Annotated in this window: 53 protein-coding genes, 4 tRNA genes and 1 other RNA gene (1 of these 58 running past the window's edge); 37 read left to right on the top strand and 21 right to left on the bottom strand. The window is 61.0% G+C overall.

Going from position 1 to position 54,711, the window contains the following annotated elements; genetic code table 11:
- Window positions 1-76: 76 nt before the first annotated feature.
- From DTQ13_RS03580 to DTQ13_RS03555, 6 genes are all read right to left on the bottom strand, one after another.
- A complete protein-coding gene (locus tag DTQ13_RS03580) occupies window positions 77-919 on the bottom strand; it encodes a hypothetical protein (RefSeq protein ID WP_143539940.1) in 843 nt (280 codons plus the stop codon).
- Window positions 906-2,012, bottom strand: coding sequence for a hypothetical protein (locus tag DTQ13_RS03575; RefSeq protein WP_248461116.1), 1,107 nt, complete (start codon window positions 2,010-2,012; stop codon window positions 906-908). Before DTQ13_RS03575 ends, DTQ13_RS03580 begins: the two co-directional genes overlap by 14 nt.
- Entirely contained in the window at window positions 2,009-2,986 is a 978-nt protein-coding gene (locus DTQ13_RS03570; protein WP_248461115.1) for an Hsp33 family molecular chaperone HslO, read from the bottom strand. The genes DTQ13_RS03575 and DTQ13_RS03570 overlap by 4 nt, the downstream gene beginning before the upstream one ends.
- A gap of 78 nt (window positions 2,987-3,064) precedes the next feature.
- On the bottom strand, window positions 3,065-4,033 hold the full coding sequence (argF, locus tag DTQ13_RS03565; RefSeq protein WP_081562912.1) for an ornithine carbamoyltransferase: 969 nt from the start codon (window positions 4,031-4,033) through the stop codon (window positions 3,065-3,067).
- A 12-nt stretch (window positions 4,034-4,045) separates the two neighbouring features.
- Window positions 4,046-5,221 carry an aspartate aminotransferase family protein gene (locus DTQ13_RS03560; RefSeq protein ID WP_043559342.1) on the bottom strand — a complete coding sequence of 392 codons (1,176 nt, stop codon included), beginning with the start codon at window positions 5,219-5,221 and terminating at the stop codon, window positions 4,046-4,048.
- 205 nt (window positions 5,222-5,426) lie between these two features.
- On the bottom strand, window positions 5,427-7,070 hold the full coding sequence (locus DTQ13_RS03555; RefSeq protein WP_043558947.1) for a D-aminopeptidase: 1,644 nt from the start codon (window positions 7,068-7,070) through the stop codon (window positions 5,427-5,429).
- Window positions 7,071-7,161: 91 nt separating this feature from the next.
- On the opposite strand from DTQ13_RS03555, the gene DTQ13_RS03550 reads away from it, so the two are divergent.
- The 9 genes from DTQ13_RS03550 (at window position 7,162) to dld (ending at window position 17,737) form a co-directional block, all read left to right on the top strand.
- Window positions 7,162-7,767: a regulatory protein RecX gene (locus DTQ13_RS03550; protein ID WP_248461112.1), complete on the top strand. Its 606-nt coding sequence runs from the start codon at window positions 7,162-7,164 to the stop codon at window positions 7,765-7,767.
- A 121-nt stretch (window positions 7,768-7,888) separates the two neighbouring features.
- Window positions 7,889-8,344, top strand: coding sequence for a CHAP domain-containing protein (locus DTQ13_RS03545; RefSeq protein WP_248461219.1), 456 nt, complete (start codon window positions 7,889-7,891; stop codon window positions 8,342-8,344).
- A 102-nt stretch (window positions 8,345-8,446) separates the two neighbouring features.
- Complete coding sequence (locus tag DTQ13_RS03540) at window positions 8,447-8,722, top strand: twin-arginine translocase TatA/TatE family subunit (RefSeq protein ID WP_248461111.1); 276 nt, start codon at window positions 8,447-8,449, stop codon at window positions 8,720-8,722.
- Between the two features lie 49 nt (window positions 8,723-8,771).
- Window positions 8,772-9,704 carry a bifunctional riboflavin kinase/FAD synthetase gene (locus DTQ13_RS03535; RefSeq protein WP_248461107.1) on the top strand — a complete coding sequence of 311 codons (933 nt, stop codon included), beginning with the start codon at window positions 8,772-8,774 and terminating at the stop codon, window positions 9,702-9,704.
- Between the two features lie 70 nt (window positions 9,705-9,774).
- On the top strand, window positions 9,775-12,744 hold the full coding sequence (ileS, locus tag DTQ13_RS03530; protein WP_248461106.1) for an isoleucine--tRNA ligase: 2,970 nt from the start codon (window positions 9,775-9,777) through the stop codon (window positions 12,742-12,744).
- Window positions 12,741-13,277 carry a signal peptidase II gene (lspA, locus tag DTQ13_RS03525; protein WP_154981032.1) on the top strand — a complete coding sequence of 179 codons (537 nt, stop codon included), beginning with the start codon at window positions 12,741-12,743 and terminating at the stop codon, window positions 13,275-13,277. The genes ileS and lspA overlap by 4 nt, the downstream gene beginning before the upstream one ends.
- A 55-nt stretch (window positions 13,278-13,332) precedes the next feature.
- Window positions 13,333-13,890 carry a DUF3035 domain-containing protein gene (locus tag DTQ13_RS03520; RefSeq protein ID WP_373364572.1) on the top strand — a complete coding sequence of 186 codons (558 nt, stop codon included), beginning with the start codon at window positions 13,333-13,335 and terminating at the stop codon, window positions 13,888-13,890.
- Window positions 13,891-13,957: 67 nt separating this feature from the next.
- Window positions 13,958-15,850, top strand: coding sequence for a DNA mismatch repair endonuclease MutL (gene mutL, locus DTQ13_RS03515; RefSeq protein ID WP_248461105.1), 1,893 nt, complete (start codon window positions 13,958-13,960; stop codon window positions 15,848-15,850).
- Between the two features lie 171 nt (window positions 15,851-16,021).
- Complete coding sequence (gene dld, locus DTQ13_RS03510; RefSeq protein ID WP_248461103.1) at window positions 16,022-17,737, top strand: D-lactate dehydrogenase; 1,716 nt, start codon at window positions 16,022-16,024, stop codon at window positions 17,735-17,737.
- 58 nt (window positions 17,738-17,795) lie between these two features.
- Here dld and DTQ13_RS03505 read toward each other — a convergent pair whose 3' ends face one another.
- Window positions 17,796-18,353: a DUF1643 domain-containing protein gene (locus tag DTQ13_RS03505; RefSeq protein ID WP_043558930.1), complete on the bottom strand. Its 558-nt coding sequence runs from the start codon at window positions 18,351-18,353 to the stop codon at window positions 17,796-17,798.
- 25 nt (window positions 18,354-18,378) lie between these two features.
- On the bottom strand, window positions 18,379-19,584 hold the full coding sequence (locus DTQ13_RS03500; protein ID WP_052348959.1) for a transglycosylase SLT domain-containing protein: 1,206 nt from the start codon (window positions 19,582-19,584) through the stop codon (window positions 18,379-18,381).
- Between the two features lie 256 nt (window positions 19,585-19,840).
- Here DTQ13_RS03500 and DTQ13_RS03495 point away from each other — a divergent pair, with 256 nt between their 5' ends.
- On the top strand, window positions 19,841-20,059 hold the full coding sequence (locus DTQ13_RS03495) for a hypothetical protein (protein ID WP_043558926.1): 219 nt from the start codon (window positions 19,841-19,843) through the stop codon (window positions 20,057-20,059).
- A 71-nt stretch (window positions 20,060-20,130) separates the two neighbouring features.
- Entirely contained in the window at window positions 20,131-20,988 is an 858-nt protein-coding gene (locus tag DTQ13_RS03490) for a hypothetical protein (protein ID WP_248461102.1), read from the top strand.
- Window positions 20,989-21,101: 113 nt separating this feature from the next.
- Here DTQ13_RS03490 and DTQ13_RS03485 read toward each other — a convergent pair whose 3' ends face one another.
- The 3 genes from DTQ13_RS03485 to ssrA form a co-directional block, all read right to left on the bottom strand.
- On the bottom strand, window positions 21,102-22,220 hold the full coding sequence (locus DTQ13_RS03485; RefSeq protein ID WP_248461101.1) for an AbrB family transcriptional regulator: 1,119 nt from the start codon (window positions 22,218-22,220) through the stop codon (window positions 21,102-21,104).
- 15 nt (window positions 22,221-22,235) lie between these two features.
- The gene (locus DTQ13_RS03480) at window positions 22,236-22,889 is read right to left on the bottom strand and encodes an SspB family protein (RefSeq protein WP_052348957.1); all 654 of its coding nucleotides are present in this window, start codon (window positions 22,887-22,889) and stop codon (window positions 22,236-22,238) included.
- A gap of 135 nt (window positions 22,890-23,024) precedes the next feature.
- Window positions 23,025-23,348: a transfer-messenger RNA gene (ssrA, locus tag DTQ13_RS03475) on the bottom strand.
- A gap of 143 nt (window positions 23,349-23,491) precedes the next feature.
- Between ssrA and thyX the strand changes: the two genes are divergently transcribed.
- Both thyX and DTQ13_RS03465 read left to right on the top strand, forming a co-directional pair.
- A complete protein-coding gene (thyX, locus tag DTQ13_RS03470) occupies window positions 23,492-24,397 on the top strand; it encodes an FAD-dependent thymidylate synthase (RefSeq protein WP_248461100.1) in 906 nt (301 codons plus the stop codon).
- Between the two features lie 3 nt (window positions 24,398-24,400).
- On the top strand, window positions 24,401-24,703 hold the full coding sequence (locus DTQ13_RS03465; RefSeq protein ID WP_043558918.1) for a hypothetical protein: 303 nt from the start codon (window positions 24,401-24,403) through the stop codon (window positions 24,701-24,703).
- A 12-nt stretch (window positions 24,704-24,715) separates the two neighbouring features.
- On the opposite strand, the gene fbaA is transcribed toward DTQ13_RS03465, so the two are convergent.
- Window positions 24,716-25,834, bottom strand: a complete 1,119-nt coding sequence (gene fbaA, locus DTQ13_RS03460) for a class II fructose-bisphosphate aldolase (protein ID WP_227449725.1) — start codon at window positions 25,832-25,834, stop codon at window positions 24,716-24,718.
- A 182-nt stretch (window positions 25,835-26,016) separates the two neighbouring features.
- Here fbaA and DTQ13_RS03455 point away from each other — a divergent pair, with 182 nt between their 5' ends.
- The 9 genes from DTQ13_RS03455 (at window position 26,017) to DTQ13_RS03415 (ending at window position 33,003) form a co-directional block, all read left to right on the top strand.
- The gene (locus DTQ13_RS03455; protein ID WP_043559316.1) at window positions 26,017-26,580 is read left to right on the top strand and encodes a NifU family protein; all 564 of its coding nucleotides are present in this window, start codon (window positions 26,017-26,019) and stop codon (window positions 26,578-26,580) included.
- 6 nt (window positions 26,581-26,586) lie between these two features.
- Window positions 26,587-27,213 (top strand): malonic semialdehyde reductase, encoded by a 627-nt coding sequence (locus DTQ13_RS03450; RefSeq protein WP_248461099.1) that lies wholly within the window; start codon window positions 26,587-26,589, stop codon window positions 27,211-27,213.
- Complete coding sequence (gene tsaB / locus DTQ13_RS03445) at window positions 27,213-27,899, top strand: tRNA (adenosine(37)-N6)-threonylcarbamoyltransferase complex dimerization subunit type 1 TsaB (protein ID WP_248461218.1); 687 nt, start codon at window positions 27,213-27,215, stop codon at window positions 27,897-27,899. The genes DTQ13_RS03450 and tsaB overlap by 1 nt, the downstream gene beginning before the upstream one ends.
- Entirely contained in the window at window positions 27,899-28,405 is a 507-nt protein-coding gene (gene rimI, locus DTQ13_RS03440; protein WP_248461098.1) for a ribosomal protein S18-alanine N-acetyltransferase, read from the top strand. Before tsaB ends, rimI begins: the two co-directional genes overlap by 1 nt.
- Before the next feature lie 464 nt (window positions 28,406-28,869).
- Complete coding sequence (locus DTQ13_RS03435; protein WP_043558914.1) at window positions 28,870-29,289, top strand: MucR family transcriptional regulator; 420 nt, start codon at window positions 28,870-28,872, stop codon at window positions 29,287-29,289.
- Window positions 29,290-29,409: 120 nt separating this feature from the next.
- The gene (locus tag DTQ13_RS03430; RefSeq protein WP_043558908.1) at window positions 29,410-29,937 is read left to right on the top strand and encodes a Fur family transcriptional regulator; all 528 of its coding nucleotides are present in this window, start codon (window positions 29,410-29,412) and stop codon (window positions 29,935-29,937) included.
- Window positions 29,938-30,065: 128 nt separating this feature from the next.
- Window positions 30,066-30,896, top strand: a complete 831-nt coding sequence (locus DTQ13_RS03425; protein WP_193599755.1) for a GNAT family N-acetyltransferase — start codon at window positions 30,066-30,068, stop codon at window positions 30,894-30,896.
- 12 nt (window positions 30,897-30,908) lie between these two features.
- The gene (gene lnt, locus DTQ13_RS03420; RefSeq protein ID WP_248461097.1) at window positions 30,909-32,444 is read left to right on the top strand and encodes an apolipoprotein N-acyltransferase; all 1,536 of its coding nucleotides are present in this window, start codon (window positions 30,909-30,911) and stop codon (window positions 32,442-32,444) included.
- Between the two features lie 91 nt (window positions 32,445-32,535).
- A complete protein-coding gene (locus DTQ13_RS03415) occupies window positions 32,536-33,003 on the top strand; it encodes a helix-turn-helix domain-containing protein (protein ID WP_248461217.1) in 468 nt (155 codons plus the stop codon).
- Between the two features lie 21 nt (window positions 33,004-33,024).
- Here DTQ13_RS03415 and DTQ13_RS03410 read toward each other — a convergent pair whose 3' ends face one another.
- On the bottom strand, window positions 33,025-33,687 hold the full coding sequence (locus DTQ13_RS03410; RefSeq protein WP_043558901.1) for a tyrosine-protein phosphatase: 663 nt from the start codon (window positions 33,685-33,687) through the stop codon (window positions 33,025-33,027).
- A 63-nt stretch (window positions 33,688-33,750) separates the two neighbouring features.
- Between DTQ13_RS03410 and DTQ13_RS03405 the strand changes: the two genes are divergently transcribed.
- Window positions 33,751-34,125 carry a hypothetical protein gene (locus tag DTQ13_RS03405; RefSeq protein WP_248461096.1) on the top strand — a complete coding sequence of 125 codons (375 nt, stop codon included), beginning with the start codon at window positions 33,751-33,753 and terminating at the stop codon, window positions 34,123-34,125.
- Between the two features lie 29 nt (window positions 34,126-34,154).
- Here the strand turns inward: DTQ13_RS03405 and DTQ13_RS03400 are convergent, their stop codons facing one another.
- The 3 genes from DTQ13_RS03400 to DTQ13_RS03390 form a co-directional block, all read right to left on the bottom strand.
- Window positions 34,155-34,337 (bottom strand): Trm112 family protein, encoded by a 183-nt coding sequence (locus tag DTQ13_RS03400; RefSeq protein WP_043558894.1) that lies wholly within the window; start codon window positions 34,335-34,337, stop codon window positions 34,155-34,157.
- Between the two features lie 92 nt (window positions 34,338-34,429).
- On the bottom strand, window positions 34,430-35,107 hold the full coding sequence (locus DTQ13_RS03395) for an LON peptidase substrate-binding domain-containing protein (RefSeq protein ID WP_043558892.1): 678 nt from the start codon (window positions 35,105-35,107) through the stop codon (window positions 34,430-34,432).
- An 89-nt stretch (window positions 35,108-35,196) separates the two neighbouring features.
- Window positions 35,197-36,117, bottom strand: a complete 921-nt coding sequence (locus DTQ13_RS03390) for a tetratricopeptide repeat protein (protein WP_248461094.1) — start codon at window positions 36,115-36,117, stop codon at window positions 35,197-35,199.
- A 175-nt stretch (window positions 36,118-36,292) separates the two neighbouring features.
- Here DTQ13_RS03390 and DTQ13_RS03385 point away from each other — a divergent pair.
- Window positions 36,293-36,367, top strand: a tRNA-Gly gene (locus DTQ13_RS03385).
- A gap of 38 nt (window positions 36,368-36,405) precedes the next feature.
- Window positions 36,406-36,480 (top strand) — tRNA-Gly (locus tag DTQ13_RS03380).
- Between the two features lie 137 nt (window positions 36,481-36,617).
- On the opposite strand, the gene ppa is transcribed toward DTQ13_RS03380, so the two are convergent.
- Window positions 36,618-37,142: an inorganic diphosphatase gene (ppa, locus tag DTQ13_RS03375; protein WP_043559301.1), complete on the bottom strand. Its 525-nt coding sequence runs from the start codon at window positions 37,140-37,142 to the stop codon at window positions 36,618-36,620.
- A 205-nt stretch (window positions 37,143-37,347) separates the two neighbouring features.
- Here ppa and DTQ13_RS03370 point away from each other — a divergent pair.
- The 8 genes from DTQ13_RS03370 to DTQ13_RS03335 all read left to right on the top strand — a co-directional run bounded on the left by DTQ13_RS03370 (window position 37,348) and on the right by DTQ13_RS03335 (window position 44,732).
- Window positions 37,348-37,421: transfer RNA gene (locus DTQ13_RS03370), tRNA-Ile, on the top strand.
- Between the two features lie 116 nt (window positions 37,422-37,537).
- The gene (gene ettA, locus DTQ13_RS03365) at window positions 37,538-39,217 is read left to right on the top strand and encodes an energy-dependent translational throttle protein EttA (RefSeq protein ID WP_043558883.1); all 1,680 of its coding nucleotides are present in this window, start codon (window positions 37,538-37,540) and stop codon (window positions 39,215-39,217) included.
- 21 nt (window positions 39,218-39,238) lie between these two features.
- Window positions 39,239-39,748 (top strand): GNAT family N-acetyltransferase, encoded by a 510-nt coding sequence (locus DTQ13_RS03360; RefSeq protein ID WP_043558880.1) that lies wholly within the window; start codon window positions 39,239-39,241, stop codon window positions 39,746-39,748.
- Window positions 39,749-39,793: 45 nt separating this feature from the next.
- Window positions 39,794-40,705, top strand: coding sequence for an N-acetyl-gamma-glutamyl-phosphate reductase (gene argC, locus DTQ13_RS03355; RefSeq protein ID WP_103765678.1), 912 nt, complete (start codon window positions 39,794-39,796; stop codon window positions 40,703-40,705).
- A gap of 111 nt (window positions 40,706-40,816) precedes the next feature.
- Window positions 40,817-40,901: transfer RNA gene (locus tag DTQ13_RS03350), tRNA-Leu, on the top strand.
- Window positions 40,902-41,085: 184 nt separating this feature from the next.
- Window positions 41,086-42,252, top strand: a complete 1,167-nt coding sequence (locus DTQ13_RS03345; RefSeq protein WP_248461093.1) for a phosphoserine transaminase — start codon at window positions 41,086-41,088, stop codon at window positions 42,250-42,252.
- A complete protein-coding gene (locus tag DTQ13_RS03340) occupies window positions 42,249-43,394 on the top strand; it encodes an ATP phosphoribosyltransferase regulatory subunit (protein WP_043558877.1) in 1,146 nt (381 codons plus the stop codon). Before DTQ13_RS03345 ends, DTQ13_RS03340 begins: the two co-directional genes overlap by 4 nt.
- Window positions 43,395-43,442: 48 nt before the next feature.
- Window positions 43,443-44,732, top strand: coding sequence for an adenylosuccinate synthase (locus DTQ13_RS03335; protein ID WP_043558873.1), 1,290 nt, complete (start codon window positions 43,443-43,445; stop codon window positions 44,730-44,732).
- A gap of 325 nt (window positions 44,733-45,057) precedes the next feature.
- On the opposite strand, the gene ftsY is transcribed toward DTQ13_RS03335, so the two are convergent.
- The 3 genes from ftsY to dapF are packed head-to-tail and all read right to left on the bottom strand — an operon-like array spanning window position 45,058 to window position 48,037.
- Window positions 45,058-45,972, bottom strand: coding sequence for a signal recognition particle-docking protein FtsY (gene ftsY / locus DTQ13_RS03330; RefSeq protein ID WP_086441939.1), 915 nt, complete (start codon window positions 45,970-45,972; stop codon window positions 45,058-45,060).
- Window positions 45,973-46,016: 44 nt separating this feature from the next.
- Window positions 46,017-47,231: a MiaB/RimO family radical SAM methylthiotransferase gene (locus tag DTQ13_RS03325; RefSeq protein WP_248461090.1), complete on the bottom strand. Its 1,215-nt coding sequence runs from the start codon at window positions 47,229-47,231 to the stop codon at window positions 46,017-46,019.
- Complete coding sequence (dapF, locus tag DTQ13_RS03320) at window positions 47,228-48,037, bottom strand: diaminopimelate epimerase (RefSeq protein ID WP_248461088.1); 810 nt, start codon at window positions 48,035-48,037, stop codon at window positions 47,228-47,230. The genes DTQ13_RS03325 and dapF overlap by 4 nt, the downstream gene beginning before the upstream one ends.
- Window positions 48,038-48,211: 174 nt before the next feature.
- Between dapF and DTQ13_RS03315 the strand changes: the two genes are divergently transcribed.
- Together DTQ13_RS03315 and DTQ13_RS03310 are read left to right on the top strand one after the other, a co-directional pair.
- A complete protein-coding gene (locus DTQ13_RS03315; protein ID WP_227449724.1) occupies window positions 48,212-48,847 on the top strand; it encodes a class I SAM-dependent methyltransferase in 636 nt (211 codons plus the stop codon).
- A 132-nt stretch (window positions 48,848-48,979) separates the two neighbouring features.
- Window positions 48,980-50,785, top strand: a complete 1,806-nt coding sequence (locus tag DTQ13_RS03310; protein WP_043558859.1) for a DEAD/DEAH box helicase — start codon at window positions 48,980-48,982, stop codon at window positions 50,783-50,785.
- A 32-nt stretch (window positions 50,786-50,817) separates the two neighbouring features.
- On the opposite strand, the gene DTQ13_RS03305 is transcribed toward DTQ13_RS03310, so the two are convergent.
- Window positions 50,818-51,579 (bottom strand): SDR family NAD(P)-dependent oxidoreductase, encoded by a 762-nt coding sequence (locus DTQ13_RS03305; RefSeq protein WP_248461085.1) that lies wholly within the window; start codon window positions 51,577-51,579, stop codon window positions 50,818-50,820.
- 83 nt (window positions 51,580-51,662) lie between these two features.
- On the opposite strand from DTQ13_RS03305, the gene DTQ13_RS03300 reads away from it, so the two are divergent.
- Together DTQ13_RS03300 and clpB are read left to right on the top strand one after the other, a co-directional pair.
- Window positions 51,663-52,271, top strand: coding sequence for a YqgE/AlgH family protein (locus DTQ13_RS03300; protein WP_043558854.1), 609 nt, complete (start codon window positions 51,663-51,665; stop codon window positions 52,269-52,271).
- A 234-nt stretch (window positions 52,272-52,505) separates the two neighbouring features.
- Window positions 52,506-54,711, top strand: partial view of an ATP-dependent chaperone ClpB gene (gene clpB / locus DTQ13_RS03295; protein ID WP_043558851.1) — the 5' portion only. 395 nt of this gene lie beyond the right edge of the window; only the first 2,206 of its 2,601 coding nucleotides appear in the window; it begins with the start codon at window positions 52,506-52,508; its stop codon lies beyond the right edge, outside the window.

The following is a 54,711-nucleotide window of genomic DNA, read 5'->3' as shown; positions in this document are numbered from 1 at the left end:
GCAGCAGAAGACAAGTTAACCAGCTGTCATGCCTGTTTTCTTCCGCCTTTTTTCCCGTATTGGGCGCACAGGTCCGTTATTGGGGCAGGGTGAGCATGTGGGGCTGGGGAGAATGGATGCGGCCTGCGGAAGGTGCCTGGCCTGTTTCCGTATCAGCCGGTTTCTGCCAGCTGCCGGCAGTGCTGGCAGCATTGCCAACGGCCCGGTCTGCCGTTGCGGTGGCACCGGTCACGACCGTGCTGGCCGGGGGCTGCGGTGCAGCCGGGGGTGTGCTGGATAGATCCGTGCTGCTCAGCTCCTGGCTCTGAATGGTGGCGGCATTCAGCGGTGTGCCTGTTGCGTCCGTCAGCCATGAGGCCAGATGGCTGCGAACCTGGTATTCCAGCTCGACATTCATGTCATCCATGAGCTGCGTGTTGAGCGTATGGAGGTTGTGCTCCAGCCCGAGCTTGCCCGGGGCATCAATCGTGCGCTGGACATGCGCCGTGATGAAGCCGTGGTGATGGCTGGCGGTGTCATTCAGGTTCAGCTGGACTGTATAACTCCCGCTGAGGGCATGGTGCGGGGCCTTGCTCATCTCCGCTTTCGTGATGGTGAAGCTGGCCGTACCGGATGCTCCCATGGCGTGCAGGCGCTGGCGCCCCATAAGGGCCAGAGCGTCGGCGGGGTTGGTCGGGCTGTGGGAGGACAGGGCGTCACTGTCGGGCTGGACCTGGTTGCTGACATCAACCTGGCTGACATTCAGGTTGAGGGGGGGCAGGTAGCTGTAATCCGGTGACGGGAATGTTTCCTCTCCGGAACCGCCGGAGGCACAGCCTGCCAGCAGAGCCAGCGCACAGCCCATTCCCAGGCTGAAGAGAGAGGAACGCAGCTTCATGCGGCTGACCAGATGAGGCGTTCTGGCACTATGGTTCGTCATGGTTTTCATGTCCGGCGCCTGTTGTTTTTTCGTGGTCCTGCGGGGTGAGCCGGTCCCGGTCGGGCAGGCCTGCTGTCCGACCGGCCTCAAAAAAGAAAGACTGCCCCCAGTGTCTGGAAGAAAATGGAAAAGATGTCCGGTTTTGTCCAGTCTCTTCCTGTGTGGTGGCCTGTGTATCGGTCTGGGAGGACGAAGGTGACAGGGCGATGTCCTTCCACAGGGCCGAGGCCTTGCCCACGCCATAATCTTCCAGCCGGAAGGGGTGGGCATGTTTCAGTTCCTCAATGCAGTTGGGGTTGCTGATGAACCATGAGAGGAGAAAGATGGGGACCAGTGGCGTAAGCGGCCCATCTCCCAGCAGGAGTTCACCCTGCGGGTGGTAGAAAAGGGGCTGCTGTGCTGTTTGCGGGTCTATCTGCCCTGCCGGGCCGGGCCAGAAGAGGTAGAAGGTTTCTCCGTTTCTTTCGTCACTGAAGCGGCAGGCCACACCTCTGTCTGTCGGCATGGTCAGTTCGGCCCGGATGATGCGGCCACTGAAAGGGGAGCAGGCCAGCGTGTGGGGGCCGGCGGGCCGTGTCTCCAGCATGGCCCGGATGAACCGGGGCGCAAAGGGCTGGCCAGTTGCATCCGCTGCCTCCAGCTCCAGTGAGGTCTCTTCACCATCCAGCAGTGTGGCGGGAGACAGGACAAGAAGCGACCTGCTGACAGAGCGGAACCAGAGGCCGAGCAGCTGGAGGCGGGCCGTGTGCGGCAGGTTGGTGAGTGGGGCCATGGCCTCATGCGGGAAGCAGGCCTCGGCTGGCAGAGGTGTTACCCGGCCCAGCAGCGTCGTGCTGAGTTGCTGTAGGGCGGGGGCAACGGCCTCCCTGATCTTCTGGCTCCAGTGTTTGTCCAGCGCCAGGGCGTGGCAGGCGAGGATATCCCCTTCAGGTGTGAGCCACCAGCAGGCTTCCTGCCCTGTGTGCCTGTGCTGGAGACTCAGGACCTCCATCCCGGCAGGGGCCGGATGACGCCCGTTGCACTGCCAGCCCGGATAGAGCCGTTCGACGGGCTGCCTGTCCCGCTGGAGAGGTACTGGAAGCCCTGCTGTCATGGCGCTCCAGCATCACCGTTTTTCTGGCCATCGGGCAGGCTTTCACGGGTGAAGGTGAAAGCCGTGTTGCAGAAATGGCATTCCATGGAGATCACGCCATCCTGTGCCATGTGGTCGAGGTCCTCCCCGCTGAAACGTTCCAGCACCCCCTGGAGGCGGGCCCGGCTGCACCGGCAGCCGAAGGAGAGAGGCCTGGCCGGGGCCAGCTCCACATCCAGCGTGCCGAAGAGACGGTTGATGAGCGCCCCGGGGGAGAGCTGTGGGTTGAAGAGCTCCTCTGCCGTCAGGGTCTGGCCAAAGGTGCAGGCCGTTTCCCACAGGTCCTGGATGGTGGCATCGGCTGGTCTGTGGTCATCATTGCCCGCAATCGGGGTGCTGTCTGGCAGGCGTTCCAGTACCAGGGCTCCGGCCTGCCAGCCCGATTCCGTATGGCGGGAGAAGAGGTGGATGGCGCAGTCATGCTGCTCACTGGTCTGGAAATAATGTTCGGCCATGTCAGCCAGAGTGGGGCCTTCGAGCCCGACAATGCCTTGATAACGGTCGGTATCCGGCCCCTGATCCACGGTAAAGGCCATATAGCCCTTGCCCAGCAGTCCGGAAGCATCTTCCGGCAGGGGGAGGGTGTAATCTTCAGCCATGCGGGCGGTAAAGCGCAGTTCGCCTGTATCGGTGCAGTCTGCAAGGAACAGGGAAACAGGTCCGTCTCCTTTGACCTGAAGGGAGAAGGACCCTTTGAATTTGAGGGCCGTCGCCATGGCTGCCACGAGGGCGAGCGCCTGTCCGCCAAGGAGGCGGACCGGTTCTGGCAGTTCATCATGGCGGGAGAGGATGGCCCCGGCCAGCGGGCCAAGTGTGATCAGCCGCCCCCGTACTGGCACATGGCCAAGATGGAACGGTGTGATGGCATGGGCGACCGTGAGGTCGGGGACATCATGCGGGCGGGGCGTTGCTGCGGGCGTGGTGGTTTCTGTCACCGGGGTCACAATCCTCTCTGTCGGGCCTGTCTGGCCTGATGCCGTACCCCCTCCGGGGCAGGCATCAGGCGGAAGGGTCTAGCCCTGATAGGCCGAAAGATCATCCTTCTCCATGCACCAGAGCAGAAGCCCTTTCTGGGCATGTAGGCGGTTTTCGGCTTCATCAAACACGATGGAGGCCGGGCTTTCGAACACGGCCTTGCTGACTTCTTCCCCTATATGGGCAGGCAGGCAGTGCATGAACAGGGCCTGGGGTGAGGCCAGCGCCATGAGGGTTTCATCCACATGGTAAGGGCGGAACAGCCTGAGGCGTTTTTCCGCATCTTCATCCCCCATGCTGACCCATGTGTCCGTGATGACGGCATCCGCTCCTGCTGCGGCCTCCTTGGGGTCATGCGTCAGGCGGATGTCACCGCCATTGTCCCGGGCCCATTGTACTGCGGTTTCGGACGGGGTGAACTCCCCTTCCGGTGTGGCCAGATGCAGGGTGAAGCCCAGTCGGGCTGCGGCCTCGATCATGGAGGTGGCAACATTGTTGCCATCGCCGATCCAGGCCAGTTTTTTGCCGGTGATAGGTCCCCTGTGTTCCTCAAAGGTAAGGATGTCGGCCAGAATCTGTACAGGGTGGGAGATCGGTGTCAGCCCGTTGATGACCGGCACGCTGCTCCAGCGGGCCAGCTCACGCAGGTTGGCATCCTTGCCCGTGCGCAGCACGATGACATCCAGAAAACGGGAGAGGACACGGGCCGTATCGGCAATGCTTTCTCCACGCCCCAGTTGCATGTCGGATGGAGCCAGCACGTTGACGGTCCCGCCAAGCTGTTTCATCCCGACTTCAAAGGAGACACGGGTGCGGGTGGAGGGGCGGGACATCATCAGCCCCAGCGCACGGCCGGCCAGTGGCTGGCCGGGGCAGAGCGGATGTCTGCGCCCCTGCTGGAGAGCCTTGACCCGTGCGGCGAGCGTGAGGATGTGCCGCAGTGTCTCGGTGGAGTGGTCCTTGATGTCCAGGAAGTGACGGGGCGATGAGGCCTTGGTGGTACTCACGCAGGTGTCTCCTTACTTGTTGGCAAGGGCGTGAGCAGCACGCCCGATGCGGGTGCAGGCTTCCTGACAGTCAGCCTCGGTTGCAATGAGGGGCGGAACCAGACGCAGCACGTTGTCCCCTGCGCCTATGGCCAGAAGGCCCTCGGCCATGACAGCGGCCAGAACATCCCCGACAGGGATGCGGCAGCGCAGGCCCCGCATCAGTCCGACACCACGGACTTCCTCGAAAATGGTGGGATATTCCCTCACGCAGGCTTCAAGCATTGTGCCAAAGGCGGCACCGGTCTTGCGGACATGCTCCAGAAAGCCGGGTGACAGAATCTCTTTCAGCACGGCCAGCCCGGCCGAGCAGGCCAGTGGGTTGCCGCCATAAGTGGTGCCATGCGTGCCGGGTGTGAGGTGCTGGGCCAGGTCTTCACGGGCCAGTACAGCCCCGAGCGGTACGCCCCCGCCAATGCCTTTGGCGGAGGACACGACATCCGGTGTGATGCCTGCCTGCTCGAAGGCGAAGAGCGTACCGGTACGGCCCATGCCGCTCTGTACCTCATCAATGCCCAGATAGAGGCCTTTCTCATCGCACAGGGCACGGAGGCCCTGCAGGAATTCATGGTCTGCTGCCCGGATGCCACTTTCCCCCTGCACGGGTTCCAGCAGGATGCCGGCTGTCTGGTCTGTCACGGCGGCCCGGACGGCGTTGAGGTCGTTGAAGGGCACATGGTCGAACCCTTCCACCGGTGTGCCGAACCCTTCCAGATAGGCCGGATTGCCGGTTGCGGAAATGGTGGCCAGTGTCCGTCCATGAAAGGCATTGTTGAAACAGATGATGCGTGTGCGTTCGGGGTGACCATTTTTGTACTGGGCCCGCCGGATCAGTTTGATGAGGCCCTCATTGGCCTCCGCACCGGAATTGCAGAAGAGGACTGAATCCGCAAAGCTGTTCGCCACCAGCATGTCCGCCAGGGCCCTGGCCTGTGGAACCTGATAGAGGTTTGAGACGTGGATGACTTTGCTGGCCTGTTCGGTGATGGCCTTCACGAGGGCCGGGTGGCTGTGGCCAAGGGAGGACACGGCAATGCCAGCTCCGAAGTCCAGATAGCGTCGTCCATCCGTGCCGGTGAGCCAGAGGCCTTCGCCATGCTCAAAGGCAAGGTCAAAGCGTTTGTAGTTCGGCATGATGGAGGCGATCATGGTGGACGCGTTCCCGGTCTGAAAAATCAACGACATACAGCCCGTATCCGGTGGCGCATCAGTTCCATGCCTCCAATGGAAAATACCCCTGTCCGGTTTTCAGATCAGGGGGAGCTGCCCGACCATACTGCTTGCAGAACGGGGAATCGTCAAACCCTGTTTTGCAGGCAGGCCATGGAGGGCTTTGCAGCCGGACGCATGGCTTTCAGTCCGGCAGCCGCCGATAGATGAGATTCCGTGCCAGCCAGCAGCTAACACGCAGCTGGTGGAGGCGTCCGTTCCGCCGTTCGAAGTGGAGGGTCCAGTCGCCGGGCGGGGTGTGATCCAGAGCCCGGGGGCAGGGGAAGGCCCACAGGTCCGGTCCCAGTCCGGTCAGCCGTTCCATCCGCCCTGTTCCCAGAAAACCGGAGAACCCGCCATGCAGCAGCCCGCTCTGGCTGGTGATGGTGAAACGGGAGCCGTCCAGCTCCTCACATTCATAGTCTCCGGCAAGTTCTTCCGGGTCGGGCTGGGGGCTGGCAGGGTAGGGGCGGAGCAGGGCATGCCGGTTCTCCCCTGGCCGTTCCATGATGATGTGGGGCGTGGGGATTTCCTGTGTGCTGGCCTGCATGTGTTCGCCCTGTATATGCCGCACACGGAGGTTCCCGGCCTCGGCAAGCTGGGGGGAGATGATGTCCAGCGTTTCCGGCAGCATGAGGTAGCGGAGCTGAAGCTTGCCCGGTGCTGCTGCGGTGATGCGGGCGGAGAGGCCGGTTTCCTCATCCAGCCAGAGGCCCTCCAGTGCATGGGGAGCCTGTCTGCCAGAGGGGGCCTGTCGGGCAGCCGGTTTTCCCTCTTCTCCCAGAAAGGCCCGGAACAGGTTGGCGGCGGCCTGCTGGGCCGGGGACATGTGGTTGAAGAGGACCACGACAGAGAGGCGCAAGGCGGCACAGTGCAGCCGGTGGGACCGCCAGCCCCGCAGGGCGCCGCCATGGGCTGTGATCTCATGGCCTGCGATGGTGCCATGCTGCAGCCCGAAGCCGTAAGGCGCCTTGTGCCCGTTATCGAACAGGACGGGGCGGCTCATGCGGTTATAGAGGCCTTCGGGGTCATCACGCTGCTGGTCGATGAAACGTTCCCAGGCGATCATGTCATCCAGCGAGGCTGCCATCCCGGCATCCCCTGTCCAGTAGATGTGATTGCGGGCGGGCCAGTAGCCGCCCTCCTGTGTCCCCTCATAGCCGGTTGTGCCATCGGGCAGGGCGCTGGTTTCCGCCGCCAGGATGGCTCGCCTCATGCCGACCCTGTCGAAAACATGCTGCTGGAGCAGCTCGGCAAAGCTCAGCCCGCTTTCTTCTTCCATCGCCTCGGAAATCAGACGGAAATTCTGATTGACGTAGGAATAGGATGTGCCGGGAAGAAACTGGAGGGACCGTGTCCCGGTGATGACCCTGTCGGAATCCGCCGGGCTGAATGTGCCTTCAATGGCGGCACCATGCAGCATGGCCACGGCCCAGTAATCCCGCAGGCCGGACTGGTTGTGAGCCAGCTGTGTGACAGTGGGCGGGTCGGAGCGGAGCCGGGGCAGTCGCCTGTGGATGTATGGGGCCAGGGTTTCCGGGTTTTCGTAACGGTCCAGCAGGGTGGCGCAGGTGAACTGCTTGGTGATGGAACAGATGCGGAACAGGCTTGCGGGCGTGAAAGGCAGGCGGCGTTCCAGCGAGGCATAGCCCCAGCAGTGCCGGGCGATCACTTCCCCCTCATGCAGGACGGCAACAGCTCCACCGGGGCCGGGATAACGGGTGGCCGTGGCGTGCATTTCTTCCTTCAGGCGCCCGGTCCGGGGCAGGATGGAGTGTTGTGCGTGCATGAGAACTCACTGGCGGGTACTATGGAGAGGCCTGTTACCAGTGATGAAGATTTTGGACGGGCAGGGCAAGAGCAAGTTATGGACTGATCGCATGGATGTTATCCCACCTTCACCAGATTATCAGAGCCTGAAAGACGCAGCTCTGGCCCATCTGGCCCGCTTTGCCACGACCCGGCAAAGCTTGCGGCAGATGTTGCAGCGGCGTGTTCGCCGCTGGGGGGTACGGGCTGCCCGGGCTGGCATGTTTGCCGAGGAGGTCGCTGCACATGAGGCCGTCTGCCTGCCGGTTATCGACCAGATCGTGGAGGAGATGGGGCGCTTCGGAGCTGTGGATGATGCGGCCTTTTCCCGTTCCAGGTCCCGCAATCTGGCCCGTGCCGGGCGGTCCCGCCGAGCTGTGCAGGCCCATCTTCAGGCAAGGGGCGTTGATGGTGAGACGGTCCGGCAGGCGGTGGATGAGAGCCTGGGAGAGGCAGGGGAGGAGCAGGCCCATCAGGCCGAACTGGCCGCCGCACTCATCCTGGCTCGCAAAAGGGCGGTCGGGCCATTCCACAGGCCCGACAGGCCGGAGAAGGAACACATGAAGGTACTGGCCATTTTTGCCCGCAACGGTTTTTCGCAGGATGTTGCGGAGAAGGCGCTTGGAATGGACAGGGAGGATGCGGAAGATCTGATTATCGGGTTCCGGTCCCTGTGATGTTCCGTTGGGCAGGAACCAGATTCAGCCTCAATGTCCGGTTAGGCTGATGTCTGGCGAGAATGGGCAGAGCGTGAGGTGGACCATGCAGAAAAGCGGGGCTGTCATGCAGGGATGGCAGATGTGGGACCGCCGGAAGGAGGTGCTGGCCCTGTGTGTCTGCCTCACTCTCGGAGCATGCAGCTCGGTCGGATCCTACCATGGGCCGGTGCAGTGTGCGCCTTATGCGCGGCAGGTGAGTGGGGTCAACCTGCGGGGGCGGGCTGCCAGCTGGTGGTGGGAAGCCCGGGGCCATTACCAGCGTAGCCACAGGCCACAGCCGGGGAGTGTGCTGGTGTTCCGGGCAAGCTCCCGTATTCCGGATGGGCATGTGTCGGTCGTGCGGCGCCTGCGGACGAAGCGGCGGATTGAAGTGGATCATGCCAACTGGGTTGGCGGGCGTATTGAGCACAGTGTGCCGGTGGAGGACATCTCCCCAAGGGGGGACTGGTCGCTGGTCCGGGTCTGGTGGGCCCCGGCAGGAAGTATGGGCAGGCGTGCATATCCCACCTATGGTTTTATCCTGCCAATGCGCTAGGATGCCTTCACGACATGGGTGGGCCCATGGGCCGGGGGTTGCACAATCAGTACGCCCCTGCCACATGGGGGACGCCTCAACCTTATCAGGGAGTATGGTCCTATGGGCAGCATGAGTCCGATTCATTGGATAATCCTTGCCGTTATTGTACTGGTGCTGTTCGGTGGTGGCGGCAAGATCAGCAGCCTGATGGGCGATTTCGCCAAGGGGATCAAATCCTTCAAGAAGGGCATGGCCGAGGATGACCGGGAGGGAACCGCCGCCCCGCAGCAGACTGACGAACGTCTGTCCCCGCCCCAGCCCCAGCAGGGTACGGCAGCGCCCCATCAGCAGCCGGATGCCCGTATGGCTGATGATGAAAGCCACCGTTCCCGTTGATCCCGCTCTGCGGAACAGTTCCGGCACCTGAAGACCCGATGATACCCATATGACTTTCTGCACAGACTGGCGGGCCGTGCCCCGCTCCTGCTGGGGTGCGGCCGTGGCTCTGGGCAATTTTGATGGCGTGCATCGAGGTCATGTCCATTTGCTTCAGAGCCTGAAGATGGCTCGCCCCGGCTGTCGGTTGGGGGTGCTGACCTTCGAGCCACATCCACGGTCTTTTTTCCGTCCGCAGGACCCACCCTTCCGTCTCATGCGGCCGGAGGTGCGTGCCGCCGCCCTGAAGGAACAGGGCGTAAGCTGCATCGTGCAGGCAGAGTTTGATGAGGCTTTTTCCCATCTGGGTGCCGAGGCCTTCGTGCGGGATGTGCTGATCGAGGGGCTGCATGTGGCTCATGTGGCCTGTGGGGCGGACTTCGCCTTCGGGCACCGGCGGGAGGGTGATGTCACGTTTCTGGAGCAGCTTCTGGTGGAGCATGGCGTGGGCGTCAGTATCGTCCCGCAGCTGGCGGATGTGGCAGGGCCGGTGTCTTCCAGCCGGATACGCCGTCTCCTTCAGGAGGGTTATCCCGAGAAGGCAGCGGAGCTTCTGGGGCGCAACTGGGCCATCACGGGAGAGGTGGTCCAGGGGGATCAGCGGGGGCGCCTTCTGGGGTTCCCGACAGCCAACATTGCGCTGAAGGAGCATCTGGAGCCTGCCAGGGGTGTCTATGCCGTGAGGGTGCAGATGCCGGACGGTCGGCTCGTGCCCGGCGTGGCCAATCTTGGCCGCCGCCCGACCATCAATGACGGGCGGGAGAGCCGGCTGGAGGCTCATCTTTTCGATGTGGATGAGGACCTGTACGGCCAGATTCTGGGGGTGGAGCTGGTTGCTCTGCTCCGGGACGAGAAACGCTTTTCCTCCCTTGATGAGCTGAAGGCCCATATTGCGGCAGATGCCGCACAGGCGAGGCAGGTGCTCGGCAAGACAGGGGGTTGACCGGGACGGCAGGCTCTCTCCATAAGTACAGTTATTTTTATCCCGTACTGAGAGCTGGCGCACCTATTCCATGTCTGAGCCTGTAGAAAAGACCGATACCGTTTTCCGTGAGCAGCAGGAGCGTTACCGGGGAACGGTCTTCCTGCCCAAGACATCTTTCCCCATGCGGGGCAACCTGCCAAAGCGGGAGCCGGACATGCTGGCCCATTGGGCGGAGGCGGGGCTGGATGGCCAGATAGCGGAGGCCGGGCGTCGGGCGGACAGCATCTTCACGCTGCATGATGGCCCGCCCTATGCCAACGGGCATATCCATATCGGCCATGCCCTCAACAAGGTGATGAAGGACGTCATCAACCGTGCCCAGCGCATGAATGGGGCGCAGGTGCGCTACATGCCGGGATGGGACTGCCACGGCCTGCCGATCGAGTGGAAGGTCGAGGAGGAATATCGCCGGAAGGGCAAGGACAAGGATGCCGTGCCGGTTCTCCAGTTCCGTGCGGAATGTCGGGAATATGCCGCAAAGTGGGTGGAGGCCCAGCGGGAGGACTTCAAACGTCTGGGCATCCAGGCGGAGTGGGACAACCGCTACGTGACGATGGACTTCGCCTCCGAGGCGCAGATTGCCGAGGAAATCGGCAAGTTCCTTCTCAATGGCCGTCTCTATCGTGGGTTGCGCCCCGTGATGTGGAGTCCGGTCGAGAAGACGGCCCTGGCCGAGGCGGAAGTCGAATATCACGACATCACCTCCACGACCCTGTTCGTGGCTTTCCCCAATGTGAAGGACCCGACGGAAGAGCAGCTGCTCTCCGGTGCCTCGGCCGTGATCTGGACCACGACCCCGTGGACGATCCCCGTCAACCGGGCACTCGCTGCCGGGCCGGATATCACCTACACGGTCATCCATGTCACCGGCGTGGCCGAGGACAGCCTCGTGCCGGTCGGGGCAAAGCTGATCGTGGCCGTGGACCGTCTGGAAGACTTCCTCTCCGGCGCAGGCGTTACCGGGCATGAGGTCCTTCACACCCTTCCCGGCCGTGCGCTGGAAGGAGCCGTGTTCGCCCATCCGCTGCGGGGGCGTGGGTTTGATTATGACGTGCCGCTGCTGCTTGGTGATTTCGTCACGACGGATGCCGGTACCGGTCTGGTGCACATGGCCCCGGCGCATGGTCATGACGACTTCATGCTCTGCCGTGCCCACGGCGTGGAAGTGACGGAAGAGGTCTGCGACAACGGAACCTATGTGGACTGGATGCCGGAGCTTGGGGGTGTTCATGTCTTCAAGGCCACGCAGCCCGTATGTGATCTGCTGACACAGGTGCGGGATCAGGCCCGGCAGGACGGTGCCCCGGCCCGTGGCCTTATGGCCCGGGCGGAGATCGTCCATTCCTATCCCCATTCGTGGCGGTCCAAGAAGCCGGTGATTTTCCGGGCCACGCCGCAGTGGTTCATCGCCATGGAGCCCCGTGAAGGGGATGAGGGTGGCCCCGGCCTGCGTGAGCGTGCCCTGAAGGCCCTTGATGACATCAGCTTCGTACCGGCCAGCTCCCGCCGCCGCCTGACGAGCATGATCGAGCAGCGGCCGGACTGGTGCATCTCCCGCCAGCGGTCCTGGGGCGTGCCGATCGCCGTGTTCGTGGAGAAACGCACCGGTGAGGTGCTGCGGGATGCCGATGTGATGTCCCGCATCGTGCAGAGCTTCCGGGAGCGTGGGGCGGATGCCTGGTATGACACGGACCCTGCCGTCTATCTCGGTGAAGGCCGCAATCCGGAAGACTATGATCAGGTTTTCGACATTGTTGACGTCTGGTTCGAGAGCGGATGCAGCCACCGTTTCGTCCTGCATCAGGAGGGCGTGAACTACCCGGCTGACCTGTATCTGGAAGGCTCCGACCAGCATCGCGGCTGGTTCCAGTCCTCCCTGCTGGAAAGTGTGGGGGCTGAAGGCGTGGCGTCCTACAGGACGGTCGTGACGAACGGGTTCGTGCTGGACGGGCAGGGGCGCAAGATGTCCAAGTCCCTCGGCAACACCATCGTGCCTGATGACGTGACGAAGACGCTGGGTGCGGACGTGCTGCGCCTGTGGGTCCTGAACTCTGATACCAATGAGGACCTCCGTATCAGTCAGGAGATTCTCAAGCAGCAGGGCGAGCTGTACCGCCGTGTGCGGAACACGCTGCGCTGGCTGTTGGGGGCACTGGATGGCTTCACGCAGGCCGAGGCCCTGCCGCTGGGCTGGGATGACGTGTCCGCCCCGGTGGACGTGATGCTGGACAGGCTGGTCCCGGACGAGGCGGCCCGTGCCCTCCGCCACAAGGCAACGGTGAAGGCCCGCAAGGCCCTGCCGCTGCTGGAGCAGTACATTCTGCACCGTCTGTACGAGCTGTACCAGCGTGTGCAGGAGGCGGTGAAGACCCATCAGTGGAACGGCGTCTATCCGCTGCTGCACAATTTCTGCAACAATGAGCTGTCGGCCTTCTATTTCGACATCCGCAAGGACGTCCTCTATTGCGATCCAACGGACTCCCATGCACGCCGGGCGGCCCGCACCGTGCTGGACGTGCTGCACCGTGCCCTGACGACGTGGCTGGCCCCGGCTCTGGTCTTCACGGCGGAAGAGTCGTGGCAGGCCCGTTTCGGGCAGGAAGGCAGCGTGCATCTGGAGCGCTTCTTCGTGCCGGAAGAAGGCTGGCATGATCCTGAACTGGCCGGACGGTGGGAGACCCTGCGTCAGGTCCGCCGCCGTGTCACCACGGCTCTGGAAGTCGCCCGTCGGGAAGGGTTGATCGGCTCCTCGCTGGAGGCCCAGGTCCATCTGCCCCTGACGGCCGATGAGCAGGTCGTGTCCGAAGGGATCGACTGGGCGGAGCTTTGCCTGGCGTCCGAGGTCCATGTGCAGCCGGGTCAGGCCGAGGATGAGGTGAGGGTCAGCCGTGCGGACGGGCAGAAATGTGCCCGTTGCTGGCGTGTCCTGCCTGATGTCGGGCAGAATGAGGACCACAGCCATCTCTGCCTGCGCTGTTTTGGTGCGGTGAGTGCATGAGGTCGGCCCGGGCTGAAGGTACAGGGAGCGGCGCATCCCCGGCCCCTGTACCGGGGTCGCCACGGTGGCGGCTGGTCGGGTTGGTAACGGCTCTTGCTGTCCTGTTCGTGGACCAGGCGAGCAAGGCATGGATTCTCTACGGGCTGAACCTGCCGGCACGGGGGACCATGGATGTCATGCCCTGCTTCAGCTTCACGATGGTATGGAATCACGCCGTGACGTTCGGCATGTTCGGCGGGCACGGACGCTGGCTGTTCATTGCTATCTCCCTGCTGGCAGTGTTGGGGCTTCTGGTCGTTCTTCTGCGGTCACGTCGTCGGCTGGTCAGTCTTGCCTGCGGCGGGATCATTGGGGGCGCCATTGGCAATGTGATAGACCGTCTTCATTACGGGGCTGTAGTGGATTTCCTGCATTTTCATGTCGGGGGATGGTCCTGGTATGTTTTCAACATTGCGGATTCTGGCATTGTCTGTGGTGTTGGCCTGTGGCTGCTGGACTCCTTTCTGGCGGAGCGGCGGAGCCGGAATGGCTGAAGTGACAACCGGCTTGCCCATTGCAGGCAGGCCCTATAGGATTGGGCATCTTTTTGTGAGTGCAGTGCGGGAACCTGTCATGCGGCTTTTTGCTCCTTCAGTTATACGTCACGGAGTCCGGTTGGGTGCTCTGGCCACGTTCGGGCTGGCGTTGGCTGGGTGCTCCGGCAGTGATGTGGCGCGTGGCTTCGGCCTTCAGCGCAGCCTGCCGGATGAATACGCCGTGACGACCCGTGCGCCACTCTCCATGCCACCCTCGGAGAAACTGGCCCTTCCGGGGGCAGCCAGTGCCAACCGCCCGGATGAAAGTCCCCGTATGCAGGCGCTGGAGACGCTGGCCCCGGATGTCGCTCTTCACCCCAATGAGGGGACGGAGAGCGTCGGGCAGGAGGCCCTTGTCCAGCGGGCCACATCGGCGGCCCGTGGTCCGAACAATGCCGAACTTGGCGATGCTGATGCTGGATTTGTGGACAGTCTTCTTTTCTGGCGGGGTGGCCGGGCTGGCAATGTCGTGGATGGCGAAGCGGAAAATCGCCGCATCCAGAAGAATGCGGCCCTGGGGCAGAGCTTTGCTGAAGGCGCCACGCCGACCCTGCGGAAGGGTGGCAAATAAGAGCTTCCAGGCTCTCCTTTTGCGGTTGGTGTTCCGTCCTGTTCTGCCTCCTGTCTGAGGAGAAGTCATGATGAGGCCTGTCATCCGCCGTCTTTCCAGCCATGTTGTGGATCTTATTGCCGCTGGTGAGGTGGTGGAGCGCCCGGCGGCGGCGCTCAAGGAACTGGTGGAAAATGCGCTGGATGCCGGGGCGACCCGTCTTGAGGTCACCCTGCGGGGGGGCGGCTGTGAGCTGATTGATGTCCGGGATAATGGCCGGGGGATGGAAGCCGAGGAGCTGCCCCTGGCGGTGGAGCGGCACTGTACCTCCAAATTGCCGGATGATGACCTGACGGCCATAAAAACACTGGGGTTTCGGGGGGAGGCGCTGCCATCCATCGGGGCCAGTGCCCGCCTTTTCCTGACATCACGGACAGAAACGGCTGAAACGGCCTGGGAGCTTTCCGTGCAGGGGGGTGTTGTCAGCGGGCCGGTGCCTTCTGCTGGTTCTGTGGGGACCCGTGTTGTGGTGCGGGACCTGTTCTTTGCGACACCGGCTCGCCGCAAATTTCTCAAGACAGCCAGAGTGGAAGGCAATCACGCTGAAGCCGTCATGCGGCGTGTGGCGTTGAGTGCGCCGGATTGTGCCATCAGTTTCGTCATGGATGGGCGGGAGATATTCAATCTGCCGCCGCAGGATGTCCGTGCCCGTGTGGCCAGCATTCTTGAAGTGCCCGAAGATGGCCTTCTGACGGTTGATGAGCAGCGTGGCCCCATGCGGCTGGGCGGGTATATCTGTGGTCCGGGTGAAACCAGGCGGACAGGCAGCGGCCAGTTCATGCTGGTCAATAATCGCCCTGTGATGGACCCCATCCTGCGGACTGCCATACGGGTGGCCTATCGGCCCGTGATCGAGAAAGGGCGTTTCCCTGTTCTCCTGCTGCATCTGCGCCTTCCGCTTGATCGTGTGGATGTGAATGTCCATCCTGCCAAGACAGAGCTGCGGTTTGCGGATGAGGCCGAGGTGAGAGCTTTTGTCATCGGGGCTGTGGGGCGTGCGTTGGCCCGTAGCGCCGGGGACGGTGGAGGCATACAGGCCGATCTTGGCATCATTGGCCGCCGGGCGGCTTCCATTGGGCAGAACGTGCCGGGTACGTCCTATTCATATGATCATACGGGCGCCCGGGCTGTTCCTCCGGCCGATCTTGGTCTGGGGACGTCCGTTCGCCGTTTTGCTTCGTCTGCCGTGATGGAGCGGCAGTCTGCTCCCGGCCTTGCAGAGCCGCAGCAGGGTTATGTGACGTCGGGCCGGGTTGCGCAGGTGGAAGATGGCGGAGGGGAGGAGGTGCCTCATCCGTCTGTTGGTGGCAGACAGCCGGAGCAGCCACTTGGTGTGCCGATCGGGCAGATTCATGCCACCTATATTCTCTCGATTGCCCCGGATGGTGACCTGATCCTGACAGACCAGCATGCTGCCCATGAGCGTCTGACCCATGAGCGCCTGCGTGCCCGTTTTGCTGAAGGGGCCGTGCAGGCGCAGGCCCTTCTGATGCCGGAGGTGGTTGATCTGCCGCATGGGGCGGCCGAGGCGCTGTCACGATGTGCGGAGGAGCTGGCCCGTTTTGGTCTGGAGATAGAATCTTTTGGCAGTGGGAGCGTTCTGGTCCGCAGTCTGCCCGCCCCATTGAGCGGTAGTGACGTGGCGGGACTCCTGCGGGATGTGGCGGATGAACTCGTGCAGATGCCTGACCTGCCAGCCCGGCAGACAGACAGTCTGGATGGGCGGTTTGAAGCCATCATGGCCCGGATGGCCTGTCATGGCAGCATCCGTGCCGGCCGTATTCTCAAGCAGGAGGAAATGGATGCTCTGTTGCGGGGCATGGAGCAGCATCCCCGGGCCAATACCTGCCCTCATGGCCGTCCGACATGGTTGAAGCTGGACAAGGACGGGCTGGAGAAACTTTTCGGGCGGACCAGGTAATACTGGTGCCGAAAGGCATTTCACATTTCTTTGACAGGAAAACAGGGGGGCCCAAAGGGCCTTTCTATGGTTTTCATCGCATTGAAAGAGGTAATGTCACATCTTGTTTCATGGATGTGCCCTTTCCTTCCCGGAGTTGATCTTGAAGGAAAGGGGCGGAAAGAGGATGGAATGGTCGATCTTGTTGGCGAGTTGAAATCTGTTGTTGGCACCAGATATGTCCTGACCTCGGAAAGTGCGACCTACGGGTACCGCAAGGGGTTCCGGTTTGGTGATGGCCGGGTGGAAGCCGTCGTTATTCCCGGCTCTCTGGTTGAGCTGTGGCGTGTCTCGAAGCTGGCGGTGGAATCAGGGCGCATCATTCTCATGCAGGCCGCCAATACAGGGCTGACGGGCGGCTCCACACCGGATGGCAACGATTATGACAGGCCGATCATTCTCATCAGCACACGCAGGCTGAAAGGTATCCAGCTTCTGGGAGAAGGCCGACAGGTTGTCTGCCTGCCGGGGGCGGATCTTTACGAGCTGGAAGAAAAACTGGCTCCGCTGGGGCGGGAACCCCATTCGGTCATCGGGTCATCCTGTATCGGGGCTTCTGTCCTCGGGGGGGTGAGCAACAACTCGGGCGGGGCTCTGGTGCAGCGTGGTCCGGCTTATACGGAAATGGCCCTCTATGGACAGGTGGATGCCGAGGGCAGGCTGAATCTGGTCAATCATCTGGGCATCCGCTTCCCGGATGAAGCTGTGGCAGAATCCGTGCTGGATGCGCTGGAACATGGTCGTTACAGCCCGGATGATGTGGACTGGTCGGGCACGAGAAAGGCCCATGATGATGATTACGTCAACCGTATCCGCCAGGTCGATGAGGCATCCCCGGGGCGTTACAATGCGGACCTGGGCCGTCTGTTCGAGGCATCCGGTAATGCGGGAAAGCTGATCGTCTTTGCCGTGCGGCTGGATACCTTCCCGGCAGCGAAGGATACGGCCGTCTTCTATCTTGGCACCAACCGGACCGATACGTTGGAAAAGGTCCGGCGGCATCTTCTGACGGCGTTTGAGGAGCTGCCCGTTGCGGGTGAATACATGCATCGGGATGCTTTTGCCATTGCGGATGAATACGGGCGGGATACCGTGGCGCTGATCCGTTTTCTGGGAACAAAACATCTGCCGCTCATGTTCCGTCTGAAGGCTCGTGTGGATGCCTTCGCCCGGCGTTTCTCATGGGTACCGGACGGGCTGAGCGACCTGCTCATGCAGTCTGGCAGCCGGTTCCTGCCCTCGCAGGTGCCAGCCCGCATGAGGGCCTATCACGAGACATATGACCATCACCTCATGCTGCGTGTATCTGGCACGCTGGCCCGGCAGGTCCGCCCATGGCTGGAGAGCTTCTTTACCGAAGGGCAGGAGGTGGAGGGTGCCTTCTTTGAGTGTACGGCGCAGGAGGGGACGCTGGCTTTTCTGCACCGGTTTGCGGCGGCGGGGGCAGCAAACCGGTATGTGGCTGTTCATGGCAGGAAGACGGGCGGCATGATGGCACTGGATGTCGCTCTGCGCCGCAATGACTGGGAGTGGCAGGAGCGTCTTCCGCCGGAGGTGGACGACCAGCTGCTGCTGAAGCTCTATTACGGGCACTTCCTCTGCCATGTCATGCATCAGGATTATGTTGTCAGGCCTGGTGTAGACCCCATGGAAGTTGAGACGACCATGATGTGGCCAATACTGGACAAACGGGGAGCCCGTTATCCGGCCGAGCATAATGTGGGGCACCTCTATCATGCTCCGCAGAGCATGGCCGCCCATTACCGCTCGCTCGATCCTTGCAACTGTTTGAATCCCGGCATTGGCCGTCAGACAAAGAAGAAAAATTGGGTCGCAGAAAGCGTCTGAAGCCAGATGGGCGGGCCTCCCCTTGCGGGAAAGCCCTGTCTGCGTGGTGGGAGGTGGATCAGAAATCGTCTGCCGTCAGGGGGACGGGTGTAAGGTCCGCCGGGAGATAGAGCGGGTGTTCGGGGCGATGGCCTTTGCGGCTCAGCCGCAGGGCCGTGACCTTGTGACCAGCCCGGAGCAGCAGCCGTGCCACCTCAGGTCCCCGGTAGCGCAGCTCCTTGGCCTGCGGGGTGCCGTAGGCCAGCACGATGAGTTCAGCCTGTCCAGCCATGTCCAGCAGGTAGTGGTCGGTCTCCGGGCCGACGGGGTCGGCAACTTCGAGAAGGCGTTTCTGGTCCGTGCAGCGATAGGCGAAGCTGTTGCCCACGAACATGCCGCCATAACCCCATTGCCGACTGTAACGCTGGCATTTGGCCACGGAACGGTCATCTCCATATTCCGTGGCGACAGAGGGATTCATCATGATCCACATGATGAGGGGCCCTGTCTCATTCCAGATACGCCTGAGCGTATAGCGGTAACAGTCACCCGGCCCGGCATAGAGGGCCGTGCTGGTGACATCATCAGCGAGCCGGAGTGGCCTGGCCGTGCCGACATGGTGTGGTGTGTGCGGCATGTCCCGTGTGTTCCTCCGATGATGGTCAGGGAGCGTTGGGGGGAATTGTCAGGCAGTCTATGGTCCCCCGCAGATGCCTGCACGCCCCGGTAGCCTGGCTGTGCGTCAGGTTGATGAGCCGGGCCCGGTAGAGTGTACCTCTGGCCGTACGAACGGGCATGACATGGACGGAGGCCCCGCCGGCAATGGGGGTAATGCGGGGGCGTAGCTGTGTGGCAACCATGAGGGCCTGTTTTTCACCAGCATAGCTCCCCAGCTGGATGGCCCAGTCATGGGTTGATTCGGCCAGCATGTCTGTCGCTCCCCTCCGTCTGGCTGGGGCATCAGCCAGGGGAATGGACTGGATGCGCAGCGTATTTCTCTGTGGTTCTGGCGGAAAGGAGCGTGGTGGAGGCGAATGGGGCCGGGCGATGGGAGCTGCTGGCTGCGGCTGAGGGGAGGAAAAACCGCGGGCGGCCCATGCGGCCCGGATATCCTGTGTTTCGGCTGTTTGGACAGCCTGTCCGGCCGTGGTGGTTTCGTCATAGCTCCCACCACCATCCAGAGGTGTAGCCGTATCCATGCGGGCGGGCCCCTGCGCCGTCCTGTCATGGCGGGCCACGATGAGGTCATTGCGGGAGCGCTGATGCGGCCAGATGCCCATGATCTTGGGGGCAATGGCCGCCACATAATTGCGTGTCTCCCGTGGGAGGGCCCTGTTCTGGCGGAGGTAGTGGTCCAGACTGCCCGGGCCATAATTATAGGCAGCCAGAAAGCCGGGAGAGCCGTATATTTCATACATCTGGCGGATATAGGCTGTTCCGGCGAGAATGTTGTCGTGCGGGTCGTAGGGGTCAGGTCCCAGATTGTACTGGGTCCGCAGGTCGTCATAGGCGGGTGGCATGATCTGCATCAGCCCCATGGCGCCGGGCGTGGAGGTGATGAAGTTGCCATAACGGTCATACAGATGCCCCCCTGATTCCTGATGCATGACGGCCCTGATCCATTCAGCAGGCACATCGAAACGGTTTGATGCTTCATTGATGTAAGGTCCCCAGGGGTCTTCAGGCGGGCCGGGCGGTGTGTAGTGCGAGCGGGCATGGGCCTGATAGTCTGCCTGTTCCTCCAGCACGGGCATGGTCGGGCTGTTGCCGCTGGGACGTGTGGCGCAGGCTGCCAGAAGGGCAGGGAGGAGCAGGGCAAGGCAGAGGCGGACCATACGCAGGGTAGAGGACGGGGCAGTGCGTATCATGGGGGCTTCCTGAACAGGGACATGCGTGAGCTTCCTCTCCCTATCATGGAAATGATGGAGGGCAGAGAGGAGCCTGGTTTTTATAAGTAAAGATCACGTTATAAAAGAGGTTTAATGGAAGGTAGGGGATTGAAAAAAGGAAGGAAACGGGACTACTGTAGAGGGGATTATATTGGCTGGCAGCGGGAGCTGCTCCGTTCTGTACCTGCCCGAGGCGGGGGAATGGTTTTATTGGTAGGAATTGAAGGACGAGATCATGTCTTACGCTGCGCTGGATGCAGGCCGTGTTGCCCGTGCTGCCGAGCTGGCCCTGCAGACGCTGGCCGGTGAGAGGGAGACCTCTGAGGCGCATCAGCGTAAAACGATCCTGATCGAGCGTATACATGCTCTTGCCAGAGCCGCCGCAGATACGGCAGGACAGGGGACGGTGACGCTGACGTCCGAAGAGTTCTGGCTGATTTCCCGGAACTGGTGACGTGTCAGTGGGGCATGGCGAATGAATGATCATATGATTCTGAGAGACTGGGTGTCAGGGAGCGTTGAGGGATGAAGTGGTTTTTTGCGATTACAGAGAAGACACTGTCCAACGACCCTGATCATGGTTTTATCGATTGTATCCGGGCTGCCGTACAGTCGGCCCGTGAGAATACGACGCTGATCCCGCACATGGTGTTTGATGGAAACGAATGTGACTTCACGCGGGAGATGCGGGCTGCCGGGGTGAATGTCATTTTTCACCGTCTGCATTTCTATGACCGCCTGCTGGAGGCCCAGCGTCGCCTCAAACCGGAATGGCCCAATTACATTTTTACGGCGGCTGGTGCCTTCATGCGGCTGGAGCTGCCCCTGCTGGAGCGGGATGACCAGTACGTCCTGTACACCGACTGTGACGTGATGTTCCTGAAGGACCCGCAGGTCGAGTTCTGCACGCCGGAAATCTTTGCGGCTTGCGGGCAGTTCGGCAAGCAGGATTACTACGTGGACATGAACTCGGGGGTCATGGTGATGAACCTTGAGCGCATGCGCCGTGACCTGCCAGCGATGGTGGATTTCCTGTGCGATAATCTGGACCATGTGGCTGGGTATGATCAGGAGCTGCTGCGTATTTTCTACAATGCACAGTGGAGCCCACTTTCCGCCCGCTTCAACTGGAAGCCTTACTGGGGGGTGGATGACAACGCTACCATCGTCCATTTTCATGCGGCCAAGCCACCTGCTGCGCGGCATCTGCTGAATGATCCGGCCTATCGTGAGCATGATCATGTCTTCCATGCCTGGCGTCACTGGTTCTTCCAGAATCCGGCTGGGTACGGCTATTACGTTCCGAAGTGGGAAGAGTATCTCGAAAAGGCCCGCCGGTCTTACCAGGCGGACGCAGTCAGTGAGTTTGATGCTCTGAGATAGAATGGGGGTTCAACCCATTCAGGCAGTGCTGGAATATGGAAAAGCCCTCCTTCGTGGAGGGTTTTTCTTTGCCGTCATGCCAGCAGGCGGCGTGGCCGTGCCCTCTCCCGGGGTTACTTGCTTGTGGGAGGGGAGCGGGGCAGCTGCTCCATCTGCTCAGGCATGGCGGCCGTGCGGCTGGTATGGCGTTCCAGCCATCGCCCAAGGGGACGGGCAATGGCTGGCCCGAGCGTGATGATGGCGAGCATCCGGGCTGTCTGCATGGCAATGATGAAGGGCAGGGCAATCGGGACGTTGGCGCTGATGACGATGATGGTGTCCAGCCCGCCCGGGCTTGTGGCCAGGTAGGCACTGAGGAGGTCAATCCGGGCGAAATGGGCTACCGGCAGGGCCAGCAGGGCGCAGCTGGCAATGAGTGTCATGGAGGAGAGGGCGACCGCTGGGATGGAGCGGAGTGCATAACGCAGGACGGGTGCGGTGAAACGCAGCCCGATGGACCAGCCGATGGTCAGATAGGCCGGGATGCGGATCCAGAAAGGGGCGCTGATCTGGAACAGGCCACTCAGCTGGGCTGTGGCACCTGTCAGAATGGTCAGCAGAAGTGTTGCCGCTGGTGAACGCAGCCTGAGGCCGATGACCGTACTGATGGTGACAAGCAGCAGTGTAGGTAGCAGGTTGCCTCGCATTGGTGCGGGCGTGGGAGTGGCGTGGCCCGTGCGTATGACGATCCATGAAATCAGGGACGTGGCAACGGCAACCATGATGACCCTGAAATAGAGCATGAAGGCTGTCAGCCTTGTATCAGCTCCGAAAGACCCGCAGAGCATGACCATGGTGGAGGCTGCGCCCGGTGATGTGCCCCAGAGGGCCGTCGTCCCCGGCATGACCCCGAACCAGGCCAGACAGGCCCCCGTGGAAAAACTGACAAGGATGACGGAGAGGACACTGAAAAGAACCAGTACCCAGTGGGACATGATGTGGTAGAGGACAGAGCCTGTCAGGCTGTTGACGACCACACAGGCCAGTATGGCCTGTGCCATGGTAAAGAAAACGGGTTTGATGGTGACGCCACGGTTCCTGATCGACAGGATGATGCCGGCCGCCATGGGGCCCAGCATCATGCCCGCTGTCAGATGCAGCAGCATGAAGAGGCCGGAAATCACGGCAGAAAAAAATACCAGCTCTGCCCATCGTGACCCATGGGAGCGCCAGGAGAGGGAGGACAGGGTCACACGCCCGGTCCCTGCTCAGCGGTCCCTGTCATCAGGGGTTCCAGAGGGATCATTGCCTGAGGGTTTCTTGCGGAAGGCTGCCAGACTGACAACCTTCGCCCCCTCATTTTCCTGGTCATGGGAGTCACCGTCATGGCCTGCACTGGTTCCGGCATGTGCCTTCGGTTCGTCTGCCGAGGGGTGGAAGGTGTGGACCTCGGCCAGACCGCCCTTGTCCCCTCCGTGGAGGTCAGGGTCTGTCGGAGTGTCGGCATCTGCCATGTGCTGCTGGGGCGTGAAATGCATGACGAGATGGATGTGAGGGTCCGCAAAGGCCGTGACCGCTCCCAGAGGGATGTGCAGGGTGCTGGGGATGCCGCCAAAGGACAGCCCGACAGAGAAGGTCCGGGTGTCATGGTCCACCGTCAGGTTCTGGAACTGGTGTTGCAGGACGATGGTCATTTCTTCCGGGTAGCGATCCTTGAGGCGGGAGGGGATGTCCACTCCCGGCATGTCGGTACGGAATGTCATGTAGAAATGATGGTCACCAGGGAGGCCATGTTCGCTGACATGGTCCAGCGCCTTGATCATGACGATACGCTGGGCATCCTCCATCCAGCGGTCATAAGGGAGGAGGCTGGCTGGCATGGAGGGGCCGAGCCCGTCGGAGCCGTTGGTATCATCACTCATGGAACAGCACCATCACCTGTTGCATCTGGGAAGTTACCTCAGGTGTGCGACAGGCGGCATGAAATCGCAAGGGGCCGGGTTGCATATTTTCCGGCCCGACCTTTTATCGTGGGATGGTGTTTCAGAAAAGAAACAGGTGGGGGGGCTTCTGTTGCCCGGTGCACCCCCCGGACCGCGCTTATCGCTTATGCAGCAACAGCGAGCACCTCAGAGTTATCGTTGGCACTTGTAAAGTCAGCCCGATGACGGCGGAACAATACCGGGCAAAAAGTAGATCTTTACCATGCGTGTCGAGCCTGTTTCGTCCCCATAGCGCCAGCCCGGAAGGCTGATGGTGGAGACGCCGGGCACTGCCCCCGGGTCCACAACACTTATTCCATCTACCGTTTATCGCCATAGCCAAGGCCGAAGCCTCCGGCAGGGACGAATATAGGCAGTTATGTCCGGTATGGCAAGGTGAAACGGGCCTTCCCTTCTGCCATCTGGGCGGTTACATCTGTCACCGTTATGGTTACATTCAGTAGCTGGGGGAGGTGGATGGCCGTGCTGATCCACCTCCGTGGATAATAGCCCGGCACAGCCAGATGAGCGGGAGAGAAGTCATGGCCCTGACAGACGAGCAGCGTTCCGAAATAGAGGCCGTGCGTGCCGCCCCCAACCAGACGGTGCGGCCGACCGTTCCGGCCATGGAGGCACTTCTTTTTGAGCCTTTCCCGCTGCTGGATCATGGTTTCATCCGTGTCGTGGACTATATGGGGGATGATTCGGCTGTCGTGCAGGCGGCCCGTGTGTCCTACGGCAAAGGGACACGGAAGACGTCGGAAGATGCCGGGCTCATCCGCTATCTGATGCGGCATCGTCACTCCACACCGTTTGAAATGTGCGAGATCAAGTTTCACGTGAAACTGCCACTTTTTGTCGCCCGGCAGTGGATTCGTCACCGCATGGCCAGCGTGAATGAATATTCTGCCCGGTATTCCGTACTGGACAGGGAGTTCTATCTGCCCGATGCCACGCAGATTGCTGCGCAGAGCAAGGTCAACAATCAGGGGCGGGGCGAGACCCTCAGCGCAGAGACAGCGACAGAGGTGCTGTCCATTCTCCAGCGGGATGCCCTGCAATGTTATGGCGACTATGAGCAGCTGCTCGACCCGGAGGGGCTGGGTGTGGCCCGGGAACTGGCCCGCATCAATCTGACACTCAACACCTACACGCAGTGGTACTGGAAGATTGACCTCCATAATCTGATGCATTTTCTGGCGCTGCGGTCCGACCCACATGCCCAGTATGAAATCCGTGTCTATGCCCAGAAGATGATCGAGATTCTCAAGGCGTGGGTACCGCATACGGCACAGGCTTTTGAGGATTATCGCCTCGGAGCTTACAGCTTCTCTGCCGGGATGCTGAAGGTGCTGCGCCGCCGCCTTGCCGGGGAGAGTGTCACGCAGGAAACATCCGGCCTGACGAAGCGGGAGTGGACAGAGATGCAGGCTGTTCTGGAGGGCTGAGACGTGTCCGGCTCTGACCTTTTCCCTGAAGAGGAAGACCGGCCTGCTGGTCCTGTCCCGGATTCAGCGGCTTTGCTGGAGGAAGGGCGCCGGTTCCAGCGGGAGACGGGTATCCCGCCTCTTCTGGGTCACAGGCCACGTTTTCTGCCATGGGTGCTGCTGGCAGCCCTGCTCATGCTTGTCTCTCTGGGTATTGAGATTTTCTGGCCCCTGCCGGGGCGGCATGGCCCCCTGCCGGTTTGTGGGCAAGGGGCGGTGGAGACGGTTTCCTGTCAGAAACCGGCTGCGGTTCCATCTGCCCGCTGATGGAGCGGACGGTCAGGGCTGGCGGGCAGTGCTGCGCCCCTGAGCCCCGAGTACGCGGAAACTGTCTGTCAGCCGTTGGATGAAACTGTCCTCTCCGGCCTTCATCCAGGTACGGATGTCGTACTGTTTTTTCAGTGGCCGCCCCGTTACGGGTGAGACCTGATGGGCGAAGGCTTCTTCATGTTCCTGCATGTAACGGGCCACACCTTGTGCGTAGGCGAACTGGGTGTCTGTATCGATGTTGAATTTGAAGACCCCGAAGCTGACAGCCTGTTTTATGGCGTCTTCATCCGATCCAGACCCGCCATGGAAGACCAGAGGAACAGGATTGGGGCCCGTCTGGAGCCGCTCGGCCACGAGAGCCTGGGACCTGCGGAGTATGTCCGGGCGGAGGCGGACATTGCCGGGGGCGTAGACCCCGTGAACATTCCCGAATGAGGCAGCGATGGAAAGCATCCCCAGAGGGGACAGGGTCTTCCATGCGGTCAGAACATCTTCCGGACTTGTATAGAGGGAGGGATGGTCAGCCGGTCCGGTGCCATGCAGCTCGTTGCCAATGCCGTCTTCTTCTCCCCCCGTGATTCCCAGTTCGATCTCAAGGCCGATTCCCAGAGGGGACAGTTTTTTCATCAGGGTCGCTGCCGTGGCGATGTTGTCGGCGACCGGTTCTGTCGAGAGGTCGAGCATGTGGGAGGAGAACAGGGGTTGGCCTGTCTGTTCGTGGTGGCGGCGGCTTTCTTCCACGAGCCCGTCAATCCAGCCCAGCAGGGGACGGTTGGCGTGGTCCGTATGGAGGATGACAGCTACCCCGTAATGGCGGGCCAGAAGATGGACATGCCGTGCCAGAGCCACAGCCCCCAGAATCCGGGCCTGCTGCTCATCCGGCAGGGACTGGCCAGCGTAGAAGCGGGCCCCTCCGGCGGAAATCTGGATGATGATGTCAGCCCTGTTGGCCCGTGCTGCGGCAAGAGCTGCATTGGCAGTGGATGAACTGCTGACATTGACAGCCGGAAGGGCATAGCCCCCCATCTGGCAGGCCCGGAGCAGGGTACGGTATGCACCGCCAGTGGCCACACCCGGCGGAATGGCCGACATGCTGTTGGCAGGGAGTGCGGTGGAGGGGGGTGTCATGGATCCTCTTGGGTGGAGCTGGAGAAGGGGGAACGTGGCAGAGGTAGCCTATTCTGCCAGTCTGATATACATACTGTCTGCAAATAGGACTATAAAGGTCCAAAAGTGGTAGAGTTGCGTTAGAGGGTGCTCATTCCATCGGGTATCTGATAAGAGAGGCGTTCATGACACAGAATGATCTTATGATGATTGAAACTGAAGATACTCCCAACCCGGCGACACTGAAATTTTTGCCGGGTCGTGACGTGACGGGCGACCGGTCCCCTGTCGATTTTGCAGAGGCCGGGGTCGTGGCGGGGCGTTCTGCTCTGGCAGATGTTCTTTTTGGCATGGCCGAGGTGAAGCGTGTCTTCCTGGGAAGTGATTTTGTTTCTGTCACGAAGGATGATGGAGCCGACTGGGATGCACTGCGTCCGCAGGTGCTGGTGGCCCTGACAGATTTCTTCAAAAGCGGGAAGCCAGCCCTTGCAGAAGACATCGCTGCCCCGGAGGCTGACATCTTTCCCGAGGACAGCGAGATCGTGGCCCGGGTGAAGGAGCTTCTGGATACACGGGTCCGTCCGGCCGTGGCCAGCGATGGGGGGGACATAGTCTTCCGTGGTTATCGGGAAGGTGTCGTCTATCTGAGCATGCAGGGCGCCTGCTCTGGCTGTCCGTCTTCCAAGGCTACATTGCGGCACGGTGTGGAGAACATGCTCCGTCACTACATCCCGGAGGTGACGGCGGTTGAACCTGTAGAGGAGTAAAAGCTGATGACATCATCACCAGCCCCGGAGGGGCAACCGGCAGAAGGAGAGGTCTCCAGCCCTGTTCTGGCCGAGGAGCTTTTTACACGCTGCCGCACGGCAGACTGTTTTTCTGACCGGCCAGTGGGTGATGATGTCCTGCATCGTCTTTACGATCTGCTCAGGATGGGGCCAACATCGGGCAACTGTTCACCGGCCCGCTTCGCTTTCCTGAAGACGGAAGAGGCCCGGCAGAAAATCCGGCCTGCCCTGTCTCTGGGCAATGTGGAGATGGCCATGACGGCGCCGGTGCTGGTTGTTGTCGGGTATGATCCCCTGTTTTTCGAGAAATTCGAGACTCTCAACCCCATGCCCGGCCTGCGGGACTGGTATGCGGCTGATGTCGGGCTGAGTGACGAGACGGCGTTTCGCAACGGTACCCTTCAGGGGGCCTATCTTATCATGGCAGCCCGTTCGCTGGGGCTGGCTGTGCGGCCCATGTCCGGCTTTGATGCCGTGATGGTGGAGGAGGAATGTTTCCGCAAGCAGGGCTGGCGGGCCAATTTCCTCGTTGCACTGGGTTATCCCGGGGGGGAAGCATCTTCTCCCCGGGCGCCCCGCCTGCCTTATGAGGAAGTCTGCCTGTGGCTGTGATGCCGGGGCGGTGTCTCGTCATGAACGGGGCGGGAGCCGGACGGGGGCAGAGCAATCTGATCGCCCTGCTGGAACATGGCCAGGTGGTGGATGAACAGGTTCTGTCCGGGCGTGGTGCTTCGGAACGTTTTGCTCCGGCCGTGCAGGCCATGTTGGCCCGGACCGGTTGGAAAGAACCACCGGAGATGGTGGTGGCTGTGGTTGGCCCGGGCTCTTTTACGGGGTTGAGAGCGTCTCTTTCCCTTGCTGCCGGGTTGGTCCGGGGATGGTCCTGTCGGGGCGTAGGTGTTCGGCTGGGTGATGCACTGCGGGCGACCATGAAGCATGATGAGGCCACTATCCTGTGCCTTGCCCGTCGGGGGCGGGTTTTTGTGGATGCGCCGGGGCGGGAGGCCTGTGCCCTGCCGGTAGGCGAGATTCAGCCGGGGAGCTGGCCGGTCGTGGCAGGTGATGCCGTCCATGGGGATGATGCCTTGCCGGAGCTGAGTGGCCAGACAGGCTGTGGTGTTCTGGGGAATAACGTGGTCCGCCTGCCTCATGCCGCTCCGACGGCGGAAGGCATTTTCAGGGCCGCCTGCCAGAGTCTGGATGATAGGACGGTCGAGGCCTACCCGCTTGAACCCCTTTATGTGGACCCCCCGGAGGCAAAACCCCCGGCAGGTGGTCTGAGACCGGCACCGCAGTGATGTCTGGCACGGGCTGTCCGGACAGGGTGGATCATGATGGCCAGAGGGAGGTCCGGTCGGACGTGCAGGGGCCTGAGCTGGTGGCTGTGGGGCCAGAGGCAGCCCGTGTCGTGTCGGCCCTGCATCATGCGGCCTTTTCGGGACGTGACCCTTGGGATGAGGCAGCCTGCGGGCAGATTCTGGCCCTGCCGGGTGTGGAGGCCTGGCTGGCTTGCGTGAGTGATGTTCCTGTGGGTTTCATCATCAGCCGTCATGTGCTGGATGAAGGTGAGGTCCTGTCTCTGGGGGTGCATCCACAATGGCAGCGGCAGGGGCTGGCGCATCGGTTGCTCTCCCATCTCATCAATCGGGCCCGACAGGAGGCAGCCACCCTGTTTCTGGAAGTGCGGCTCAGTAATGAAGCCGCTTTTGCCTTGTATGGGCGGTGCGGCTTTCAGCAGATAGCGGTGCGGCGTCGTTATTACGACGATGGTGAGGATGCCCGTCTTTTGAGGTGGTCGCCCTGACAGGTCATACCTTGTCTTCTTTTGCATGGCACGACGTATGGGCCGTGTAATGCTGGAATAGCTGTTGAACAAGGGTCGGTCAGGCTGTGTGGTATGCCTGTAATGGCAGGTCATCATGTACATGATCTTGCAGCTGTTATGTTCTTGTAACGTCTTTCCTTGTCTGCTCCATGTAACAGCCTTCTATAAGACTTGTCATGTCATTCATGATGAATATTCCTTATAAAACAGCGTGATCTTTGTAGGGCGCCTGTATTTCCCTGTGAGAAATGGTGCTATTTGGGCGCAGGCGGAAGGGAGAAGTTCTCTTATGTAACGTCGTGATTTTGTAAGAATTTCTGTCTATGTTGTGGATTTTCTTATCTTATCAACAAGTGTTTACTATTATAGAAACGGTTTTTCTTGTTGTCTTTTTCTACAATCCGTTATAGGTCGAACTAAATTTCTTGGGAGATAGGTTTTTTATGTCGTCGTCTGAGACAGAAACACAGGCCCTGCGTCAGCTGACAGCACAGATCGTCACGGCGTATGTGAGCAGTCATGATGTTGCTGCCGAAACTCTGCCGGACCTTGTCCGTTCGGTGCACGGTGCCCTTGCAGGGGCCGGTGTTGCCGTGGAGGCAGAGCCCGAAAAACCGGTACCGGCCGTACCGCCCCGCAAGTCGGTCTTCCCCGATTATATCATTTGCCTGGAAGACGGTAAAAAGCTGAAGCTGCTGCGTCGTCACCTCAAGACAGCCTACAACATGACACCGCAGGAATATCGTGAGCGTTGGGGGCTGCCGCCGGAATATCCGATGGTTGCTCCCAACTATGCCAATCATCGTTCTTCCCTTGCACGGCGCATCGGCCTTGGCCGTCGCCGTGAAGGGAGCGAGGGGTAATCAGGATGGTCTGTCCTGTTTCTCAGGACAGACCCGGTTGAGTCTGCATGATGGAGGAGGTGCGTTTCGTATTATGATGTGGATTGGACAAACCGTATCATAATCGGATAGATCATCAGTATGGTGATGAGCACAAAAAAAATGGGGCGCGAGGGTGCTGCGTCCGGGGATACTGTGGGTGATTCGCCCATTGCACGTCTCTGCGTCAAGCATGGTCTGAAGATGACCGGACAGCGGCGGGTGATTGCCCGTGTCCTTTCGGAGGCGGAGGATCATCCGGATGTGGAGGAGCTGTACCGCCGTGCTTCGGAACTGGACAGCCGCATTTCCGTTGCTACCGTTTATCGGACAGTCCGCCTGCTGGAAGAAAAAGGAATTCTGGAACGCCGGGATTTTGGCGGGGGCCGTGCCCGCTACGAAGCCAGTGAAAATGGGCATCATTATCATTTGATTGATATTGATAGTGGTAACGTCATCGAATTCGAGAATGATGAACTGGTCGGCCTGCTGGCAAAAATTGCTGCGGAACTGGGGTTTGATCTCATGTCTCACCGGGCGGAGCTTTTCGGACGGCGTACGGCACCCGAAAAGAAGAAAGATGCCGCTCCCGAGGATGGGAACAGGTCCAGTCCAACAGGCCGGGCATAAGGAGTGACTGATTTCGTATGACCGGGAAGAGGCCGTCAGATACCATTGGGGATGCATGCATCCCTTCCTGTAATGCAGAGCAGCCGGAGGCGGGGGGATTCATCAGCAGCGAGAAAACGCAGCGGCAGATGGATACCCTGGCGACTCTTGCCCTGAACCGTGAAGGCGGTTTTCAGGAACTGCGTGGCGGCAGCTTGGGTGTCAGGCTTGCCACGACGGAAGAAGAGATCCGTGCGGCACAGGCCCTGCGTTATCGTGTGTTCTTTGACGAGATGGGGGCTCATCCCAGTGAGGAGGCCCTGCGGACCCGTCTGGATTCTGACCGCTTCGACGAGATTGCAGATCACCTTCTTGTGGTGGACCATGCCCGTGGTGGTGGTGCAGACAGCGTGGTGGGGACGTATCGTCTGCTGCGTTCCGATTCGCTGGGGGAAGGTGGCCGTTTCTATACGGCGGATGAGTATGATATTTCCTGTCTGACAGATTTCCCCGGTCGCCTTCTGGAGGTCGGGCGGTCCTGTGTGGCACGGGATTACCGTGGTCGTGCGGCCATGCAGCTGCTCTGGCGGGGCATAGCCTCCTATATCTTCCTGCACAGGATTGACGTGCTGTTTGGCTGTGCCAGCCTGCATGGGACATCACCGGATATGATGAGTGATGAGCTGACATGGCTGTATCACAACCATCTGGCGCCGCCCGCCCTGCGGGTTCGGGCCCTGCCAGAGCGCTATGTCAGCATGTGCCGGACAGACCCTGCCACGCTGGACCGCCGCACCTGCCTCAGCAAGCTGCCACCCCTCATCAAGGGGTATCTGCGTCTTGGTGGGTATGTTGGTGATGGTGCCGTGGTGGATGAACAGTTCAACACCACGGATGTGGCTGTGCTCGTCAAGAGTGAGCTGCTGGCTGACAAATATTACCGTCATTATGAGCGTCGTCTGAAGGACGCGCTGGATTAACAAGGGATTTCCATGGTGGTGAAGGCATTGTGCTCCCTTCCACAGCAGGGAGGGTGGCGCGGCGCCGTCTTCATGTTGGTTCTGGGGGCGGTGGCAGCGTTGGCTCTGCCACCGCTCTGTTTTTTTCCGATTCTGCCTTTGGCATTGGGGCTGTTCTACAAGGCTGTCTGTGCCGCACCGGGGCACCGTCAGGCTGCCCTGTGGGGATTCCTTTTCGGGATGGGGTATCATACGGCGGGTCTTTACTGGCTGACCAATGCAATCCTGACCCGGGTGCATGAGTTCTGGTGGGTGGTGCCTTTTGCAGCGCCTGGTGTTGCGCTGCTCATTGCACCTCTCGTGATGGTTCCGGCCCTGCTCTGTCGCTCCGTACCGCCGGGCTGGCCACGTGTGGCGATGTTCGCCGGGAGCTGGACGTTGGCCGACATGGCCCGGGTTTTCTATTTTTCCGGTTTCCCCTGGAATCCTCTGGGCAGTGCGCTGGAAGTCCCAGGATGGCTGGGGGATTGGCTCATTCAGCCAGCGGCCCTGATCGGTGTGGATGGGCTGACGCTTCTGCTGGTGCTGGCTTCACTGGCCGTATGGCAGGGACGGCGGGGGCTGCTGGCCGTGGTCGCCTGTGCAGGTCTCTGGTGTGGCTGGGGGGCATGGCGTGCTGGGCATGAGGCCGTTCTGCCGGGGCATGTCAATCCGGCTGTCGTGGTTGTGCAGGGCAACGTGACAGAATATGAGGTGCTGGGGCGGGATGATGCGGTTTCACAGTTCCGGTCTTATCTGGAGCTGACAGCGCAGGGCGTGAGAGATGCGCAGCGCCTAGTGCCGGGACGCCCGGCTGTTGTCGTCTGGCCGGAATCTGCTTTCCCCGGTCTTCTGGAGGAGGAAGGCTGGGCAAGGCAGGCCATTGCCGCCGCTGCCTCCGGGGCACCGGTATTGCTCGGGTCGGACAGGCGTGCCGCCGGTGTGGATCGCTGGTACAATAGCCTGATGGCTCTGGCCCCAGATGGACACATAGAGGCCATTTATGACAAAAGCCGTCTGGTTCCGTTTGGAGAATATGACCCCTGGATACTGCCCTTCCACCTGCTGCCGGCCGAGGTGGTGCCGGGCCCGGGGTTGATAACCTGGAACCTGCCACAGGTTGGTCGTGTCGGTCCCATGGTCTGTTATGAGATCGTGTTTTCTGGTGGTGTTGTGGCACCGGGGCAGCGGCCAGACTGGCTGCTGACGATCTCCAACGATGCCTGGTATGGCAACAGTGCCGGGCCGAGGCAGCATCTGGCAACAGGGCGGCTGCGTGCCGTGGAAGAAGGGTTGCCGGTTGTTTTTGTCAATAACCGTGGTGTGTCTGCCATTTATGATGCCCGTGGCAGGGAAGTTGGGCGAACGGAATGGGGCAGGGAACAGGTGCTTGTACGCCCTCTTCCGGGACCGGAAGCAAAAACATTTTTTGCTTTGCTGGGGCGCTGGATACCGGCGCTGATGTCTCTGCTGTTTGTGGGGGCCGCTCTCGTCGGGCGGTGGTTTTATGAAAAGGGCAGATCGGTGTAGCCTGAAAAAATTGAAAATATAATTTATTGTTAACCACTATCGATGAAGAGTAGAAACCTTTTGACCTGATTTTTATTGAGGTTCGTGATTGATGACAGAACTAGCGTCGTTTGTCGATGCACATGTTGGCAAACGTATCCGGCTTCTTCGGGGGCTGCGGAAATTTTCACAGGAAAAACTGGCCAAGGCACTTGGTATCACTTTTCAGCAGGTTCAGAAATATGAGCGTGGGGCAAACCGCGTCGGGGCGGGTCGTCTGTACGAGCTGGCCCAGGTTCTTGAAGTGCCGGTAGGTTTCTTTTTTGACGAGCTGGATGGTTTCGCCAGTCCCGCAGCAGGACCGGGGAATCTTCAGGAAGAACAGGCTCCCTTCCAGCAGGATGATGGGGGCGGGGAGAAAATGGCTGAGGCCCCCCAGGAGAAAAATGGGAGCGGTATAGAGCTGCTCATGTTGCCGGAAACAATGGAACTGGCACAGGCCTATTACAGTATCCGGGAGGAGAAGATCCGTCAGCAGCTCATGAATTTCATCCGGGATGTGGCCAGACGGTCCAGATGAGGGGGGTGGAAGCGGAGAGGGCTACTCTCGCCGCAGGATGGCATCGTTGAGAAAGGCGCTGAAGCGCCCGGCCCTGTAGGCGTTCCGTAGCGCTTCTTCGTCATATTCCTGTTTCACCCAGTCGATGAAAGGCAGACGACCTTCTGCCGTTTTCTGGTAGAGCTGGAAAAAGGCATCCAGAATTCCCGTGCGGGACCGACGGAAATGCAGGAAGCGCCAGTGCAGATGCTTCAGGGCATTTTCGGCCGTTCCACCTTCAAAGAGGATCACCAGTCCGCTGGCAAGCCCGGCCCTGTCCGCTCCGGACTTGCAATGTAGCAGCAGGGGGAACCGGGCTTTTTCATAGAGCTCATGGAAGCGGAGAATACGGTCCTTGTGGGGGGCATTGCGGCTCTCGAAGGCCATGTCGAGATAGGGGAGGTCCAGTCTCTGGCAGGCCTCCCGCCCCAGGGCATCGGCACCACATTGCCGGTGTCCCCGCAGGTTGATGACCATGACAAGCCCCAATGTCCTGCGCCAGCGGTGCAGTCGGCCCGGTGTGGGATGGTTGCTGCGCCAGACACGTCCCGGCACGACAGGGGCCAGATTTGTCCAGACCAGCCGGAAGATGGCATGGTCCACAAACAGGGCGTCATGCCAGGCGCGCAGCCGCCGTGCAGGGGTGGAAAGGGTACCTTTGAACATGCCTGTTCTTTTCACGCCTGTGGGTCTTCGTCAATTGGGCAGAAGTGCTATAGGGTGAAGGTCATGAGGCTGCCTTTTCTCCCTGTCCTGTCTGTCCGTCCGGTATGCCGGGTCCTGTGGCCCTGTCTGCTGGGCTGTACCCTGATGGCAGGCTGTGCGACGGAAGAAGAAGATGCCCCTGTCCGGCACCTGCCCAAAGCGGACATGACGGAGGCCTATCCCAGAAAACCGTTCCGGGAGCTTCATCATCCCATGCCGCCTTATTCAGGCGGGATGGTGCCCATGGTGCAGGCCATACAGCCCACGCCAGATGAAATTTCCGGTCGGACTGTTCATACGGCTGAAGGTGGCAGCGCTGGTGGTGATGATCTGCCGCATTTCCCTGCACAGACCCATACCGAGGCGTCTTACGGGGCTCCTGCACCTAGGCAGAAATAGATTGGCGATCCGTCAGGGACAGGTAGGAATCAGTCCTCCAGTTTCGTGGCCTGTTCCGGCAGCATGACGGGGATGCCATCCCGTACGGGAAAGGCCAGTCCGGCCCGGGGACTGATGATGCTGTTGCTGGCCGGGTCGTAATGTACGGGGCCTTTCGTGACGGGGCAGACGAGGCGGGCCAGCAGTTCTGGGGATGGAGAGGTGTGGGTCATGATGATTTTTCAGTCCATGCGGTTGGGGGCGAAGGGTACCTGAAAGCACCCTGAGACAGGGAACCAGCCTTACATGATGGCATGCTCATCGCCTAGCGGGACAGTTCGTCCAGAAGGTGGCTGGCCCGTTCCGTCGTGTCCGGGCATTCCAGCAGTTTCTGTTTCACCCCGGCGGAGAAGGGGAGCAGCATGGGCAGCATCGTCAGCAGGGTGTTGTCGTCCAGTTTCTTCAGATTTTCCCAGTTGATGGCCATGGCATGGCGCTCGCCATAGTTTTTCAGGACGATGGAAAGATCTTCACGGTCGAGATTCAGGGAAGGGTTCTCCAGCAGGTCGTGGGAGAAAGGCATGGCATTGATGCGCCCTTCCCGCCAGCCCCTGTCAGTCAGCCTGTCCTGTAGCAGGCGGAAGCGGCAGACCCCTGTAAGGGTGATGAAGAACTGCCCGCTTTCCTGCTCCATGAAGGAGGTTACCCGCCCTATGGTGCCGACATGCTCCAGTGGAGGGGCCATGTCGCCGTAACGGGCCGTCTCGGAGGGCTGGATGATGCCGATGAGCCGATGCTGGGCGAGGCAGTCTTCCAGAAGGGTCAGGTAGCGGGGTTCAAAGATGGTCAGGGGAAGCTGCCCCTGTGGCAGAAGAATCGTGCTGCCCAGAGGCAGCAGACCGATTCGGGGTGGCAGGTCCGCCAGTGTCATGTCTGTCAGGACGGGGATCCGGCGTCTGGAGCCGCAGGGTGTGTCATGGGCAGGGTGGTGGGCATCAGGCATGGGGCGTCTCCTCCAGCGGGGCAGGCAGGGACTGCATCATGGATGGACCATTTCCCTGCATATGGTCGTGTCTGTGCCGGATCATCCGGTCATGAGAATAACAGGGAGGACAGTTTGCGCCGTGCCGCCAGGGTGGCGGGGTCTGCCATGCCCCAGGCTTCAAAAAATTTCAGAAGTTCGGCCCTGGCAGCCTGTCCGGCTCCTTCCCTGTCCCGGGCTATGATGTCCAGCAGGCGCTGGGCCGCTTCCTCCCGCTGGCCCGTGCCATTCAGTGCTTTGGCCAGCTCTGTCTGAAGGGCAGCATCGTCAGGGGACTGCTCCAGTTTCTGGCGGATTTCATCGATCCTTCCGGCACTATCCCGGCCTTCCTGATAGAGTTTCAGGCTGCTCAGGGCGCTGGTGATCAGGGGCTCCCCGCCAATGGATTCGGGAATCTGGGAGGCTGCTTCTTCTGCGCCTTCCGGGTCATCCATGGCGATCATGCAGCGGATCAGCCCAGCCCACCCTGCCGGATGCTCCGGTTCACTTTCCAGCACGGCGGCGTAGAGGTTGGTGGCCTCAGCCAGCTCACTTTCTTTGAGGGCGGAGTCAGCCATTTTCAGCTGTTCGGCAACGGGCATGGCCTGCCCGCTGTCCTTCAGGAGCTGTTCAATGAAGGCCCGGATACCGCTTTCCGGCTGTACACCTTGCAGGAGGTCCCGTACCTGCCCCTGCCAGAAGGCAACCACTACCGGGATGGACTGTATGGGCAGGCCCATCTGCACCAGCTGGCTGACCAGCGGCCGGTTGGCGGTTACATCCAGCCGTACCAGCTTCACCCGGCCTTCCGTGGTCTGGACGAGTTTTTCCAGCACGGGGGAGAGCTTTTTGCAGGAAGCGGATGAGGCCGCCCAGAACTCCACAAGAACCGGCGTGTTCCTGCTGGCCTCGACAACCTGTTCCATGAAGTTTGACTGGTCCACCTCCATGGTTCGGGAGGGGCTGCTGGAGGGGAAAAGGGCTTCTGTCATGGTCGGCAACCTCTGTCAGCTGGCGGTGGAGTCTGTCACAATCGCTCCAGTTAAAATTGTTTCCACAGGGCATGGAGGCAAGGGGGGCAGAACCTTCAAAAAAGGAAAATAAAAATGTGTTGGGGGGGATTGCGTCGGGAGCTTCTTTGAGGCATAAGCCTCCCACCGACAGCGTGCGGGCGTAGCTCAGGGGTAGAGCACAACCTTGCCAAGGTTGGGGTCGAGGGTTCGAATCCCTTCGCCCGCTCCAGATTTCAGGGTCTGGAGAGCTGCTGGTGACAATGTGATGCGGGCGTAGCTCAGGGGTAGAGCACAACCTTGCCAAGGTTGGGGTCGAGGGTTCGAATCCCTTCGCCCGCTCCAGAAAGACGGAAGAGCCACTTTGCCGGATCGGGTGAGGTGGTTTTTTTGTGTCTGCCGTTTTTCCCGGTCCTGCTGAATGGACATAAAAAACGGACAGTCCCCGAAGGGACTGCCCGACTTTCCAGCAGCAGTAAAGATTACTTCTTTGCCGCAGCAATGGCGGCTTCGATGACCTTGCCAGCCTCGGCCTTGTCGCCCCAGCCGGAAACCTTCACCCATTTGTTGGGCTCGAGGTCCTTGTAACGCTCGAAGAAGTGGGCGATGGCCTTCAGCGTGATTTCCGGCAGCTGGTCGAGAGAGTCGATCTTGCTGAACTGCGGATGAATCTTGTCATGCGGTACGCAGATCAGCTTTTCGTCCTGTCCGCTTTCATCTTCCATCTTCAGTACGCCGATCGGGCGGGAGCGGATGACACTGCCGGGGAGGACATCAGCCGGGGTCAGGACCAGCGCATCCACCGGGTCACCATCAGCGGCCAGCGTGTTGGGGATGAAGCCATAGGCTGCCGGATAGGCCATCGGCGTGAAGAGGAAACGGTCCACGAAGATGGCGCCGCTGTCCTTGTCCACTTCGTACTTGACCTGGGACCCCTGTGGAATCTCGATCACGACGTTGATGTCATGCGGCACATCCTTGCCGGGGGAAATCTTGGTAACGTCCATCGTCTGCTCCATCCGTGTCTGTGGGTGATGTGATGGGCGCATTATTAATGAATATGCCCGGTGTTGTATATGTGTATTGCCTGCGGCCTCTCTGCTGCGGTGAAGTCGGGAAAAAGAAAGCGCATTATTTGCCCTGTCAGGCGTGTTTTTGCCCCGCAGGGGCTTGAAAAAAAACTGCGTATGAGCGATGTGGCGAAATGTCTGTGCGCCTGTAGCTCAATTGGTTAGAGCTGGCCGCTCATAACGGCTAGGTTGCGGGTTCGAGTCCTGCCGGGCGCAGGTGACGCCTCCATGCATGTGGAGCCGCCTGTATTTGTTGGGAAACGCCCCGGGCGAGAGGGGGCACAGTCCTGCTTCCTGCCTTTTCGTTCGTGTGTTCTAGAGGAGACCGTTCCATGGCCGCCTATCAGTATGTCTATGTCATGAAGGACGTCACAAAGTCCTATCCGGGCGGCCGTGAGGTGTTCAAGGGGATTACGCTCTCCTTCCTGCCGGGGGTGAAGATCGGTATCCTCGGGGTGAACGGCGCAGGTAAGTCCACCCTGCTGAAGATCATGGCTGGAATCGAGAAAGAATTCGGCGGTGAGGCCTGGGCTGCCGAAGGTGTCCGCATCGGCTATCTGGAGCAGGAGCCGCAGCTGGACCCGAACCTGACCGTGGGCGAGAACGCTGCACAGGGCTTCGGTGCGCTGAAGAAGGCCGTGGAGCGTTTCAATGAAATCTCCATGAAGTTTGCCGAGCCCATGTCCGATGAGGAGATGAACGACCTTCTCGCCGAGCAGGCCGAGCTTCAGGAAAAGATTGATGCCGAGGATGGCTGGGAGCTGGACCGTCATCTGGAGATCGCTCTGGATGCGCTGCGCTGCCCTCCGGCGGACAGCCCGGTGGACAAGCTCTCCGGTGGTGAGAAGCGCCGTGTGGCCCTGTGCCGCCTGCTGCTGGAGAAGCCCGACATCCTGCTGCTCGATGAGCCGACCAACCATCTGGACGCCGAGAGCGTGGCATGGCTCGAAAAGACCCTGCGTGAGTACAAGGGCACCGTGATGGTCATTACCCATGACCGTTACTTCCTCGACAACGTCACCAACTGGATTCTCGAGATCGAGCGTGGCCGTGGCTATCCGTTCGAGGGCAATTACTCGTCCTGGCTGGAGCAGAAGCGCAAGCGGCTGGCTCAGGAAGAGAAAGAGGAAAGCTCCCGCCAGCGTGCCCTCGCAGCGGAACAGCAGTGGATCGCCAGCTCGCCCAAGGCCCGCCAGGCCAAGAGCAAGGCCCGTATCACCCGTTATGAGGAAATGCTGGCTGCCGGGCAGGAAGCTGCTGGAGGCACGGCGGACATCGTCATCACGCCCGGTCCCCGTCTGGGGCAGACGGTCATCGAGGCCGAGAATCTCTGCAAGGGCTTTGGTGACCGCCAGCTGATCGACAATCTCAATTTCAAGCTGCCGCCGGGTGGCATCGTGGGGGTCATCGGGCCGAATGGTGCTGGCAAGTCCACACTCTTCAAGATGATCACCGGGCAGGAACAGCCTGATTCAGGCTCCCTGAAGATCGGCGATACGGTCAAGCTGGGCTATGTTGACCAGTCCCGTAATGATCTGGACGACAGCAAGACCGTCTGGGAAGAAATCTCCGGCGGAACGGACGTCATCCATCTGGGCAAGCGGGCCGTGCCGTCCCGTGCCTATGTCGGGGCTTTCAACTTCAAGGGGCCGGACCAGCAGAAGCGTCTGGGCGTCCTCTCCGGTGGTGAGCGCAACCGTGTCCATCTGGCCAAGATGCTCAAGGAGGACAACAACGTCCTGCTGCTCGACGAACCGACCAACGATCTGGATGTCGATACGCTCCGTGCGCTGGAGGATGCTCTGGAATCCTTCGCAGGCTGCGCCGTGGTCATCAGCCATGACCGCTGGTTCCTCGACCGTCTGGCCACGCATATCCTCGCTTTTGAGGGGGACAGCCACGTGGAGTGGTTCGAAGGCAACTTCCAGCAGTATGAGGAAGACAAACGCCGCCGTCTGGGGCCTGATTCCACGGAGCCGAGCCGCATCCGTTACCGCCCCATCGCCCGCTGATCGCCGTCCGGGCGGCATGTTGTGCTAGGCAATGAGCTGCGGACAGCCCGCCTGATCCTCCGTCCGGTCAACTGGCCGGACATGGAGGACATGGCACGGCTGAAAGCGGATGTCGGGGCGTTCGGGGCCATGCTGGGTGGTGTGCGGACCCGTGTCCGGGCGGAAGCCGAGATGGCCGAGGATGTGGCTTTCTGGGCCGAGCGGGGCATCGGCATCTTTTCCATTTTTGAGGAGGGGCGTTTTGTCGGCATGACGGGCGTGCATGAACGCCCCGATGGCCGGGGAATCGGCCTGCGTTTTGCCCTGTTCCCGTGGGCTGCCGGGCGTGGCATCGCCCGTGAGGCCGCTGGTACGGCCCTCACCTTTGTTCTGGATGCGGGGGTGGAGCGTGTCGTTGCCGTCGCCCGTGAGGATAACCGGCCTTCCCGCATCGTGCTGGGTAGCATCGGCATGAGTCTGCTTGACCAGTTCGAGCGGGACGGGCACATCATGCTTCTGTATGAAAAGAGGCGGATGCTGTTCCAGTGGTGAATGGCACCGCCCCGGTCAGGGGCAGGCAACAGGGAAGCCGGGACGATGACGACGCACATATTCATTGATGGTGAGGCAGGCACGACAGGCCTGGGGATTCGCCGCCGTGTCGAGGCCGTGGCTGATCGTCATGACCTGAAGCTGCTGAGCATCGATCCTGCCCAGCGGAAGGATCCGCAGGCCCGTCGTGCCCTCATGGCGCAGGCTGATATCACCGTGTTGTGTCTGCCGGACGATGCCGCCCGTGAGGCCGTGGCCCTTGGCCAGGATACGGGTACCCGTTTTCTGGATGCCAGCACGGCCCATCGTGTGCATCCAGACTGGGTCTATGGCCTGCCGGAGCTGGATGCCACCCAGCCGGAACGGATCAGGAAGGCCCGGTTCGTCAGCAATCCCGGCTGTTATGCTACAGGGGCCATTGCCCTGCTTCGCCCGCTGGTTCAGGCGGGGCTGCTGCCGGTGGATGCCCATGTCTCCATCAATGCGGTGTCCGGTTATAGCGGTGGTGGCCGCACGATGATCGAGCAGCAGGAGGAGGCGGGTGGTCCGGCTTTTTTCCTCTACGGCCTGAACCTTCAGCACAAGCACCTGCCGGAAATGACGCAGTATGGCGGCCTGACCCGCAACCCGCTGTTCGTGCCGTCTGTCGGGCATTTCCCGCAGGGGATGATCGTGTCCATTCCGCTGCATCTGGTATCTCTCCCCGGTGTACCGATGATCGAGGACGTCACGGCTGTTCTCAGAGAGTTCTACAGGGATGCGAAAACCGTCCGTGTCGTGGAGTCCGAGCCGAAGCTGGTGGCTGAAGCCATGGCGGGCCGGGATGACATGGAGCTGCGTGTGAGTGGCCATAGCGGGCAGGCCCTTCTGACAGCGTCTCTGGACAATCTTGGCAAGGGGGCTTCCGGTGCGGCCATGCGTAACATCCTGTTGATGAGTGGGCAGGACATCACCTGAAGGGTCGGGCAGCCTATCCGATTTTTTTCGGGCCGCTCTATGGCCCTTTGTGCCGGGATATCTTATAAGCAGGATGTTTTCTGCGCCCCGTGGGGCGCAGGCAGATCATGGGCGAGAGTGGCGGAACTGGTAGACGCAGTCGGCTCAAAATCGACCGCCGCAAGGCATAGGGGTTCGAGTCCCCTCTTTCGCACCATTTTTACAGGGCATGACAGTAGAGTGATGTGGCAGCCTGGCCTGGATGAGCTGGCTTGACCCCTTCTGGTGCCTGTGACACCTAGGAAAAAAGTAACCGTTTGCCGTGAGGGGCCGCTGTCGCCTGCCTGTGGTGGGGACGTATGGTTTCTTGCGCCTTCTGAATCATGGATGACCTGCCAATCATGACCGCAGCCAAGCCTTCGCACCGTCCTCAGCGGCCCTATTTTTCATCCGGCCCATGTGTCAAACGTCCGGGCTGGACACCAGAGGCCCTGAAGGGGGCCTTCCTCGGGCGGTCCCATCGTGCGGCAGAGGGACGGGCACGGCTCCATGAGGTCATCACCCGGTCGGCGGCCCTGCTGGGCATACCGGAGGACTGGCAGGTCGGCATCGTGCCGGCCTCTGACACGGGAGCCGTGGAGATGATTCTCTGGGCACTGGCAGGCCAGCGTGGCATGGATGTCCTGTCCTTTGAGAGCTTTTCTGGCACGTGGGCGCAGGACCTGAAGGACATCCTGAAGCTGGAAGACCTGCGTGTTCTGGAGGCTCCCTATGGCGAGCTGCCTGACATGGCGCAGATCGACTGGTCCCGTGATGTGGTGCTGACATGGAATGGCACGACATCAGGTGTCTGCATCCCCTCCGTGGAGAGCGTTCCGGCGCAGCATGATGGCCTCGTGATCTGTGATGCCACCTCGGCGGCCTTTGCGATGGACCTGCCGTGGGACCGGCTGGATGTCGTCACATGGTCCTGGCAGAAGGCCCTGGGTGGTGAGGCAGCTCATGGCATGGTGGCCCTCAGCCCGAAGGCGGTCCGGCGGCTGGAAGAAGGCAGCCAGAGGCCGCTGCCCAAGATTTTCCGCCTGACCAATAAAAAAGGACTGAATGAGGCCATCTTCCGGGGGGACACCATCAACACGCCGTCCATGCTTTGCGTGGAGGATGCGCTGGATGGTCTGCGCTGGGCCGAGTCCGTTGGTGGACTGGAGGCCCTGAAGGCCCGTTCCCGCAAGAATCTGTCCGTCGTGGAACGCTGGGTAGCGGCCCGTGACTGGGTAGCTTTCCTCAGTGAGAAGAAAGAGACACGCTCCTGCACTTCCATCTGCCTGAAGATCAGCGCTCCGTGGTTCGAGGCACTGGATGATGCGGCACGGTCCAAGGTCATCAAGACCATGACGGGTCTGCTGGAGGAGGAAAAGGCCGGATACGATCTGGCCGGTTATCGTGATGCGCCCGCCGGTCTGCGCATCTGGGGCGGAGCCACGGTGGAAGCCGAGGATATTGAGGCCCTTCTGCCCTGGCTGGACTGGGCTTTTGCCCGTATTGAAGAGAAGTTTGCTGCGTCATGATCAACGGTCCCGAGACATCCAGTCCCGCCCTGCTGCCGATGGGGTTCGTGGACCTTCTCCCTGCCGAGGCAGAGGCAGAGGCCCGTGGCCTTGCTGAAGTGATGGACGTGTTTTCGTGCCATGGGTATGAGCGTGTCCGTCCGCCTCTGCTGGAGTTTGAAGGCTCCCTGCTGAGCGGGGCCGGTGAAGCCCTGGCGGAGCAGAGTTTCCGTCTGCTGGACCCGTCCTCTCACCGGATGATGGCCCTGCGGCCGGACATGACGACCCAGATTGCCCGCATTGCTGCGGTGCGGATGCAGGATAGTCCCCGCCCGCTGCGTCTCTCCTATGCGGGGGATTGTGTGGTGATCGGCACGCTCGGTCGTGAGGGACAGCGGCAGATATCGCAGGCCGGGATTGAGCTGATTGGCCCGGACAGGGCCGAGGCGGATGCCGAGGTGATCGCCCTCGGAGCAGAGGCTCTGGCCCGTCTGGGTATTGCCAATGTGTCCTTCGACCTTTCCATGCCTGTCATGATCTGGAGCCTGATTGAGGACAGTTTCTCCGGCGTCGAGCGGGACAGCATCATTCATGCTCTGGACAGGCGGGATGCAGCCGCCGTGCGGGATTGTGGCGGCCCGTGGGCGGAGCTTCTTCTGGGCATGATGGCGGCTGTTGGCCCTGCCGCCATCGCTCTGGAAAAGCTGGCGATGCTGGACTTCCCCGACATGCTGAAACCTCATGTCGAACGGCTGAAGGCTGATGTGGCGGCGATTCTGGCCCGTCTGCCGGATGCCCGCCTGACAGTGGACCCGGTGGATTTCCGGGGCTGGCGGTACCATACGGGGGTCTGCGTGACGGTTTTTGCCATGCATTCCCGTGAGGAGCTGGGACGTGGCGGCCGCTATCTGGCCGGGGAGGAGCCCGCCTGCGGGCTGACCCTCAACCCCCATGCCTTTTTGCGGGTTGCGGAAAAGCCGAAGCGGCGGCAGCGCTGCCTCGTTCCGCCCGTAATGGCGCAGAAAGACTTGTCCAGCCTGCATGAGGCAGGCTATGCCACGATCGCATCGCTTGGGGAATCAGGCGAGATGGAGCAGGAGGCGCATCATCTGCGGTGCAGCCATATCTGGAAAGATGGAAAACCCGTCGTACTGGCACGCTGAGGTGCAGGCAGGGGCCGCCATCGTGAGACGTTGAGGGAAGACATTCTTATGGCCAATGTTACCGTAATCGGAACCCAGTGGGGCGATGAGGGTAAAGGCAAGATCGTTGACTGGCTGGCCAGCCGGGCCGATATCGTTGTCCGCTTTCAGGGCGGGCACAATGCCGGCCATACGCTGGTCGTGAACGATCAGGTCTACAAGCTTTCCCTGCTTCCTTCCGGTCTGGTTGGCGGGAAGATTGGCGTCATCGGCAATGGCGTGGTGGTGGACCCCAAGGCCCTGATGAGCGAGATCGACCGTGTGACGGAACAGGGACTGACCGTCACGCCGGAAACGCTCTGGATCGCCGAGACGGCCCCTCTCATCCTGCCCCTGCATGGTGCGCTGGACCGTGCCCGTGAGGTTGCCCGTGGCAACCACAAGATCGGCACGACAGGCCGTGGCATTGGTCCGGCCTATGAGGACAAGGTGGCCCGCCGGGCCATCCGCATCTGCGATCTGTCCGAGCCCGAAACGCTGGACTGGAAGATCGACGAGCTGCTGCTCCACCACAACACGCTTCTGGCCGGTCTGGGAGCGGAAACCTTCACCAAGCAGCAGATTCTGGACTTCCTGAAGGAGATCACGCCCCGTCTCCTGCCCTATGCCTGCTGTGCGTGGGACCGTCTGGCCGAGGCGGACCGGGCTGGCAAGCGTATCCTCTTCGAGGGGGCACAGGCTGTCATGCTGGATGTGGACCACGGGACCTATCCTTTCGTGACAAGCTCCAACACGGTGGCGGCCATTGCGGCTTCCGGCAGCGGCATGAGCCCGAAATCCGTCGGGTTCGTGCTGGGCATTGCCAAGGCTTATACAACCCGTGTTGGTGAAGGGCCTTTCCCTTCCGAGCTGTTTGATGAGGTCGGAAAGGGCATGGCCGAACGTGGGCGTGAGTTCGGGACCGTAACGGGCCGTCCCCGCCGCTGTGGCTGGTTCGATGCGGCCATGGTCCGCCGGGCCGTGCGTGTTGGTGGCGTGAGTGGCGTGGCCCTGACGAAGCTGGACATTCTGGATGGCATGAAGGAAGTGTCCATCTGCGTCGGTTATGAGCTGGACGGCCAGAAGATTGACAGTTTCCCCTCCGCACCGGGGGCCCAGGCCCGTGTGAAGCCCATTCTGGAGACCATGCCGGGCTGGAATGAGACAACCGGTGGTGCCCGTTCCTGGGCAGAACTGCCGGCGCAGGCCATCAAGTATGTCCGCCGCATTGAGGAGCTGATCGGCACGCCGGTCACCCTGCTGTCCACCAGCCCGGAACGTGAGGACACCATTCTTGTGACGGATCCTTTCGAGGGCTGATCAGTCGTCAGGTCATGTTGGATGAAGGCCAGCCCTGTAGAGGCTGGCCTTTTTATTTTGATCGAATGACAGCTTTCTTCAGGCGGGAAGAGATAAAAAAAGGAGTGTCCAGTTTCTGGGCACTCCCTTTTCTGTCTGATGTCCTGTTGAGGAGAGCCTGACTGCCGTTCAGGCCTTGTTGTCGGGAAACAGCCTGTCCAGCAGTTTCTTCAAAACCTTTCCGACAACGACAGTCATGACTGTTTCGACCGCAAATCTCAAAAGTGCTCTGAACATGAGAAAATGCCTCCTTCTGGGCAGATGGTCATATCGTGACGGGGACAGGTTACGCCGTTTTGGCGTCGCCGACCAGCCCACGGGAATAATCTTCGGCAGAGAATGGCCGTAAATCCTCGGCCTGTTCGCCAACGCCGACGAGATGGACAGGCAGTTTGAACTGTTCGGCCAGAGCCACCACGATTCCACCACGGGCGGAACCATCCAGCTTGGTCACGACCAGTCCACTGACATTCACAAGCTCCCGGAAGACCCGCACCTGCTCGATGGCATTCTGCCCGGTTGTGGCATCCAGCACCAGCAGGACGCTATGGGGCGCAGAGGGGTCAAATTTCTGCATCACACGGATGATCTTGGCCAGTTCATCCATCAGGGCCTGTCGGTTATGCAGGCGGCCCGCCGTGTCCACGAGGAGCAGATCGGCCTTTTCCTCCGTGGCCCGTTTCAGTCCGTCATAGGCCAGTCCGGCGGCATCGCCGCCCGGTTTGCCGGCGATGACCGGGGAGCCTGTGCGCTCCCCCCATATCTGGAGCTGTTCGACTGCTGCCGCCCGGAAGGTATCGCCCGCCACCATCATGACGGACCTGCCCTGCTGGTGATACTGATGGGCGATCTTGCCGATGGTCGTGGTCTTGCCCACACCATTGACGCCCACCACCAGAACGACATGCGGTTTCTTGCTGTCGTCCAGTTTGAAAGGCTGGGCTACGGGTTCCAGAACCCGGGAAATCTCGGCGGCCAGTGTCTGGCGGATTTCCTCCGGGGTGATGTGCTCCCCGAAGCTCTTCTCACGGAACTGTTCGATGATCCGTCCGGCCACGGCAGGACCGAGATCGGCAGCGATCAGCTCGTCTTCAAGCTCTTCCAGCGTTTCATCATCAAGTTGCCGTTTGACAAACACCGCATTGAGGCGTGCGCTTGAACGGGACAGACCCTGTTTGAGTCGAGAAAAAAATCCAGCCATGACTGTCGAATTGGTGTGAGAAGGGGGGAGCCGTCAAGCCCTGTTCAGGGGATTTCTGCCATGAGCATACCATCCTGCACAGCTGTGATGCGGATGCGCTCCAGCCGTCCCCGGTGGGATGGTTGCGCTTGCGGAAGTGTGAAGGCGGCAAATTCGGGTGTATGGCCGGTTGTCGGGCTTTCCATGAGGACGGTTTTTTCCTGCCCGACAAAGCGGTTCAGGAAACGGTCCCGTATGGTCTGGCCCAGTGCCCGCAGTCTGGCGGCCCGTTCCTGCCTTGTGGCTTTCGGCATGGCGGGCATACGGGCCGCCGGTGTTCCGGGGCGTTCGCTGTAAGGGAAGACATGGAGGAAGGGAATGGCCTGCTCTGCCAGAAAATCGTACGTTTCCTGAAAGAGGGCATCCGTCTCGGTGGGGAAGCCGGCAATCACATCAGCTCCGAAGCCGGTATCAGGCCGCAGATGGCGGACCTGTGCGATCAGTCCGGCTACGTCAGCTGTATTATGGCGGCGTTTCATGCGTTTCAGGATCAGGTCGGAGCCCGCCTGAAGGGAAAGATGCAGATGCGGCATGAAGCGGGGCTCATCAGCGATCAGGTCCCAGAGGGCCTTGTCCCCTGTATCTGGCGTGAGAAGCATGGGGTCGATCGAGGAGAGACGCAGGCGGGCAATTTCCGGCACTTCATCCAGCAGATGGCGGCAGAGTTGGCCCAGCCCCATATCCTTCTGCTGCCATGAGGCAATGTCCACGCCTGTCAGGACAATTTCACAATGTCCCGCTTCTGCAAGAGCCCGGGCCTTGGGGATGATCTCCCCGGGAGGCATGGAGGTGGACTGCCCCCGGCCCGCCGGAATGACGCAGAATGTGCAGTCATTGTCGCAGCCCTGCTGAACCTGGAGAAGGGCCCGGATGTAGCGGGATGGTGGGGGAGCCTGCCCTGCCTCATCAGGCAGGCCCCATGTGGCAGGGAGCGTCTTTTCCGTATTGGGAATCACCCGGCTGACACCGGGCAGGGCAGCCCATGCATCTGCGGCCCGCTCGGAGGCGCAGCCTGTCACGATGATGCGGGCTGCCGGATTTTCCCGGTGTGCACGGCGGATGGTCTGGCGGGCCTGCCGCTCGGCCTCTGCCGTCACCGTGCAGGTATTGACGATGATGGTCTCTTCGTCCCGCATCTGCCCCAGGCGGGCCAGATGCTCCATGGCATCGCTTTCATGGGCGTTCAGGCGGCAGCCGAAGGTGAGAAGGGTGACGCTCATGGTGTGGTGGTCTGTCCTTTTTCCAGCCAGCTCTCATCCAGCGTGCCGGTGAAAACGGTCTGGGCCGGGCCGGTCATCAGGACGGAGCCATCATCCTGCCATGTGATGGTCAGGGAGCCACATTCCATGGTGACACGGCATGTCCGTTCCACAAGGCCACGCCGTGCTGCATTGACGACCGCTGCGCAGGCGCCTGATCCGCAGGCAAGGGTCAGCCCGGCACCCCGCTCCCAGACCCGCAGGCGGATGTGGGTGGGGGAGAGAATTTCCGCAAAGCCGATATTGGCCCGTTCCGGGAAAAGGGGATCGGTTTCCAGAACTGGTCCCAGAGCGGCGGCATCTTCAATGGAGCGGAACAGTGTGAGATGGGGATTGCCCATGGAGCAGGCTGCTCCGTCGTGAAGGGGGAGACGGGCCGTGTCGCATTCCCGGGCGAGAGGGATGGTCTGCCAGTCCAGGTGGGGCGTGCCCATGAGGACGGAAATCAGCCCGTTTTTCTGCGATGTGGGGAGCAGGCCATTCTGTGTCTGAAGGATTGGGTTGCCGCCCAGCAGGGCCGCAACGCAGCGGGAGGCATTGCCGCAGGCGCCGGCCTCTGAGCCGTCCGGGTTGAAGAAGCGGACCCGCACGTCCGCACCATCCCGTGTTGGGGCGGAAAGTGTCACAAGCTGGTCGCAGCCGATGCCCGTGCGGCGGTCGCAGAGGCGGCTGATGAGTGTGGTGGAGGGGGATAGTGGTGTCGTTCTGCCATCCAGAATGACAAAATCATTCCCCAACCCATGCATTTTCGTGAAGGAAACGCCCATGATGCCCCTCTGAGACGTGATGAAACCGCCTCTTTCTATAATGTTGCATGGCCGGGGTAAAATGAAGCCTTCCTGCTGCCGGTCTGTTTTTCCTGCCGGGGCAGGCATTGTTCAGGAATCCAGCTGCCCTATATTAAGAGACGACAGCAAGGAACAAGCCGAAAAGGGGAAGGCGTGCAGGGCCTACACGAAAAAGCATTCACACAGGCATCTTCAGAGCCGGATGAGGCTTTCTGGGCCCGGCAGGAGCTGGATTCCCTGATGGATATGGGAGCCCGCACGGCCATTACTGCCCTTTACCGTACCGCCCTGCCCGTGGGGGGGCGGACGCTGGACCTGATGTGCGGGGCCATGAGCCATCTGCCGGAGGATGCCACCTTTCAGGAATTCATCGGGCTGGATGTCAGCAAGGCGGCTCTCAAGGCCAATCAGGCCCTGAGCAGCGCTGTGGAACAGGACCTCAACAGCACGCCTGTCCTGCCGTTTGATGAGGCGAGTTTTGATGGGGCTCTCCTTTGTGATGGGCTGGCCTATCTGACAAAGCCGCAGCAGGTCATCGAAGAGCTGTTCCGTGTTCTGCGGCCCGGTGCGCCGCTGATCATCAGTTTTTCCGACAGATTCGTGCCGGCCAAGGCCGTGGCCATCTGGCAGGCGCTGGAGCCGGAAGACCGGGTCCGTTTCACCAGTGCCCTCATGCAGCGGGCCGGTTTTGCGGAGCTGGATACCGGTGAGGTTGTCCCGCCGGAAGACCTTACAGCATGGCAGGATACGGTTCGGGCTGTCATTGGCCGCCGTCCTGTGGCAGGTTGAGCTGTAATCCAGCTTTTCAATATGGTGGTGGATCGTCTCTGGCCTTGCAGGGCAGAAAGGGGTATTCACCGTTTTTCTGGCTGCCACAAACTGGTTCGTGGCAGCATGTGTATGACCGAGTGTTCGTTGACGATGCCTTTTCCCGATACCCATCCCGCCCTGACCCGTGCTTTGGCTGCACGTGGCTATGAACAGCCAACGCCTGTACAGGAGGCCGTGCTGGAGCCGGGGCTGGAAGGGCGTGATCTGCTCGTCTCTGCGCAGACGGGCTCTGGCAAGACAGTGGCCTTTGGCCTCGCCTTTGCGACCGATCTGCTGACGGAAGGGGACAGGATGGCCCCGACCCGCTCCCCGCTGGCGCTGGTGATTGCCCCGACCCGTGAGCTTGCCATGCAGGTTCAGACAGAACTTTCATGGCTTTATGCCGAGACCGGGGCCCGTATCGCCAGCTGCATCGGTGGGACCGATGCCCGCCGTGAGGCCCGCTCTCTGGAGCGTGGTGCTCATATCGTGGTTGGTACGCCGGGCCGTCTGTGTGACCATCTCTCCCGTGGCAAGCTGGACCTGACGGGCCTGCGTGCCGTTGTGCTGGATGAAGCTGACGAGATGCTGGACATGGGCTTCCGTGAGGAGCTGGAACAGCTGCTGGATGCATCCCCGAAGGAACGCCGCACCCTGCTGTTTTCCGCTACCATCGCTCGGGAAATCGCCTCTCTGGCACGGCGCTATCAGCAGGACGCCAAGCGGATTGATACGGTCTCCGGCCAGAAGCAGCATGCCGACATCACCCATCGCTGCGTGGTGACGGCCCCGCAGGAAGTGGAGCGGTCGCTTGTCAATGTGCTGCGGTATTATGAAAGCCAGACAGCCATGGTGTTCTGCAATACCCGCCTGCTGGTGAATCAGGTTCAGGCAGCCCTGCTGGAGCGGGGCTTTGCCTCCGTCGCCATTTCCGGTGAGATGGGGCAGAATGAGCGGTCTCGTGCCATCGAGAGCCTGCGCTCCGGTGCGGCCCGTGTCTGCGTGGCCACCGATGTGGCGGCCCGTGGTATTGATGTCCCGGCCCTCGGCCTGGTTGTCCATGCCAGTGTGCCGTCTTCTTCCGACACGTTCCTGCATCGTTCCGGCCGGACAGGTCGTGCAGGGCGCAAGGGCGTGAGCGTGCTGATGGTACCATTCAACCAGCGGCGCAAGGCGGAGCGTGTTCTGGCGCAGGCCCGTGTGAAGGCTGAGTGGGAGCCGGTACCAACGGCAGAGGCCATTGCCGGGCAGGATGCACAGCGTCTGCTGGAAGATCCGATCCTGACCGGGGAAGCCTCCGTTGCCGTGCCGGAAGAGATCGTGGCCAAGCTGACAGAACGTTTCGATGCCACGCAGCTGGCCCGGGCTCTTGTGGGGTTCCACAAGGCGCATCTGCCCCGTGTGGAAGATATCCGTCCTGTGTCTGTCGAGCCACCAGCCCGTGGTGCTGCCCGTGAAGGGGGACGTGGGTATGAGATGGCTGGTTCGTGGTTCCGCCTTGGCGTAGGGCGTAGTGAAAAGGCCGATCCAAAGTGGCTGATTCCGCTCATCTGCCGTCTTGGTGGCGTGCAGAAGCGGGATATTGGCAATATCTGCATCCAGCAGGATGACACGCTCTTCCAGATTTCTGATGAAAAGCTGGCCCGCTTCAATGCCTGTCGGGCAGGAGCAGAGCAGGACGAGGTGACCATTGAGCCAGCCGAGGCTCCTGCCGGTGGGGCCGGTCCCCGCCGGGGTCGTGGTGGCCCGCCGGGTGGGCGTCGCTTTGGTGCACCGAAAGGGCGTTTTGGTGGCCCCGGTGGCGGGGGACGTCGTGAGGGGCGTGAAGGTCGGGAAGGGGGCCGTGGCCCGTCATCCTTCAAACGTCGTTCCGGCCCGGCCCGCAGCGGCGAGAAATCCACCCGCCGCCGGAGCTGATTCCATCGCCGTTGAAGTGGAGAGGGAGGGGGTTACCCCTCCTTTTTCATGATGGCCAGCCCGCCAGATGCCTGACAGACGGGCATGATCTCCAGATGGTTCACGTTCATGTGGGCCGGCAGGCCAATCAGCCATGAGACGGTTTCTGCAATATCGGCAGGCATCAGTGGTGTGGTGTTTTCATAGACGGCCCGTGCCTTTGCATCATCACGCAGCCGTACGTTGCTGAACTCACTGCCACCCACAAGGCCGGGTTCGATGGTCGTGACACGCAGTGGCGTGCCCAGCAGGTCTGTCCGCAGATTCTTCATGAACTGGGAGACGAAGGCTTTCGTCGCCCCATAGACATTCCCGCCCCGATAGGCGTAATGACCCGCCGTACTGCCGATGGAGAGGATGTAACCGCGCTCCCGTTCTATCATGCCGGGGAGCAGGGCGTGGGTGATCTCCACGAGGCCGGAGATGTTTGTGTCGATCATGGTTTCCCAGTCATCCACGCTGGAGTCCTGTGCGGGTGTGACGCCCAGTGCCAGCCCGGCATTGTTGATGAGAACATCCACATGGCGCCAGCCCTCTGGCAGGGTTTCGGGCAGGGCGCGCAGGGCGTCCCGGTCGCTCATGTCCAGTGTGAGGGGGAGGAGGCTGGTGCCGAGTGTCTCATGCAGGTTGCTCAGCCGTTCACTCCGGCGCCCCGTGGCGATGACACGGTGCCCCTCCCGGACCAGCCGTGTGGCGATGCTTCTGCCGAACCCGGATGTGGCGCCCGTCACGAGGATGGTCTGTGGCTGGGTCATTGTGGGAACTCCGTGTATGAAGAATGAAAAACAGAACTGTCTTCTGTTATGCTGGACGCATCCCCTGTTTGTAAGAGGTGTTCATGCCGATTCTTGAGCCGATCGAGACATTGACGGGCCGTTTGCTGGTTGCCACCCCTGTTCTGGCAGGGACCGAATTTGCCCAGACGGTCATCTATCTCTGCGCCCATTCCGCCGAGGATGGAGCCATGGGGATGATTGTCAATCGTCGGCTGACCCACCCGGACATCAGTGCGTTGCTGCGTCATCTGGATGTATCGCCCAACCCGCCGCAGCGTCTTTTTGGTGTGGGTGTTGGCGGGCCGGTGGAGCCGGGGCGGGGTTTTGTTCTCCATTCGCCGGAAGGTGGAGGCCTTGGGCGTGGCAGGACAGGCAGCCGCATGACCGTCCTGCCGGATGAGCCGCCCGTGGCAGAAGTCAGTGCCAGCATCGAGATGATCCGGGAGCTGGCGGCAGGCCGGGGGCCACGGCAGGCCATGCTGCTGCTTGGCCATGCCGCATGGGCCGCCGGGCAGCTTGAAGAAGAGATTCTCCATGGCAATGCCTGGTATGTTGTTCCGGCTGATGAAGATATTGTCTTTGGAGCGGATCCCTCCACAAAATGGCAGCGTGCGCTGGAGAGTGTAGGGCTGGAACCGTCCTCACTTACGGCTTCAGTGGGGGAGGCATAAGGTTTCTGCGGGGCTGCCTTTCTATTGCCTGCCTTCTGTTTTGGTCTCAGACTTTACCAGTCTGAAAGGTCCCGGAATCTCCTTGCAGACAGGCGTTTTTGTGGGTGAATCCAGAAACGCCCTCTTGAAACCGATGTGATCGTGCCTAAATTTTAGGCACGGTCTATCGCCATATCGGGGCAGACTGAACAGTCATCGCTGCCAAGGATGGGGCGAGAAGGAGAGGCAAATATCATGGATATTCAGAAATTTACGGAGCGGAGCCAGGGGTTCATTCAGGCTGCCCAGACCATTGCCCTGCGAGACTATCACCAGCAGCTGACGCCGGAGCATCTGCTCAAGGCCCTGCTGGATGACGAGCAGGGAGCGGCGACAGGGCTGATCCGTGCCGCAGGCGGGGACCCGAAGGTCGTCCGGCAGGCCAATGATGCGGCCCTGGCCAAACTGCCGGCTGTGCAGGGCAGCGGAGCGTCCCAGCCCCAGCCGACGCCTGATTTCGTGCGGGTGCTGGATGGTGCGGAGGCGGCTGCCAAGGCGGCTGGTGACAGTTTCGTGGCGCAGGACCGTCTGCTGGCAGGCATTGCGGCCAGCAGGACACCGGCCGGTGAGGCCCTGAGGCAGGGCGGGGCGTCTGCTCAGGCTCTGGAAAAGGCGATTGCGACCGTCCGCAAAGGGCGGACCGTGGATTCGGCCTCGGCAGAAAACAATTTTGATGCGCTGAAGAAATATGCCCGTGACGTGACGGCTCAGGCGCAGGAAGGCAAGCTGGACCCGGTCATCGGGCGTGACGAGGAAATCCGCCGGGCCATTCAGGTTCTGGCACGCCGCAGCAAGAACAATCCCGTGCTGATTGGTGAACCCGGTGTTGGCAAGACCGCCATCGTGGAGGGGCTGGCCCTGCGTATCGTCAATGGCGATGTACCGGAGGCTCTGCGCAACAAGAAGCTGCTTTCTCTCGACATGGGGGCACTGATTGCCGGTGCGAAATATCAGGGTGAGTTTGAGGAACGCCTGAAGGCTGTCCTCAAGGAGATTGAGAGTGCCGAGGGGCAGATCATCCTCTTCATCGATGAGATGCATACGCTCGTTGGCGCAGGGCGTTCCAGCGGGGCGATGGATGCGTCCAATCTCATCAAGCCGGAACTGGCCCGGGGTGTGCTGCACTGCCTTGGCGCCACGACTCTGGATGAGTACCGCAAATATATCGAGAAGGACGCTGCGCTGGCCCGCCGCTTCCAGCCGGTCTTTGTGGGTGAGCCGTCCGTTGCGGACACGATCTCCATCCTGCGTGGGATCAAGGAGAAGTACGAGCTGCATCATGGGGTGCGGATCACCGACAATGCACTGGTTTCCGCAGCGACCCTGTCCAACCGGTATATCACGGACCGCTTCCTGCCGGACAAGGCCATCGATCTGATTGACGAAGCCGCCAGCCGCCTGCGGATGCAGATCGACAGCAAGCCTGAGGCTCTGGATGAGCTGGACCGCCGCATCATCCAGCTGAAGATCGAGCGTGAGGCCATCCGCAAGGAGGATGACACGGCCTCCCGTGAGCGTCTGGAAGCTCTGGAAGCTGAACTGGCTGACCTTCAGGAGAAGTCTGATGCGATGAGTGCGGCCTGGCATGCGGAGAAAGACCGTATGAATGCCGTGCAGAAATACAAGGAAGAGCTTGACCACGCCCGGTCCGAGGTTGAGGTGGCGCAGCGCCAGGGAAATCTCCAGCGGGCATCCGAGCTGATGTACAGCCGTATTCCGGAGCTGGAACGTCAGATCGAACAGGCCCAGCAGGCAGAAGCCCAGTCTGATGGCAATACGCTGTTCGCTGATACCGTGACGGATCAGGGAATCGCCGCTGTCGTGTCCCGCTGGACCGGCGTGCCGGTGGACCGGATGCTGGAAGGTGAGCGTTCCAAGCTCATGCGGATGGAGTCCGTGCTGCGTGAGCGTGTCGTGGGGCAGGAATCGGCTCTGGTGGCCGTGTCCAATGCCGTGCGCCGTGCCCGTGCCGGGTTGCAGGACCCCAACCGCCCGATCGGTTCCTTCCTGTTCCTTGGTCCGACCGGTGTGGGCAAGACCGAGCTTGCCAAGACGCTGGCGCAGTTCCTCTTTGATGATGAACGTGCCCTGCTGCGGATCGACATGAGCGAGTTCATGGAGAAGCACTCCGTCTCCCGTCTGATCGGTGCCCCTCCGGGGTATGTCGGTTACGATGAGGGTGGCGTGCTGACCGAGGCCGTGCGGCGTCGTCCCTATCAGGTCATCCTCTTTGATGAGGTGGAGAAGGCGCATGAGGATGTCTTCAACATCCTGCTTCAGGTGCTGGATGATGGCCGCCTGACGGACGGGCAGGGTCGTGTGGTGGATTTCCGCAATACGATCATCGTGCTGACCAGCAATCTTGGTTCCGAGGTTCTGGCGCATCAGAAGGATGGTGAAT

Source organism: Parasaccharibacter sp. TMW 2.1888 (assembly GCF_023167265.1).
Lineage (GTDB): Bacteria > Pseudomonadota > Alphaproteobacteria > Acetobacterales > Acetobacteraceae > Bombella > Bombella apis.
The sequence above is the reverse complement of the archived record's forward strand: the minus strand, read 5'-3'. Positions and strand labels throughout refer to the sequence as shown.

What these genes read in the sequence shown, in the direction of transcription:
- DTQ13_RS03580 (WP_143539940.1), bottom strand. Translation starts at nt 919, where the DNA reads ATGACGAACCATAGTGCCAGAACGCCTCATCTGGTCAGCCGCATGAAG.
- DTQ13_RS03575 (WP_248461116.1), bottom strand. Translation starts at nt 2,012, where the DNA reads ATGACAGCAGGGCTTCCAGTACCTCTCCAGCGGGACAGGCAGCCCGTC.
- DTQ13_RS03560 (WP_043559342.1), bottom strand. Translation starts at nt 5,221, where the DNA reads ATGATCGCCTCCATCATGCCGAACTACAAACGCTTTGACCTTGCCTTT.
- DTQ13_RS03555 (WP_043558947.1), bottom strand. Translation starts at nt 7,070, where the DNA reads ATGCACGCACAACACTCCATCCTGCCCCGGACCGGGCGCCTGAAGGAA.
- DTQ13_RS03550 (WP_248461112.1), top strand. Translation starts at nt 7,162, where the DNA reads ATGGATGTTATCCCACCTTCACCAGATTATCAGAGCCTGAAAGACGCA.
- DTQ13_RS03545 (WP_248461219.1), top strand. Translation starts at nt 7,889, where the DNA reads ATGTGGGACCGCCGGAAGGAGGTGCTGGCCCTGTGTGTCTGCCTCACT.
- DTQ13_RS03540 (WP_248461111.1), top strand. Translation starts at nt 8,447, where the DNA reads ATGGGCAGCATGAGTCCGATTCATTGGATAATCCTTGCCGTTATTGTA.
- DTQ13_RS03535 (WP_248461107.1), top strand. Translation starts at nt 8,772, where the DNA reads ATGACTTTCTGCACAGACTGGCGGGCCGTGCCCCGCTCCTGCTGGGGT.
- ileS (WP_248461106.1), top strand. Translation starts at nt 9,775, where the DNA reads ATGTCTGAGCCTGTAGAAAAGACCGATACCGTTTTCCGTGAGCAGCAG.
- lspA (WP_154981032.1), top strand. Translation starts at nt 12,741, where the DNA reads ATGAGGTCGGCCCGGGCTGAAGGTACAGGGAGCGGCGCATCCCCGGCC.
- mutL (WP_248461105.1), top strand. Translation starts at nt 13,958, where the DNA reads ATGATGAGGCCTGTCATCCGCCGTCTTTCCAGCCATGTTGTGGATCTT.
- dld (WP_248461103.1), top strand. Translation starts at nt 16,022, where the DNA reads ATGGTCGATCTTGTTGGCGAGTTGAAATCTGTTGTTGGCACCAGATAT.
- DTQ13_RS03505 (WP_043558930.1), bottom strand. Translation starts at nt 18,353, where the DNA reads ATGCCGCACACACCACACCATGTCGGCACGGCCAGGCCACTCCGGCTC.
- DTQ13_RS03500 (WP_052348959.1), bottom strand. Translation starts at nt 19,584, where the DNA reads ATGATACGCACTGCCCCGTCCTCTACCCTGCGTATGGTCCGCCTCTGC.
- DTQ13_RS03495 (WP_043558926.1), top strand. Translation starts at nt 19,841, where the DNA reads ATGTCTTACGCTGCGCTGGATGCAGGCCGTGTTGCCCGTGCTGCCGAG.
- DTQ13_RS03490 (WP_248461102.1), top strand. Translation starts at nt 20,131, where the DNA reads ATGAAGTGGTTTTTTGCGATTACAGAGAAGACACTGTCCAACGACCCT.
- DTQ13_RS03480 (WP_052348957.1), bottom strand. Translation starts at nt 22,889, where the DNA reads ATGAGTGATGATACCAACGGCTCCGACGGGCTCGGCCCCTCCATGCCA.
- thyX (WP_248461100.1), top strand. Translation starts at nt 23,492, where the DNA reads ATGGCCCTGACAGACGAGCAGCGTTCCGAAATAGAGGCCGTGCGTGCC.
- fbaA (WP_227449725.1), bottom strand. Translation starts at nt 25,834, where the DNA reads ATGACACCCCCCTCCACCGCACTCCCTGCCAACAGCATGTCGGCCATT.
- DTQ13_RS03455 (WP_043559316.1), top strand. Translation starts at nt 26,017, where the DNA reads ATGATGATTGAAACTGAAGATACTCCCAACCCGGCGACACTGAAATTT.
- DTQ13_RS03450 (WP_248461099.1), top strand. Translation starts at nt 26,587, where the DNA reads ATGACATCATCACCAGCCCCGGAGGGGCAACCGGCAGAAGGAGAGGTC.
- tsaB (WP_248461218.1), top strand. Translation starts at nt 27,213, where the DNA reads ATGCCGGGGCGGTGTCTCGTCATGAACGGGGCGGGAGCCGGACGGGGG.
- rimI (WP_248461098.1), top strand. Translation starts at nt 27,899, where the DNA reads ATGTCTGGCACGGGCTGTCCGGACAGGGTGGATCATGATGGCCAGAGG.
- DTQ13_RS03435 (WP_043558914.1), top strand. Translation starts at nt 28,870, where the DNA reads ATGTCGTCGTCTGAGACAGAAACACAGGCCCTGCGTCAGCTGACAGCA.
- DTQ13_RS03430 (WP_043558908.1), top strand. Translation starts at nt 29,410, where the DNA reads ATGGTGATGAGCACAAAAAAAATGGGGCGCGAGGGTGCTGCGTCCGGG.
- DTQ13_RS03425 (WP_193599755.1), top strand. Translation starts at nt 30,066, where the DNA reads ATGGATACCCTGGCGACTCTTGCCCTGAACCGTGAAGGCGGTTTTCAG.
- lnt (WP_248461097.1), top strand. Translation starts at nt 30,909, where the DNA reads ATGGTGGTGAAGGCATTGTGCTCCCTTCCACAGCAGGGAGGGTGGCGC.
- DTQ13_RS03415 (WP_248461217.1), top strand. Translation starts at nt 32,536, where the DNA reads ATGACAGAACTAGCGTCGTTTGTCGATGCACATGTTGGCAAACGTATC.
- DTQ13_RS03410 (WP_043558901.1), bottom strand. Translation starts at nt 33,687, where the DNA reads ATGTTCAAAGGTACCCTTTCCACCCCTGCACGGCGGCTGCGCGCCTGG.
- DTQ13_RS03405 (WP_248461096.1), top strand. Translation starts at nt 33,751, where the DNA reads ATGAGGCTGCCTTTTCTCCCTGTCCTGTCTGTCCGTCCGGTATGCCGG.
- DTQ13_RS03400 (WP_043558894.1), bottom strand. Translation starts at nt 34,337, where the DNA reads ATGACCCACACCTCTCCATCCCCAGAACTGCTGGCCCGCCTCGTCTGC.
- DTQ13_RS03395 (WP_043558892.1), bottom strand. Translation starts at nt 35,107, where the DNA reads ATGCCTGATGCCCACCACCCTGCCCATGACACACCCTGCGGCTCCAGA.
- DTQ13_RS03390 (WP_248461094.1), bottom strand. Translation starts at nt 36,117, where the DNA reads ATGACAGAAGCCCTTTTCCCCTCCAGCAGCCCCTCCCGAACCATGGAG.
- ppa (WP_043559301.1), bottom strand. Translation starts at nt 37,142, where the DNA reads ATGGACGTTACCAAGATTTCCCCCGGCAAGGATGTGCCGCATGACATC.
- ettA (WP_043558883.1), top strand. Translation starts at nt 37,538, where the DNA reads ATGGCCGCCTATCAGTATGTCTATGTCATGAAGGACGTCACAAAGTCC.
- argC (WP_103765678.1), top strand. Translation starts at nt 39,794, where the DNA reads ATGACGACGCACATATTCATTGATGGTGAGGCAGGCACGACAGGCCTG.
- DTQ13_RS03345 (WP_248461093.1), top strand. Translation starts at nt 41,086, where the DNA reads ATGACCGCAGCCAAGCCTTCGCACCGTCCTCAGCGGCCCTATTTTTCA.
- DTQ13_RS03340 (WP_043558877.1), top strand. Translation starts at nt 42,249, where the DNA reads ATGATCAACGGTCCCGAGACATCCAGTCCCGCCCTGCTGCCGATGGGG.
- DTQ13_RS03335 (WP_043558873.1), top strand. Translation starts at nt 43,443, where the DNA reads ATGGCCAATGTTACCGTAATCGGAACCCAGTGGGGCGATGAGGGTAAA.
- ftsY (WP_086441939.1), bottom strand. Translation starts at nt 45,972, where the DNA reads ATGGCTGGATTTTTTTCTCGACTCAAACAGGGTCTGTCCCGTTCAAGC.
- DTQ13_RS03325 (WP_248461090.1), bottom strand. Translation starts at nt 47,231, where the DNA reads ATGAGCGTCACCCTTCTCACCTTCGGCTGCCGCCTGAACGCCCATGAA.
- dapF (WP_248461088.1), bottom strand. Translation starts at nt 48,037, where the DNA reads ATGGGCGTTTCCTTCACGAAAATGCATGGGTTGGGGAATGATTTTGTC.
- DTQ13_RS03310 (WP_043558859.1), top strand. Translation starts at nt 48,980, where the DNA reads ATGCCTTTTCCCGATACCCATCCCGCCCTGACCCGTGCTTTGGCTGCA.
- DTQ13_RS03305 (WP_248461085.1), bottom strand. Translation starts at nt 51,579, where the DNA reads ATGACCCAGCCACAGACCATCCTCGTGACGGGCGCCACATCCGGGTTC.
- DTQ13_RS03300 (WP_043558854.1), top strand. Translation starts at nt 51,663, where the DNA reads ATGCCGATTCTTGAGCCGATCGAGACATTGACGGGCCGTTTGCTGGTT.